Source organism: Nocardia fusca NBRC 14340, from assembly GCF_001618425.1.
In the GTDB taxonomy this organism is placed as follows: Bacteria; Actinomycetota; Actinomycetes; order Mycobacteriales; family Mycobacteriaceae; genus Nocardia; species Nocardia fusca.
This window is the reverse complement of record NZ_BDCU01000053.1, coordinates 1-57671: the sequence shown is the minus strand read 5'-3', so window position 1 is coordinate 57671 and position 57671 is coordinate 1. Positions and strand designations below refer to the sequence as shown.

General features: G+C 66.7%; 51 protein-coding genes and 3 pseudogenes. 34 read left to right on the top strand and 20 right to left on the bottom strand.

Annotated elements, in window-relative coordinates; genetic code table 11:
• Positions 1 to 178: 178 nt before the first annotated feature.
• The 3 genes and pseudogenes from NF4_RS39605 to NF4_RS30965 all read right to left on the bottom strand — a co-directional run.
• Positions 179 to 295: pseudogene (locus NF4_RS39605) on the bottom strand (class I SAM-dependent methyltransferase); the annotation flags it as partial.
• Positions 296 to 467: 172 nt separating this feature from the next.
• Positions 468 to 1937 (bottom strand): MFS transporter, encoded by a 1470-nt coding sequence (locus NF4_RS30970; RefSeq protein ID WP_063130939.1) that lies wholly within the window; start codon positions 1935 to 1937, stop codon positions 468 to 470.
• Between the two features lie 117 nt (positions 1938 to 2054).
• Entirely contained in the window at positions 2055 to 3167 is a 1113-nt protein-coding gene (locus tag NF4_RS30965; RefSeq protein ID WP_063130938.1) for an FAD-dependent monooxygenase, read from the bottom strand.
• A 223-nt stretch (positions 3168 to 3390) separates the two neighbouring features.
• Between NF4_RS30965 and NF4_RS30960 the strand changes: the two genes are divergently transcribed.
• Complete coding sequence (locus NF4_RS30960; RefSeq protein ID WP_063130937.1) at positions 3391 to 3996, top strand: TetR/AcrR family transcriptional regulator; 606 nt, start codon at positions 3391 to 3393, stop codon at positions 3994 to 3996.
• 89 nt (positions 3997 to 4085) lie between these two features.
• Here NF4_RS30960 and NF4_RS30955 read toward each other — a convergent pair whose 3' ends face one another.
• The 8 genes from NF4_RS30955 to NF4_RS30920 all read right to left on the bottom strand — a co-directional run bounded on the left by NF4_RS30955 (position 4086) and on the right by NF4_RS30920 (position 11101).
• Positions 4086 to 5633, bottom strand: coding sequence for a solute symporter family protein (locus NF4_RS30955; RefSeq protein ID WP_063130936.1), 1548 nt, complete (start codon positions 5631 to 5633; stop codon positions 4086 to 4088).
• Positions 5630 to 5929 carry a DUF485 domain-containing protein gene (locus NF4_RS30950; RefSeq protein ID WP_063130935.1) on the bottom strand — a complete coding sequence of 100 codons (300 nt, stop codon included), beginning with the start codon at positions 5927 to 5929 and terminating at the stop codon, positions 5630 to 5632. The genes NF4_RS30955 and NF4_RS30950 overlap by 4 nt, the downstream gene beginning before the upstream one ends.
• A gap of 112 nt (positions 5930 to 6041) precedes the next feature.
• Positions 6042 to 6998 (bottom strand): PDR/VanB family oxidoreductase, encoded by a 957-nt coding sequence (locus NF4_RS30945; RefSeq protein WP_063131002.1) that lies wholly within the window; start codon positions 6996 to 6998, stop codon positions 6042 to 6044.
• A gap of 8 nt (positions 6999 to 7006) precedes the next feature.
• Positions 7007 to 7741: an SDR family NAD(P)-dependent oxidoreductase gene (locus NF4_RS30940; protein WP_063130934.1), complete on the bottom strand. Its 735-nt coding sequence runs from the start codon at positions 7739 to 7741 to the stop codon at positions 7007 to 7009.
• A complete protein-coding gene (locus tag NF4_RS30935) occupies positions 7738 to 8250 on the bottom strand; it encodes an aromatic-ring-hydroxylating dioxygenase subunit beta (protein ID WP_063130933.1) in 513 nt (170 codons plus the stop codon). The genes NF4_RS30940 and NF4_RS30935 overlap by 4 nt, the downstream gene beginning before the upstream one ends.
• Positions 8243 to 9520 (bottom strand): aromatic ring-hydroxylating oxygenase subunit alpha, encoded by a 1278-nt coding sequence (locus NF4_RS30930; RefSeq protein WP_063130932.1) that lies wholly within the window; start codon positions 9518 to 9520, stop codon positions 8243 to 8245. The genes NF4_RS30935 and NF4_RS30930 overlap by 8 nt, the downstream gene beginning before the upstream one ends.
• Before the next feature lie 23 nt (positions 9521 to 9543).
• Complete coding sequence (locus NF4_RS30925) at positions 9544 to 9909, bottom strand: hypothetical protein (RefSeq protein WP_063130931.1); 366 nt, start codon at positions 9907 to 9909, stop codon at positions 9544 to 9546.
• A gap of 31 nt (positions 9910 to 9940) precedes the next feature.
• On the bottom strand, positions 9941 to 11101 hold the full coding sequence (locus NF4_RS30920; RefSeq protein ID WP_063130930.1) for an acyl-CoA dehydrogenase family protein: 1161 nt from the start codon (positions 11099 to 11101) through the stop codon (positions 9941 to 9943).
• 169 nt (positions 11102 to 11270) lie between these two features.
• Here NF4_RS30920 and NF4_RS30915 point away from each other — a divergent pair, with 169 nt between their 5' ends.
• The 9 genes from NF4_RS30915 (at position 11271) to catC (ending at position 18682) form a co-directional block, all read left to right on the top strand.
• Entirely contained in the window at positions 11271 to 12752 is a 1482-nt protein-coding gene (locus NF4_RS30915; RefSeq protein WP_063130929.1) for a PAS domain-containing sensor histidine kinase, read from the top strand.
• Between the two features lie 78 nt (positions 12753 to 12830).
• Positions 12831 to 13385: a flavin reductase gene (locus tag NF4_RS30910; RefSeq protein WP_063130928.1), complete on the top strand. Its 555-nt coding sequence runs from the start codon at positions 12831 to 12833 to the stop codon at positions 13383 to 13385.
• The gene (locus NF4_RS30905; RefSeq protein WP_063130927.1) at positions 13361 to 13630 is read left to right on the top strand and encodes a hypothetical protein; all 270 of its coding nucleotides are present in this window, start codon (positions 13361 to 13363) and stop codon (positions 13628 to 13630) included. Before NF4_RS30910 ends, NF4_RS30905 begins: the two co-directional genes overlap by 25 nt.
• On the top strand, positions 13627 to 14907 hold the full coding sequence (locus NF4_RS30900; RefSeq protein ID WP_063130926.1) for an amidase: 1281 nt from the start codon (positions 13627 to 13629) through the stop codon (positions 14905 to 14907). Before NF4_RS30905 ends, NF4_RS30900 begins: the two co-directional genes overlap by 4 nt.
• The gene (locus tag NF4_RS30895; RefSeq protein WP_063130925.1) at positions 14904 to 15455 is read left to right on the top strand and encodes a nuclear transport factor 2 family protein; all 552 of its coding nucleotides are present in this window, start codon (positions 14904 to 14906) and stop codon (positions 15453 to 15455) included. The genes NF4_RS30900 and NF4_RS30895 overlap by 4 nt, the downstream gene beginning before the upstream one ends.
• 77 nt (positions 15456 to 15532) lie before the next feature.
• The gene (locus NF4_RS30890) at positions 15533 to 16153 is read left to right on the top strand and encodes a response regulator transcription factor (RefSeq protein ID WP_063130924.1); all 621 of its coding nucleotides are present in this window, start codon (positions 15533 to 15535) and stop codon (positions 16151 to 16153) included.
• Positions 16154 to 16372: 219 nt separating this feature from the next.
• On the top strand, positions 16373 to 17221 hold the full coding sequence (catA, locus tag NF4_RS30885; RefSeq protein ID WP_063131001.1) for a catechol 1,2-dioxygenase: 849 nt from the start codon (positions 16373 to 16375) through the stop codon (positions 17219 to 17221).
• Between the two features lie 28 nt (positions 17222 to 17249).
• Entirely contained in the window at positions 17250 to 18371 is a 1122-nt protein-coding gene (locus NF4_RS30880) for a muconate/chloromuconate family cycloisomerase (RefSeq protein ID WP_063130923.1), read from the top strand.
• An 11-nt stretch (positions 18372 to 18382) separates the two neighbouring features.
• Positions 18383 to 18682, top strand: coding sequence for a muconolactone Delta-isomerase (gene catC, locus NF4_RS30875; RefSeq protein WP_063131000.1), 300 nt, complete (start codon positions 18383 to 18385; stop codon positions 18680 to 18682).
• Positions 18683 to 18818: 136 nt separating this feature from the next.
• Here the strand turns inward: catC and NF4_RS30870 are convergent, their stop codons facing one another.
• Complete coding sequence (locus tag NF4_RS30870; RefSeq protein ID WP_063130922.1) at positions 18819 to 19175, bottom strand: flavin reductase family protein; 357 nt, start codon at positions 19173 to 19175, stop codon at positions 18819 to 18821.
• A gap of 598 nt (positions 19176 to 19773) precedes the next feature.
• Between NF4_RS30870 and NF4_RS30865 the strand changes: the two genes are divergently transcribed.
• On the top strand, positions 19774 to 23082 hold the full coding sequence (locus NF4_RS30865) for a protein kinase domain-containing protein (protein WP_063130921.1): 3309 nt from the start codon (positions 19774 to 19776) through the stop codon (positions 23080 to 23082).
• A gap of 110 nt (positions 23083 to 23192) precedes the next feature.
• On the opposite strand, the pseudogene NF4_RS40335 reads toward NF4_RS30865, so the two are convergent.
• Positions 23193 to 23333, bottom strand: a pseudogene (locus tag NF4_RS40335) (IS5/IS1182 family transposase); the annotation flags it as partial.
• A 56-nt stretch (positions 23334 to 23389) separates the two neighbouring features.
• Here NF4_RS40335 and NF4_RS40330 point away from each other — a divergent pair.
• The 6 genes from NF4_RS40330 to NF4_RS30840 all read left to right on the top strand — a co-directional run bounded on the left by NF4_RS40330 (position 23390) and on the right by NF4_RS30840 (position 30955).
• Positions 23390 to 23542 (top strand): hypothetical protein, encoded by a 153-nt coding sequence (locus NF4_RS40330; RefSeq protein ID WP_198165534.1) that lies wholly within the window; start codon positions 23390 to 23392, stop codon positions 23540 to 23542.
• A 546-nt stretch (positions 23543 to 24088) separates the two neighbouring features.
• Positions 24089 to 24241 (top strand): hypothetical protein, encoded by a 153-nt coding sequence (locus NF4_RS38225; protein ID WP_157120693.1) that lies wholly within the window; start codon positions 24089 to 24091, stop codon positions 24239 to 24241.
• Positions 24242 to 24387: 146 nt separating this feature from the next.
• Positions 24388 to 25155 (top strand): hypothetical protein, encoded by a 768-nt coding sequence (locus tag NF4_RS30855; protein ID WP_063130919.1) that lies wholly within the window; start codon positions 24388 to 24390, stop codon positions 25153 to 25155.
• 172 nt (positions 25156 to 25327) lie between these two features.
• A complete protein-coding gene (locus tag NF4_RS30850; RefSeq protein WP_063130918.1) occupies positions 25328 to 25543 on the top strand; it encodes a hypothetical protein in 216 nt (71 codons plus the stop codon).
• Positions 25544 to 25952: 409 nt separating this feature from the next.
• Complete coding sequence (locus NF4_RS30845; protein ID WP_063130917.1) at positions 25953 to 30320, top strand: hypothetical protein; 4368 nt, start codon at positions 25953 to 25955, stop codon at positions 30318 to 30320.
• A gap of 152 nt (positions 30321 to 30472) precedes the next feature.
• Positions 30473 to 30955: a hypothetical protein gene (locus tag NF4_RS30840; RefSeq protein WP_063130916.1), complete on the top strand. Its 483-nt coding sequence runs from the start codon at positions 30473 to 30475 to the stop codon at positions 30953 to 30955.
• A 40-nt stretch (positions 30956 to 30995) separates the two neighbouring features.
• On the opposite strand, the gene NF4_RS40325 is transcribed toward NF4_RS30840, so the two are convergent.
• The 3 genes from NF4_RS40325 to NF4_RS30830 form a co-directional block, all read right to left on the bottom strand.
• On the bottom strand, positions 30996 to 31175 hold the full coding sequence (locus NF4_RS40325) for a hypothetical protein (protein ID WP_439956787.1): 180 nt from the start codon (positions 31173 to 31175) through the stop codon (positions 30996 to 30998).
• A gap of 471 nt (positions 31176 to 31646) precedes the next feature.
• Entirely contained in the window at positions 31647 to 33566 is a 1920-nt protein-coding gene (locus NF4_RS30835) for a S9 family peptidase (protein WP_157120692.1), read from the bottom strand.
• 106 nt (positions 33567 to 33672) lie between these two features.
• On the bottom strand, positions 33673 to 34614 hold the full coding sequence (locus tag NF4_RS30830) for a LysR family transcriptional regulator (protein WP_063130915.1): 942 nt from the start codon (positions 34612 to 34614) through the stop codon (positions 33673 to 33675).
• Between the two features lie 169 nt (positions 34615 to 34783).
• On the opposite strand from NF4_RS30830, the gene NF4_RS30825 reads away from it, so the two are divergent.
• From NF4_RS30825 to NF4_RS30810, 4 genes and pseudogenes are all read left to right on the top strand, one after another.
• Positions 34784 to 35338 carry an NADPH-dependent F420 reductase gene (locus NF4_RS30825; RefSeq protein WP_063130914.1) on the top strand — a complete coding sequence of 185 codons (555 nt, stop codon included), beginning with the start codon at positions 34784 to 34786 and terminating at the stop codon, positions 35336 to 35338.
• Between the two features lie 21 nt (positions 35339 to 35359).
• Entirely contained in the window at positions 35360 to 35962 is a 603-nt protein-coding gene (locus tag NF4_RS30820) for a hydrolase (RefSeq protein WP_232330720.1), read from the top strand.
• 109 nt (positions 35963 to 36071) lie between these two features.
• Positions 36072 to 36650: pseudogene (locus NF4_RS30815) on the top strand (alpha/beta fold hydrolase); the annotation flags it as partial.
• A 129-nt stretch (positions 36651 to 36779) separates the two neighbouring features.
• On the top strand, positions 36780 to 37088 hold the full coding sequence (locus tag NF4_RS30810) for an NAD-dependent epimerase/dehydratase family protein (protein WP_063130912.1): 309 nt from the start codon (positions 36780 to 36782) through the stop codon (positions 37086 to 37088).
• Positions 37089 to 37153: 65 nt separating this feature from the next.
• Here NF4_RS30810 and NF4_RS30805 read toward each other — a convergent pair whose 3' ends face one another.
• From NF4_RS30805 to NF4_RS30795, 3 genes are all read right to left on the bottom strand, one after another.
• The gene (locus NF4_RS30805) at positions 37154 to 38284 is read right to left on the bottom strand and encodes an alpha/beta hydrolase (RefSeq protein WP_063130911.1); all 1131 of its coding nucleotides are present in this window, start codon (positions 38282 to 38284) and stop codon (positions 37154 to 37156) included.
• A 32-nt stretch (positions 38285 to 38316) separates the two neighbouring features.
• Positions 38317 to 39339, bottom strand: a complete 1023-nt coding sequence (locus tag NF4_RS30800; protein ID WP_198165533.1) for a zinc-dependent alcohol dehydrogenase family protein — start codon at positions 39337 to 39339, stop codon at positions 38317 to 38319.
• Positions 39340 to 39416: 77 nt separating this feature from the next.
• The gene (locus NF4_RS30795) at positions 39417 to 40655 is read right to left on the bottom strand and encodes an MFS transporter (protein ID WP_063130909.1); all 1239 of its coding nucleotides are present in this window, start codon (positions 40653 to 40655) and stop codon (positions 39417 to 39419) included.
• Between the two features lie 164 nt (positions 40656 to 40819).
• Between NF4_RS30795 and NF4_RS30790 the strand changes: the two genes are divergently transcribed.
• From NF4_RS30790 to NF4_RS30740, 11 genes are all read left to right on the top strand, one after another.
• Entirely contained in the window at positions 40820 to 41743 is a 924-nt protein-coding gene (locus NF4_RS30790) for a helix-turn-helix transcriptional regulator (RefSeq protein ID WP_063130908.1), read from the top strand.
• A gap of 322 nt (positions 41744 to 42065) precedes the next feature.
• The gene (gene glnT / locus NF4_RS30785) at positions 42066 to 43421 is read left to right on the top strand and encodes a type III glutamate--ammonia ligase (protein WP_063130907.1); all 1356 of its coding nucleotides are present in this window, start codon (positions 42066 to 42068) and stop codon (positions 43419 to 43421) included.
• Positions 43422 to 43457: 36 nt separating this feature from the next.
• Positions 43458 to 44450: an alpha/beta fold hydrolase gene (locus NF4_RS30780; RefSeq protein WP_232330719.1), complete on the top strand. Its 993-nt coding sequence runs from the start codon at positions 43458 to 43460 to the stop codon at positions 44448 to 44450.
• 55 nt (positions 44451 to 44505) lie between these two features.
• The gene (locus NF4_RS30775; protein WP_063130906.1) at positions 44506 to 45540 is read left to right on the top strand and encodes a D-2-hydroxyacid dehydrogenase; all 1035 of its coding nucleotides are present in this window, start codon (positions 44506 to 44508) and stop codon (positions 45538 to 45540) included.
• Between the two features lie 10 nt (positions 45541 to 45550).
• A complete protein-coding gene (locus tag NF4_RS30770; protein WP_063130905.1) occupies positions 45551 to 46438 on the top strand; it encodes an NAD(P)-dependent oxidoreductase in 888 nt (295 codons plus the stop codon).
• A gap of 46 nt (positions 46439 to 46484) precedes the next feature.
• On the top strand, positions 46485 to 47579 hold the full coding sequence (locus NF4_RS30765) for an FAD-dependent oxidoreductase (protein ID WP_198165532.1): 1095 nt from the start codon (positions 46485 to 46487) through the stop codon (positions 47577 to 47579).
• A complete protein-coding gene (locus NF4_RS30760) occupies positions 47576 to 48391 on the top strand; it encodes an ABC transporter permease (protein ID WP_063130903.1) in 816 nt (271 codons plus the stop codon). The genes NF4_RS30765 and NF4_RS30760 overlap by 4 nt, the downstream gene beginning before the upstream one ends.
• Positions 48388 to 49179 (top strand): ABC transporter permease, encoded by a 792-nt coding sequence (locus NF4_RS30755; protein WP_063130902.1) that lies wholly within the window; start codon positions 48388 to 48390, stop codon positions 49177 to 49179. Before NF4_RS30760 ends, NF4_RS30755 begins: the two co-directional genes overlap by 4 nt.
• 52 nt (positions 49180 to 49231) lie before the next feature.
• Complete coding sequence (locus tag NF4_RS30750) at positions 49232 to 50020, top strand: ABC transporter ATP-binding protein (RefSeq protein ID WP_063130901.1); 789 nt, start codon at positions 49232 to 49234, stop codon at positions 50018 to 50020.
• Positions 50021 to 50042: 22 nt separating this feature from the next.
• Positions 50043 to 51029: an ABC transporter substrate-binding protein gene (locus tag NF4_RS30745; protein WP_063130900.1), complete on the top strand. Its 987-nt coding sequence runs from the start codon at positions 50043 to 50045 to the stop codon at positions 51027 to 51029.
• A 182-nt stretch (positions 51030 to 51211) separates the two neighbouring features.
• Complete coding sequence (locus tag NF4_RS30740; protein WP_232330718.1) at positions 51212 to 51859, top strand: TetR/AcrR family transcriptional regulator; 648 nt, start codon at positions 51212 to 51214, stop codon at positions 51857 to 51859.
• Between the two features lie 259 nt (positions 51860 to 52118).
• Here NF4_RS30740 and NF4_RS30735 read toward each other — a convergent pair whose 3' ends face one another.
• A complete protein-coding gene (locus tag NF4_RS30735; protein ID WP_369690957.1) occupies positions 52119 to 52760 on the bottom strand; it encodes a DUF6875 domain-containing protein in 642 nt (213 codons plus the stop codon).
• 172 nt (positions 52761 to 52932) lie between these two features.
• Between NF4_RS30735 and NF4_RS30730 the strand changes: the two genes are divergently transcribed.
• Together NF4_RS30730 and NF4_RS30725 are read left to right on the top strand one after the other, a co-directional pair.
• Entirely contained in the window at positions 52933 to 56820 is a 3888-nt protein-coding gene (locus tag NF4_RS30730) for a non-ribosomal peptide synthetase (RefSeq protein WP_063130997.1), read from the top strand.
• 432 nt (positions 56821 to 57252) lie between these two features.
• On the top strand, positions 57253 to 57657 hold the full coding sequence (locus NF4_RS30725; protein ID WP_063814757.1) for a hypothetical protein: 405 nt from the start codon (positions 57253 to 57255) through the stop codon (positions 57655 to 57657).
• Positions 57658 to 57671: the final 14 nt, after the last annotated feature.

The following is a 57671-nucleotide window of genomic DNA, read 5'->3' as shown; positions in this document are numbered from 1 at the left end:
TCCGGCACTGTTGACCCGCTTGCTCCTCAGCGCGCGGACCGGCGTCGTCGCCCTGGCGATGCAGACCCCGACGGCCATGTCCGCACGCGAGGTCGAGGAGTGCCTGGCACAGGCTCGGCGGATCGTGACCGACGGCATCAGCGCCCACGTTCCTCGCCCGCCGGACCGCCTACCGATCACGATCCGCAGTCGGTTCGGCGTGGTGTTCGGCGAGCACCGCGGCTTTGAACTCCAGGACTTCCGGCTGGTCGATCTCGAACACTGTGGTTTCGGCCGGCCGATCGAGGCGATACGCCGCGCGTCCAGGCCCTGGAGGATGCCGGGCGGCCAATCGAGGCGAGCCACAGCACCGGCCAGACGACTGAAAGCCACACCCGGCTCCTCTGCCGAGCCAGGGCCTTACGACGGCCCGGATGCTCCCGAGGGAGGACGATAGGGACGACTGAGGTTCAGGGATCCGATGGAGACTACCGGGGACTGCTGTGTATGGGGGATTCCGATTTCGGTGTGGCAGTCCGGTTGCGTACCAACATGATCGCGGGCACCGCGGCCAGGACGAAGAGCACGCCCGCCATCGCGACGTAGAGATACACACCGGTCGCCGTGCTCACCGGGGCACCGTCGGTAGAGGTCCCGGGAATTCGGGTCGCCTCGAGCACCGCGCCACCGGCGAAGTTGAACACGACCGAACCGAGTGCCATCACGACCGAAATCAGCCCGGCGAAGGTGCCGTGTCGCTCGGGCGCGGCGATGCCGGTCGCCAAGTTGTAGCCGGAGGCGCCGATCGCACCGGCGGCCATTCCGACCACGGCTCCGCAGGCGATCGCCAAGGGAAGCATGGACACGCCCGCCAGCATCGCGAAGGTCGCCAGTGCACCGATAGCGATGCCGCCGAAGAGGGGCAGTGCGGGACCGAACCGCCCCGCCAGCCATCCCGCGCCGATACCGCCGATCACGATACCGAGATTGGGGGTGGCGAGCAGCACTGCGACCGCCTCGCCATCGCCCAGTCCGTAGCCGAGCCCCAGACCTGGCGGCACCTGGGCGATGAGGCTCGTCAATTGCAGCATGCTCCGGAAGGACCCCGCTGCCAGCACCACGGCGAGCAGCGTCAGCAGGATCGGGCGGCTGAGCGCCCGGAGGTCGATGAGGGGTTCGTCGACCCGCAGCGCGAGGTGCGCCCAACCCGCCAACGCGGCGGCACCGGCGGCAGGCAGCGCGATCATGCCCAGGGACAGCCAGCCGAGGTCTCGCCCGAGGCTGATGTAGGCGAGGACCGCGCCGAGGCCGCCGCCGAGCAGCAGCGCGCCGGCCACGTCGATCCGGCCGGTACCGCGGACCGGCGATTCCGGGATGAAAGCTCGCACGCTGAGCGCCGCGGCCGCGGCGAGCAGCGCCGCCGTCACGAATACGCTCCGGTAGCCGAACGTATCGATGACCGGCTTCATGAGGAACGGCTCGACGATTCCGATGACCGATGAACCGGATGTCACAAGCCCGACCACGGCCATCGCCACGCGCGGAGTGCAGATCTGTCGTGTGAGCGCCACCGTGAGGAAGACCGCGGCGAATGCGGCGCCCTGCAGAAAGCGGCCCAGTAGGAATATCCAGATGTTCGGGGCAACAAGGCAGATCAACGCTCCCGCGCAGGCGAGGAGCAGCGTGCCGGTGAGGACCCGGCGCGTGCCGAAGATATCGGAACTCTTCGCGAGCAGCGGCGACCATATCGCCCCGGCGAGCATCGCGCTCGCGTTCAACCACGCGGTCTGGCCGGTATCGAAATGCTCCAGCAGCTGGGGCAGGACCATCATCGGCGAACCGACGGCCACATCGGCCAGGACGTTGGCGAGGGTGAGCACGGCCGCCCAGAGGACCAGCCGCTTGCTCCAGCGGTGCTCTCGGTCGCCGAGGACGGGATTGTCCAGTGTGTCTGTCACTATTCATCTCTCAGCGCGTTGGGAGGGAGAACCCGGAGAACAGCGCCTTGTGCGGCGCAGCGGGTCGTGGGCTGGATCGACGTACGGGTCCGGAGGCCGGGTCGCATTGCGCCGGGTTCACCGTGCGCCGGTAGCGGAGGCTCGCAGCGCCTTGTTCCGGGCGGCGATGGCGGCCCAGGTGGGCGGCAACATGCGATCACGACCGCTGGCGGCGCGACCCTGCGCGAACGTGACGTAGGGGCGCTGCCGGGCTTCGTACTGCACGAACGCAGCGGCGTGATCACCGCACCTTTCGAGTTCTTCGGCAAGGAAGTGGGCGCCGGTGAGCGCGAGTGAGGTGCCCCGGCCGGACAGGTAGGCCGGGCTGTACCCCGCATCCCCGACGAGGACGACGCGACCGCGGTGCCAGGACGGAAGGTGGATCTGGCTCGCGGATGTGAAATAGAAAGCGGGATCGGCACGGGCCGCGTCGAGCAGCTCCGGGATCCGCCACGACCGGTAGCCCGCGAAGGCGTCGAACAGGATCTTCTTCGGAGCGTCCGGGTCGTGATGGTCGTAGTCGATCGGCTCGGAGCGGAACTGGAAATTCGCCACAGCCTTGCCCTGGTACCGGAACACTCCCGCCATCCGGCCGGGGACGTTGTAGATCGAGTTGATACCTTCGCCTCCGGCCTCGCCGGAGAGATCGGCGAGGGCGAAGTAGACGCCGAGATGGCGGAGGTAGTTCTCGCCGGGCCCGAATATCAGCCTGCGTACCGCGGAGTGCTGGCCGTCGGCGCCGATCACCAGGTCGTACAGTCCGGTGCGGCCCGATACGAAACCCACGGCGACGCCGTCGCCCGCGGCGGCGAGCGTTTCGACCGAATCGCCGAACCGGATCGCGGCGGTATCCGGCAACGCATCGGCGAGGATACCGATCAGATCCGCACGGAGAAGCTCGATATCGTCGCTGGAGTCGCTGATCTCCGCCATCGGGATGCGGGCCACCGGCTCACCCCGGCTGTCGACGAACTGGGTGAGCTCGGACATCCGGATCCGCTGTCCACGGATCCGCGCGAGTAGTCCCATCTGGTCCACGGCCTCGACCGCATCGCCGCGGATATCGATGGGTGTGCCGGTGAGCCGGAGTTCGCGGGCGTACTCGACGACGGTGACGTCGTGGCCGCGGGTGCCGAGCTCGAGTGCGCAGGCGAGTCCGGCGATACCGGCTCCGGAGACGAGGATGTTCACGTGTGCGCTCCAGGTTTGCTGAGGTGGGTTGCGATCGGATCGATCGACGCCCGCCCGGTCGGGTGAGCAGGCGGACGGGCCCACAGGGCAGTTCGGCGGTCGCTTTCCCGCCGGCATCACTAAAAGAAACAATATGTTGCTTTTAGACTAGCTACCATCCGCTTGCACCGCAACGCCGCACCTGGCGACAATCGGCTCCCGAGCAGAGAACAGGAGGTGGGCAATGGCCGAACAGACCGCCGACCGGCCGGCCGCACGGCGCCCCGGTGGCCGCAACGCGCGAGTCCGGGCGCAGATCCTCGCCGCTACCGCCGAGCTCGTGGCGCGCGACGGTATCGCGGGCTTCCGCTACGAGGAGGTCGCCGAGCTCGCCGGTGTGAACAAGACCAGCGTCTACCGCAACTGGCCCGACCGCGAGGACCTGGTGGCCGAAGCCCTGCTGCGCTACGCCGAGGATCTTGCCTCGGTCGCCGATACCGGCGATATCGACCGGGACCTGGCGGACTTCCTGCTGGCGCTCGCCGGCGGCCTGGAAACGCCGTTCGGCCGGACCCTCGCGCAGGCCGTCCAGCCTGCCCGCCAGAACTCCTCCGTCGAAGCGCTCACCAAGGTCCTCGACCAGCGCGTGGCCGCCCTGCGGCGACGTATCGACACCGCTGTCGACCGGGGCGAGCTACCTCCGGTGGACAGCTCATTTCTCGGCGAGATGCTCTCCGGCCCGGTGCACCTCATCGTCGACCGCGGTATGCGCGCGTTCACTCGCACTGACGCGGAGCGCATCGTCGCGGTGGTATTGGCCGGCGTCCGGGCGACGGTACCGCGCGCTTGAGCCACCCAGGTAGCCGGCCACCGCGCCCACACGAAAGTTGCCGGCCACCCCCTCATCCTGGGTGGCCGGCAACGAATTCCGCAGTCCCGTCAGGACGGCACGGCGACCGGCTCCTCCGGCTCCGTCGCCCGCCCGGTCAGGGCGCGAGTGCGCAGTGACCGGAACACCGCGCCGGCAGCCAGCGCATCGGCTCCCTTCGGAGTCGTCGCGAAGGCCACGAGAACCGACACCGCGAAGGAGATCGGGGCCACGGCCAGTGCCGGGTTGGAGAACGGCAGCACCGAGTCCGGTCCCTGGACCACCGGGCTGAGCAGGATCACCGCGATCGACAGGACGAGGCCGGTGACGATGCCGGAGATCACCGCCCGGGCGGTCATCCGGCGCCAGTACAGCGTCAGTAGGAGAGCGGGCAGGTTCGCGCAGGCGGCGATGGACATCCCGAGTGAGGCCAGGAAGGCCACGTTCTGACGCTGCGCGGCGAAGGCGATCGCCACACCGACCAGACAGGTGGCGACGGTGGCGATACGGGCCGCGCGGTGCTGGGCAGCCGAGGACACCTTCCCGTCGCGCAGCACCTGACCGTAGAGGTCGTGGGCGATGGCACCGGAGGTCGCGATGACCAGCCCGGACAGGGCCGCCAGAATGGTCACGAAGGCCACCGCGGCAACGAAGGCGAGCAGGACACCGCCGCCGAGGGTTTCGGCGAGCTGCGCCACGGCGAGATTGCCACCTTTGTTCTCCGCGGCGATGGTGTCGGGACCGACCAGCACGGCGGCGCCGTACCCGAGCACCGGGATCATCAGGTAGAAACCGAAGAAGATCCAGATGGAGGTATACGCCGAGGTGCGGGCCTGTCTGGCGTCGGGGACGGTGAGGAAACGGATCATCACGTGCGGGAGGCCGAGCACACCCAGCACCAGGCCGACGGTCTGCGACAGCTGGTCGAACGAGGCCGCGTCGCCGGAGCGCTGCGGTGCGACGAAATGCTCACCGAATTCGGCGAGCGCGGTACTGAAGGGCCCGAACGGGTTGAAATCGAAGCGCACCAGTACCAGGACGAACAACGCCACCGCGCACACGAGCAGCAGACCGGTTTTGATGATCTGGATCCAGCTGGTGGCCAGCATGCCCCCGACCAGGGTGTAGGCGGTGGTGAGCGCGCCGATGATCAGCACCGCGACCGCGTAGTCCAGGTCGAACAGCAGCGATACCAGCAGCGCCGCGCCCACCAGCTGCGAGACCAGGTAGACCACGCTGATCACCACGGTGCTGACCGCCATCAGCGACCGGACATCCTTTCCCGGGAACCGGGTGGCCAGCACGTCGGCGAGGGTGAACCGGCCGAGATTGCGCAGCGGTTCGGCGATGAGCAGCAGCGCCAGCACGAAGGCGACCGGAACGAATACGGCGAGATAGAAGCCGTTGAACCCGGTGAGCGCGATAGCACCGGTCACCCCGAGGAACGAAGCGGCGGAGATGAAATCGCCGGCGATGGCCACACCGTTCTGCCGGCCGGTGAGCGCACCTCCGGCGACATAGTGGTCGGCGGCGGACTTGTTCCGGCGAGACGCCCACGCGGTGATACCGAGGGTGACGACGACCAGGGCCGCGAACAGCGAGGCGGAGACGAGGTTCATGCGCGGGCGCCTTCCTGCGCGATCCGGGCTTCGAGTGCGGCCGCGCGGGTCATGTAGTAGCGGGCCACCACGATTGCGATGACGAACTGCGCCAGGGCGAAGATCCAGGCGACGGTGACTCCACCGACGACCACCGCATCCAGTGCCGAGGTGAAACCACCCAGCACGGGCAGCGGGAAGAACAGGATCAATACGACCGCGCTGAGCCGGAAAACCAGCGATTGTCGTTCGCGGGCCAATTCGTCCAGGCCGGAATTCCCTGGGGAATCAGCGGAATTGGAGGGGGAATGTTCCATGGGAATCATCTTTCGGGCTGTGTGATTTCCTACACAGTAAGTGGCCGGTGTGACGGCGGACATGCGAAGAATTCCCTCTGCGAATACGGAATTCCTTTATCTGCCGATCGCGTCAGATCAATTCGATGACGAGCTTGGGCGACTTCGACCGGGAGACGCAGAGCGCGATCTGATCGCCGGCCGCCTTGTCCGCGACCGACAGGCAATTGTCGCGGTGTTCGGGTTCGCCCTCGAGCACATTCGATACGCAGGAGCCGCAGATACCTTCTTCACAGGATTTGAAGACGTCGACACCATTGTCCTCGAGTACCGACAGGATGGAGCGGTCGGCGGGGATCTCGAAGCTCTCGCCGGTGTCGAGTTCGACGGTGAATGCGGTATCGCCGGAGTTGTCGACCTCGGCCGCTTCGAAATGTTCGGTGTAGACATTGGTTTCACCGACCACCGGTGTCACGATCTCGGCGACGGCCTCCATGAAACCGGGGGGGCCGCAGGTGTAGACCGCGCTGTCACGCGTCAGCGTGGCAGCCACGGATTCGAGCACGCCGCGCTGCTCTTCGCGAGGCAGCCCGATATGCAGGCGCACACGGTCACGAAACTCCACCCGGTTTTCCAGCAGATCCGCGAACGCGGTCTCCGTGCGGTCGCGGGTGATATAGAGCAGCGTGAAATCCGCTCCGCTGGAATGTAGTTCGTATGCCATGCTCAGCAGCGGCGTGATCCCGATCCCGGCAGCGATCAGCACGTGCCGGTCCGCGCCGGCCACGACACCGAGGATATTGCGCGGCGCGCCGATCTCGATGATGTCGCCCGCGCACAACCGGTGCAGCGCGGCCGATCCGCCGCGCGACTGCGGCTCGCGTTTCACCGCGATGGCCAGCGTCGCGGTCTCCGTGGGCGGCCCGCACAGCGAATACTGCCGCAGGATGCCGGTCGGGCCGGTCACGTCGATATGCGCGCCGGCGCGGTAGGGCCCCAGCGGCGCCCCGTCCTCCCGCGCCAGCCGAAGCAACCGGATATTCGGCGTCTCCGACACGATCTCGGAGACCACCACTTTGGTACCGGACACCACAACTCCTATCGCATGTAGAGGCCACCGTTGGCGTCCCAGCACGCCCCGGTGACCGATGCGGCGGCCGGCGACGCGAGCAGCGCGACCATATCGGCGATGAATGCCGGATCGCCGAGACGCCCGACGGGTATGGACCGGGCGAAGGCGTCGAGATTGCCCTCCCCGACGATGTTGTGCACGACCGGCGAATTCTGCGGACCGGGCGAGACGGCGTTCACCGTGACCCCGGAGGGGGCGAGTTCACGTGCGAACACCTTGGTCAGCGTGATGACCGCGCCTTTGGCGGACGCGTAGTGCCCGCCGGTGGCGGTGCCGCCGTTCTGGCCGGCCAGCGAGGCCATGTTCACGATCCGGCCGTACCCGCGCGCGGCCATATGGGCGCCGAACAGCTGGCAGGCCTGGAACGTTCCGCGGAAGCCGACTGCCATGACCGCGTCGAGTTCCTCGGCGGTGATCTCCATGAGGGGCCGGGCCTGGGTGCGTGCGGCATTGTTCACCAGTACCTGTACCCCGCCGAAGTCGGCGACGACCGTGGCGAGCAGCTGTTCCAGGGACGCCTTGTCGGCGACGTCGACGGTATAGCCGCGCGCGGCGCCGCCCAACTCCGCGGCCAGCGTCTTTGCGTCGGAACCGGCGAGGTCGGCGATGGCGACGGCGTGACCGGCGGCGTGCAGCCGGCGGACGATATGCGCGCCGAGGCCGTTCGCGCCCCCGGTGACGACAGCGACGGGCGCGGTCACAGCAGGAACCCCGCGGCGGGAACCGCGTCCTCGCTGTCGACCAGCCGGATCACTTTCAACGCGATCCGGTCGTCGGCGGGAGTCGCACCGAGTCGGATTCGGTACTCGATATCACCGGCCCAGATATCGTGGCGGCCGCGTTTGTAGGCGACCAGGATCTGCGCGGCCCGCAGGTGGACCTCGTGGTCGGTGACGGTTTCCGGGACGAAGCGCGATACCGTGCGGGTGGTGACGGCGGCGTCGACGGCGGCGATGGCGTAGCCCTCGGTCATCCGGACCACGCGCATACCGCGCATGCGGGCATCGTCGTAGATCATATTGAGGGTGTTGTCGAAATCGTCGGTACCGCGGTCGATCGGCACCACATAGCGGCCGTCGGCGGTGTAGAGCTCATGCCAGGTGTGGTAGTCCTTGCGGTCGAGCAGGTCGGCTTCCCGCCAGCTCAGCTCGATCGCCCGGGTGATCCTGGCATCGGTGAACGACATTGTGCTGGAAATCGTTTCAGTCATCGCTCATCATCTGCTTCCACTGGTGATAGGCGGCGCGCATACCGGTCTCGTCGGTGACATGGGAGGTGGGCCAGCCTTCCGGGCTCGGCTTCTCCCGGGCGAGGCCGCGGTTGACCAGGATCGGCATATCGGGGGCGGCCTGGGCGCCGCGCTGTACCCGGTCCCAGCCCTCGGCATCGTCGGGGGTGCCGAAACCGAACGGACCCTGGAAATGTTCGTGCACCCGCAGCCGGGCCCGGTTGACCGGATTCACGATCTCGGACGGCCCGTCGGGGCCGATCGCGATGTGCTCGATCGTGGTCTCGTCGACGGCGATGGGGCGCAGCACACGGAAGAATGCCGCCGACATCGACACATTGGGGAACAGATTGAGGTTGAACCCGGTGCCGTGCATGGCGCGTACCAGCTTGCGGATCGCGGCATCGTCCAGGCCGGTGGTCTTCAACTCGGCGATCAGATCGTCGAAACGGGCCTGCAACGGTTCGCTACCATCGTCGGCGTCCAGATCGGAGTGTTCGGGGACCATCTGCATGACACTGTGCCCGTTGCCCAGATCATGGGTGACCGCCGCCGGGTCGGTCATGAACGACATCATATCGGCGGTTTCGGCGTCGACCGAGGCCATCCAGGAACGGTGCACGATCGGGAAGTGGTAGCCGTCGGTGGTGTTCTCCAGCTGGATCTTCCAGTTCCCGTGGAAGGTGAACCGGTGCGTACCCAGCACCTTGATCGGGTAACCGCCGCCCTGCTTCATGAACCGGTCGATCCACAGTTTGGCGTCACCGAGGAAGTCGTCGAGGGATTCGATACCCTCGGCGAAGGTCGCGAACACCATGCCGCCGTAGGATTCGGTACGCAGTTTCCGCAGGGACAGGTCACCCTTCTCCACCACGCCCTCGTAACCGTCGGGGTACGGGATACCGCGGAGCTGACCGTCCAGACTGTAGGACCAGGCGTGGTACGGGCAGGTGAAACCGTTGGCGACGCCCTGCTTCTGTTCGCAGATACTCGCGCCGCGGTGCCGGCAGCGGTTGAGCAGCGTATTCAGCTGACCTTTGCGGTTGCGGGTCACGATCACCGGCTGCCGGCCCACATAGGTGGACTTGAAACTGCCAGGTGTGGGCAGCTCGGACTCGTGGGCCACCCAAATCCAGGTGCTCTCGAAGATCCGGGTGATCTCCTGCTCGAAGATCTCCGGGTCGGTGTACATGCGTGCGGCCACCCGATCCTCGGCGACGAGTTCGGCCGGTGCTGCACTGTGGGCTGTCATGATGCCTCCTGGCAGGTGGATGGTCAGTACTGGCGCGGGGTCAGCGCGCGCCCGATGCGGGCCTCGATCTTGACGAATTTCCAAAGCTTCCAATCGCTTTCACCCACACCGATCGTGCGGATCAGACCACAGGCCGCTTTGACGGTGTCGTGGCCGTCGGCGTCGGCGAGCAGGTAGCAGGTCCACGGCCAGCCGTCCGAGGGCCCCACCATGGTCGAGTCGTCGTCGATATCGCCGATGAAATCGATACCGTCGAGCGCTTTGATGCCGTCCATCAGAGCGACGAAGGCAGTCCAGACATCACCGGTGGTGACACCGCCTTCGGGCAGGTCGAAGAAGTTCTGGTTGATGCCGATACAGAAGAGAACGCGAAGTGGGCTGTCGGTCACGGAAGGGTCCTGTCGTCGAAGAAGTCGCTGGTCAGTGGAATCCGGGCACGGTCGGCGGCTGCCCCATGAAAACGGCGCCGGCGGCGTCGATCAGGCCGGGTCCCAGGAAGGCGTGCTGCTGCGGCACCAGCGCGTCGGCCGCCCACTGCTGCAGCGGGTGACCGTTGAAGAGGGCCGCGGTACCGGAAATCTCGACGATGCGGTTCACCACCGACGCCGAGGTCGAGGCGATATGCGCCGCCGCGAGCCGCAGATGGGCGTTCTGCTCGGCAGTGGCGGTATCACCGCGCAGCACCGTCGCCCACACCTCCTCGGTGACCTCGTAGAAGTACGCGCGCGCCGAGCGCAGATCGGCTTCGGCCTGCGCGACCGCGGTCCGGTAGTAGGGACGGTCGGCCGGTTTCGGCGCGCCGGTGATCCCCGCCCGGCCCGCACCGGTCTCTACGGCGTAGTCCAGCGCAGCGCGCGCCACGCCCGCGCCGACCACGGCCAGCACCTGGGCGGCGTAGGCGATGGTCGGATACCGGTACAGCGGTTCGTCGACCGTCGGTTCGCCGCCGCGGATGAAGGTCCATTCGCGCGGCACCACCGCCCCGCGCACCACGAGGTCGAACGAGCCGGTGCCGCGCATTCCGGCGACATCCCAGTCCTGGACGATCTCGACCTGTTCGGGGCGCAGCAGTGCGGTGCGCGGTTTGCCGGCGGTACTTTCGTCACCGGGTAAACCGACGCCCAGCACATCGGCGCCCATACAGCCGCTGGCGAACTTCCATCGGCCGTCCAGCCGCAAACCGCCCTCGACCTCCGCCGCGGGCTGGACCGGGAACAGCCCGCCCGCGAAAACCACATCCGGCCCGTCGGCGTAGAGCTGCGCCTGAGTGTCCAGGGGCAGCGCCGCCAGGTACACCAGGGCCGAGCCGAAACTGGCCACCCAGCCGGTGGACCCGTCGACCACGGAAATACGTTCGACGGTGCGCAGGAAATCGGCGGGCGCCTGCGGTTCGCCACCGAATCGCCGCGGCGTCGCGGCCCGGTAGATTCCGGCCGCTTTGAGCCGCGCGACGAAATCCCGCGAAACGTATTTCTGGTCGCGGAATTCCTCCCGTCGCACGGCGAGTTCGGCGAGGACGTCGTCCAGAATCGCCGGTCCGGTCGCGGGCCGGACCGGGGCTTCGGAGGTGGACACGATCACCTGCTCCTGTCGTCGATGGGCTGTTCTTCGACGGTAGGGAGATCGCGCTCACATCGACATCGGTAATCCCCGCGCCCGGCGAGGTGTGAACCACAACATTCGTAGGGGAAATCTTCAGCAGCCCCCGGACGATCGGAAACGCGGAATCCGGAAAAGCTACGCTGGCGCGATGTCCATCGATCCGCGCGCTCCCGAATTGGTCGTCTCGGATTTCGCCGCCATGATGAATGCCACCGAGGTGTGCGTCCTCGTGCACGATGCCGCGACCAAGAACATTCTGTGGGCCAATCCGGCCGCGTGCGCGATGCTCGAATTCGATCTCGACGAGATCCGGCCGCTCAAGGCCAACGATATGAGCAGTTCCGCCCAGCAGTACGACCGCGTGATCGGGCGCGCGTGGCTGCAGGACGCCGTGGAGCACGGCAGCCGCCGGATCGAATGGCACTACCGGTCCAAATCCGGCCGGATCATCCCCACCGACGCGGTGGCGACCCGGATCGAACTCGCGCGCGGGCCGGCGGTGCTGGTGCAGTTCCGCGATATCGAGCGTGAACAGCGCACCGAACGCGCCCTGCGGCTGACCACCACCTATGTGGACGCGCTGGCGCGGCACACCTCCACCATGGCTTTCGTGCTGAACGAGTCCGGTGAGATCCGCTTCGCCACCGATACCGCGCTCACCCGCCTCGGCCTGGACCCGGCCGCCGAACTACCGGCCGGACCGCACCTCACCCGGTACGCCCACCTGCACCGGGACGGCCGGCGCACGGAATGGGAAGTGGTGGCCAAGGACGCCGACCCGGTGACCTCGGTGCGGCTCGAGGTCACCCAGCCGGACGGCACGACCTCGTGGCTGGACGGCAGCCTCGAACGCCTGGACGAGCCGGGAGTGACCGCCTTCCTCATCCTGGTCCACGATGTGTCGCGCCGGATCCGCGACGAGGAGCAGCGCGGATTGCAGCTGCGGCGGGAGAACTATCTGGCCCGCTACAACGCCATGGGCGATATGGCGATGGCGATCGCCCACGAACTCGGCCAGCCACTGGCGGCCGCCGGCAACTATATCGCCGGTATCCGCTCGCATCTGCCCGGCGGGGAGCACCTCGACCGCCGGGTGACCTTCGGCCTGGACGCCGCGCGCAAGCAGATCGACCGGGCGGCGACGATCGTCTCGGCGTTGCGCGCCTTCGTCGGACACCTCGAGCAGGTGGAGCAGGTAGCCGACCTCAACGATATCGTCGCCGAATGCCTGCACTTCGTGCGGATCCGGGCCGACGAGGCAGGGGTGCGGGTCGAACTGCGGCTTGCCCCCGCACCGGTGGAGGTCCGCTGCGAACGGGTCCTCACGGGTCAGGTGATCGTGAACCTCTGCTTCAATGCCATCGACGAAATGGCCCAATGCCCCAATGAATCCCGGCATATCGTCCTCACCACCGCCGAACGCGACGACGGCGGCTGTTTCACCGTCCGCGATCACGGTCGCGGCGTATCCCAGGATCCGTTCCTGGAATCGTTCACGTCGAAATCACACGGCAGCGGAATCGGGCTGGCGCTGAGTTATAGGATCATCACCCGGCAGCACGGCAGTATCTGGTGCCGGCCCGCCGACGGCGGCGGAGCGGTCTTCGGATTCGTACTGCCTGCCCCGTGATCACGTAGGGAAAACCTTCAGGGCGGGCGGAGAAAATCTCGATACCTCGAGGCGTGGATCACTCGTAGCGTCATTTGCATGACCAAGCAATTGACCGCCGAGCAGCGTGACTTCCGGGCGGCGATGTCGAATCTTTCGGCCGCAGTCAATGTCGTCACCACGAACGGACCGGGTGGTCGCGCTGGTATCACCGTCAGCGCGGTGTGCTCCGTCACCGATACGCCGCCCACGATCCTCGTTTGTGTCAATCAGTCCAGCTATACGCACAGCATCTTCCGGCGCAACGTCCGCCTCTGCGTCAACATCCTCAGTTCGCACGACGAGGAACTGGCCGGTCATTTCGCCGGCGCCACCGGTATTCCCATGGCAGAGCGGTTCGAGTGGTCGATGTGGGATCACGACACCGAAGACATTCCGATGCTGCGCACCGCCGCCGCACGGGTGGTCGGCCGGATCATCAGCGACCACACCCAGGGATCGCATTCGATCTTCCTGGTGAGCGTGGACCGGGTGCACGTCAGCGAAGGCTGTGACGCGCTCGTCTATTTCCAGCGACGTTTCCACAGCGTGGGTCCCGGGCGGCCGCGTACCGAGCAGGAGGGCACCGCATGGACGACGCGCCGCCCCGCCTGACCCTCATGTGCTACAACGACACCCACGGCTACGGCTGGCGCCACGTCGACCTGTTCACCCACGATGCGAACGGACGGGAACTGAACTGGGTGCACTGGCAGGTCGCCGAGGACGGCCCCGAGGCCGCCGACCGGGTCACCGCGCTCGCCGAGCCCGCGCTGCGCCGCACATCGCAGTGGCGCCACGGAGTCAGCGCCGGGGGAATGGACTACTGGACGGCCGACGCCGCCTGGAGTGACCGATGAGCCTGTATGCCCCGTGGTCGCTGCGCGACCTCACCGACGCCATCGCCCGCGGGCAGTGCAGCACCGCCGAGGCGTGGGAGCGCTCCGCGCGGCGGATCGCCGAAACCGAGGACCGCCTCGCCGCCTGGGTCACCCGGCACGCGCACCCGGAGCCGCCGGCAACAGCCGGTGCGCTGTCCGGAATTCCGCTCGGCGTCAAGGACATCATCGACGTCGCCGGTTACCCGACCCGATGCGGCTCGGCGCTGCGGGCGGATACCGGCCCGGTGACCAAGGATGCCGAGATCGTGCGCAGATGGCGTGCGGCCGGCGCCGTACCGGCCGGAAAAACCGTCACCACCGAGTTCGCGTTCTTCGCCCCCGGGCCCACACACAACCCGGCCGCGCCGGGTCACACCCCCGGCGGATCGTCCAGCGGTTCGGCCGCCACCGTCGCCTCCGGTCAGGTACCGCTCGCGCTGGGTTCGCAGACCGCGGGCTCGGTCACCCGGCCGGCCGCCTATTGCGGGGTCGCCGCGCTGGTGCTGACCCGCGGGCTGCTGCCGACCGACGGCATCACCGGTCTCGCGCACAGCCTGGACAGTCACGGTTTCTACGCCGCCGAGGTCCGCGACCTCGCGTGCGCCTGGTCGGCGCTCATGGCGGTACCGGACCCGCTGCACGCATCCACCCGCCCACCGCGGGTCGCGCTGTGGAGCGCGGAACCACTGGATGTGGTGGACGGAAGTATGACGGAAGCTGTCGCCGCCCTGTGTGACCGGCTCGCCGCCGACGGTGCGGTCGTCACCGGTTTCGCTGCCGAGCGGGTGGTCGCCGAGGCGACCGCGGCGCATCGGGTCGTGATGGCCTACGAGGCGGCCCGGGAACGCTCCGCCGAGCTCGCCCGCGCCGATGAGCTGAGCCGGCCCCTGGCCGAACTGCTGCGCACCGGCGCCGCCACCACCGACGCGGACTATGCCGCGGCCCGCGGGATCGTCGACGCCGCCCGGCGGGCGGTGCTCGACCTGCTGACCGGCAATGACGCGATCATCGGACCCGCCGCCCCGGGCTCCGCGCCCGCCGGCCTCGACGCCACCGGCGACCCGGTGCTCAGCCGGGCCTGGCAGGCGCTGGGTCTGCCGGTGGTGACGGTTCCCGGTCTGCGCGACCAGCAGGGGCTGCCGCTGGGGATCCAGGTGATCGGCGCACCGCGTGCCGAAGCGGAGTTGCTGCGGGTCGCCGGCTGGATCCAGGACCGCACCCACCGACCGCCGCGCGAACGAGGAGGACACCCGTGACCGACACCGTCGAGCAGTTGCTGCGCCGGATCGAGACACTGGAGGGCGAGGCAGAGGTGCGCCGGTTGCAGGCGCGCTACATGTTCCTCTGCGACACCCCCTGCCCCGAATTCGGCGTCACCGACGACGCCCACCGTATCGACCTGATCATGGAGCTCTATGCCGAGGACGCGGTGTGGGAGGGCGTCGGCGAATATTACGACGGACAGTTCGGCCAACTGACCGGGCAGGCAGCCATCCGCGCCCATTTCGAACGCTTCTGGAGCCCCGACCGTGATGCCCGGCTGGTGCTCAACGCGCACTATTTGACCGCGGAACAGATCCGGGTGGACGGGGAGACGGCCGTCGGACAGTGGATCCACATCCAGCCGTGGTTGTTCGCCGACGGCACCTCGTTGTTGCGTTCGAGCCGGCTCAACAATGCGTTCCGCCGCATCGACGGGCAGTGGAAAATCGCCCGCACCCGCACCGAGAACGTCTTCGTCGCCCCCTTGCGACCCGATTTCGCCGAGAGTTTCCCGGCGACCTCGGTGCTGATGCGGCCATGAGCGCGCCGGCCGTCCTATGCTCGCCGGGTCACCGAACGGCGGGGCCGGAGACCGGGCCCGCAGTAGAATCGTCGTGCATGAGCAGCGAGTCCTCTCCCGTCGTCCATATCGTCGACGACGACGAGGACCTGCGCCAATCGCTGGCGTTCCTGCTGCAGAGCGTGGGAATCGACGCGCTGACCTACGCGACCGCGACCTCCTTTCTCGAGGAGGCCGATCTGGACGAGCCCGGTGTCGTCATCGTGGATGTCCGCATGCCCGGTCTGAGCGGATTCCAATTGCAGGAGGAGCTCAACCACCGGGACTACCCCGCACCGGTGATCTTCTGTTCGGCGCACGGCGATATTCCCATGTCGGTCCGCGCCCTGCGGGCGGGCGCGGTCGATTTCCTGGAGAAGCCCTACGAGCCCCAGCGCATGCTCGAGGTAGTGCAGGAACAGTTGCGCGTCGCCGCCGCGGCCTTCACCGAGCGCGCCGAACGGTTGCGGGTGCAGGAGCGGCTGGCAGCTCTCACGCCGCGCGAGCGGGAGGTGCTGCACCTGGTGATCGAGGGCCGATCGAGTCAGCAGATCGCCAGTCGCCTGGGTACCAGCGTCAAAACCGTCGATGTGCACCGCGCCCGGATCAAGGCCAAAACAGGTGCCGAGAGCCTGGGCACGCTCGTACGCGACATCCTCGCCTACCGCGTCCCGGTCTGACCTGGGCAGGCGTCGGCCGAGTTCGGCAGACGTCGCCACACACGCCCACTACGGCACAGACACGCACGCTGCACTCGGAGTCCCCCGACCTTTCCGGCCTGGGGACGTGAAACAGGCGTGCGCCCCGACAACCCCGCCGGGCCGGTCACGCACCGCGACGGCGATCGAATCGATCCCTATTACCCCTCCTATTTCCTGGTTCTCTCCGAGGAGCACGATATGACCACCACCGAACCCGTATCCCCCACCGCGCTCGGCTCGGGCACCGCCGCCACCGACAAGTTCAAGGGTGCACAGGCCACCGCCGACACCTCGCCGGAGCGCCTGGCCGCCATCGCCCGCGACGCCCTGACCGCGCTGCATCGGGTGATCCTGGACCACGGTGTCACCTATCCCGAGTACCGCGTGTTCAAGCAGTGGCTCATCGATGTGGGCGAGGGCGGCGAATGGCCGCTGTTCCTGGACGTGTTCATCGAACATGCGGTGGAGGAGGTGCTCGCCCGTAGCCGCCGCGGCACCAAGGGCAGTATCGAGGGGCCGTACTACGTACCCGACGCGCCCGAGCTGCCGGCCGAATGCGAACTGCCGATGCGCGAGGAGGACCGCGCACAGACCCCGCTGGTCTTCTCGGGCCAGGTCACCGATCTCGACGGCAACGGCCTCGGCGGCGCGAAGGTGGAACTCTGGCATGCCGACGCCGATGGCTACTACTCCCAGTTCGCCCCGCACCTGCCGGCCTGGAACCTGCGCGGCACCATCATCACCGACGCCGAAGGCCGCTACTCGATCCGCACCATCCAACCCGCGCCGTATCAGATCCCGACCGACGGCCCCACCGGCGCGTTCATCGAAGCGCAGAACGGACATCCCTGGCGGCCGGCGCATCTGCACCTCATCGTTTCGGCTCCGGGCCGGGAATCGGTGACCACGCAGCTGTACTTCCGCGGCGGGGAATGGATCGACAGCGATGTCGCCTCGGCCACCAAACCCGAACTGATCCTGGACCCGGTCACCGGCGACGACGACATCAACCGCGTCACCTACAACTTCGCGCTGGATCCCGCCTGATCTGCTCGCCCCACGAGAAAGGGACCCGATGCCGGACCTGTCGATCATCTCGATCGAAACCAGAATTCTGGATGTACCACTGATCCGCCCGCACAAATTCGCCAGCACCTCGATGGACGCCCAGCCGCTACTGCTCGTCGCGATCACCACGAGCGGCGGCGTGACCGGGTACGGCGAAGGCGTGGTACCCGGCGGCCCCTGGTGGGGTGGTGAATCGGTGGAGACGATGCAGGCCGTCGTCGAACGCTATATGGCCCCGGTCCTGATCGGACGCCGCGTCGACGACATCACCGGCATCATGGCCGATATCGAGCGGGTGGTGGCCGCCGCCCGCTTCGCCAAAGCCGCGGTCGACGTCGCGCTGCACGATGCCTGGGCGCGCTGCCTCGGCGTCCCGGTACACACCCTGCTGGGCGGGGCATTCCGGACCGGCGTGGACGTCACCTGGGCACTGGGGTCGGCACCGGTCGAGGAGATCATCGCCGAAGCGCGGGAGAAGATCGAGAACCGCGAACACTTCAGTTTCAAACTCAAGATGGGCGCGCTCGACCCGGCCACAGATACCGGCCGGGTGCTGCGAGTAACCGAAGCCCTCGCCGGGCAGGCCGGCGTGCGGGTGGACATCAACGCCCGCTGGGACCGGCTCACCGCGCTGCGCCATCTCCCCGAATTGGCCGACGGCGGGGTCGAGCTGATCGAACAACCCACCCCCGGTGAGCAATTGGAAGTCCTGGCAGAGCTGAACGCCCTGCTGCCGATCCCGGTGATGGCCGACGAAAGCGTGCACACCCCGCACGACGCGCTGGAGATCGCCCGCCGCGGCGCCGCCGATGTCCTCGCGGTGAAAACCACCAAATGCGGTGGCTTGCGCCGCAGCCGCGAAGTGGTGGCCGTCGCCCGCGCCGCGGGCCTGGCCTGCCACGGCGCCACCTCCATCGAAGGTCCGATCGGCACGGCCGCCTCGCTCCACTTCGCCTGTGCCGAGCCCGGAATCGACTTCGGTACCGAACTCTTCGGCCCGCTGCTGCTGCGCGCAGAACTCCTGCAGGAACCGCTGCACTACGCCGACGGCCGGCTACACCTGCCCACCGGCCCGGGCCTCGGAGTGGAACTGAACATGGACGCCGTCCAACAATGGACCAGGAACTAGGAACCAAGGATATGCACCTCTACCACGTCCGCATGGACGTCGACATCCCCCGCGACCTCGACGAGGCCGTACGCGCCGACACCATCGCCCGCGAGAAGAAGTACTCTCAGGAACTACAGCACGCCGGAAAATGGTTGCACATCTGGCGCATCGTCGGCCAGTACAGCAATATCAGCATCTTCGCCGTCGACTCCCCCGACGAGCTCCACGAAATCCTCTGGAACCTCCCGCTGTTCCCCTATATGACGATCGAAATCCAGCCCCTCACCACACACCCCTCCTCGATCCGGTCGGCGGCCGAGCGGTTCTGATCGCACCGTATCCCGCGGCTCGCACACGGCGCACTGCCGATCAACCGGGCGATCAAGCCTCCGGGATCTCGATCCCGAAGGCTGCCCAGGTGATCTGCTCCGGCCCCTGTGCGCGATAGCGGCTGCACCTCGATTTTCACCCCTCGCGGCGGAACTCACCCGGCCACTTCTCGTGCGGAATACGGGCGATCTCGAGTACCTCGCCGATCGTCGACCATTCGTTCCTGCCCGGCGCGGGCGAGCGGCGCAGTCGCTCGATCGCGGGCAAATTGTTGCCGCGGGCGTCGGTGTGCAGCACGGCGGTATCGATCGCCGCGTGCCGGACCCGGCCGATTACCACCGTGGAATCGCCGAGCTCGAGCGTCTGCTCGAGCCGGCACTCCAGCGCGCCGGGTGATTCCGCGACTCGTGGCGGCGCCACTGTCGTGCTGGGCTCCAGCGTCAGCCCCACCTCGGTGAACTCCGACAGCTCGGCGGGGAAATCCGTACCCATCGATACCCACGCGATCGGCCGGGTACGACCACACTTGTCAGGACCCTGACCGTGCCGCGGCCTCGTCGGCCGGCTCGTCCCGAACGATCGGATTGCCGATGGGCGGCAATGCGCGCGGTCCTGGTCCGGCCGGACGGCACCGTACAACGCAGCGGAGCGCTGTCCGACCTCTGCGCGGCAAGGCCTCACTTCAGAACGCCTCGCCGGCCGGATTCTTGCGGAGTTCGTAGAAGCGGCGTGGTGTTCATCTGAGGACGGGGGCGGCGGCACCACCGGGTCGGACAGCTCCGCGGGGACCCAGGTGGTGATCCCGTCGCCGGTACTGATCTGTTTCATCCGCCGTGGCTCGGCCCAAGTGTGTGCCGCGTCGAAGAGTTGTTCGTCGACCCGGTCGGTCAGCGATCGCGCCATTGCGGAGGTGAGGACGGCGCCGGAGGCCGGCAGGACGTGTCCCGTGAGTCCGATCATGGCCAGGGTCGGGTGATCGAATTGTGACAAACACGGTCTTCATAGTTGCAGTCCTCGCCGTACCACCGAGAATGCCGGCGGAGATATTCTGTTTGATATGCGGCCACCGGTGAGTCGTCGCGAGTAGACGATGAGTGAAAGCGATCCTTTCACGACACAGCGCGATGTTGGCGACGACACCGTTACGGAGTTGAGCGCTGCCGGGTTCGCGGACGCCGAGGAGATCGGTCGCGGTGGCTTCGGTATCGTCTACCGCTGCACCGAGGTCGCTTTGGATCGCACGGTGGCGGTGAAGGTTCTGACCGGGGAACTGGAGGGCAACCGGGAGCGTTTCTTCCGCGAGCAACGGGCGATGGCGCAGCTCACGGGGCACCCGAATTTCGTCGGCGTTCTGTACGTCGGTGAAACCGAGACCGGGCGGCCTTACCTGGTGATGCAATATCACCGCCAGGGATCGCTCGACGCGAGGATCCGCAGCAGAGGCCCGCTCTCGGTGGAGGAGGTACTTCGTCTCGGAGTGAAACTGGCCGGCGCGTTGGAAGTGGCGCATCAAGCCGGGGTTCTGCACCGGGACGTCAAACCGGGGAACGTCCTGCTCACCGACTACGACGAGCCGGCGCTGACCGACTTCGGCATTGCTCACATCGCTGGCGGGTTCGAGACCGCGACCGGCACGATCACTGGTTCACCGGCATTCACTGCGCCGGAGGTGCTCGGTGGGGATGGCCCGAGTCGCGTTTCGGATGTCTACGGCCTGGGGGCCACGCTGTTCTGCGCGCTGACCGGGCATGCGGCGTTCGAGCGTCGCCGTGGCGAGGAGGTGGTAGCACAGTTCTTGCGGATCACGACCCAGCCGGTGCCGGATCTGCGTGAGGGCGGCTTCGCGGAGGAGGTGTGTGCCGTCATCGAAAAGGCTATGTCCCGTGAACCGCGTGACCGCCCTACCGCCGCGGAGTTGGGTGAGCAGCTACAGCAGGTTCAGCTCGCGCACGGTTTCGCGATCGATGCGATGGCTTTACCCGGAGCCGCAAGAGCTGAACGAGCACCGCTCCCGGCGGCCGCACCTGCGGTCCAGGAGGTTGTTTCCGATGGAGTCGCCGGGCGGCGACGCGCAGGCGAGGGCAACCTCCCCCTGGAACTGACCAGCTTCGTCGGCCGGCGTACCCAGGTGTCGGAGGTGAAGACTCTGTTGTCGGGATCGCGTCTGGTCACGTTGACCGGGATCGGAGGGATCGGCAAATCACGGCTCGCGCTGAGGGTTGCTCACAAGGTTCAGCGGCTATTCGCGGGTGGGGTGTGGTTGGTCGAGTTGGGTGAGCTGCGCGATACGGCGTCGTTGGTCGATGTCGTGGGCGGCGCTCTCGGTTTGCGGAACCATGCCGGCAGGCCGATGCTCGAGGTACTCGTGGAATTCTTCTCCGCACGCGAGCGACTGCTGGTGCTGGACAACTGCGAACAGGTCATCGACGCGGTCGCTCAGCTGGCCGAGTCACTGTTGCAAGCCAGCCCCCCATTGCGGATCGTGGCGACCAGTCGCGAAGCGTTGGATATCGCCGGAGAGTCGGTGGTTCCGATCTCGCCGCTAGCGTTTCCGGACCAACAATGTTCGCCGTCGTTGCGGAGTCTGGCCAATTTCGATGCGGTGACGCTGTTCGCCCAGCGAGCTGCCGCGGCAGTGCCGGGCTTCGAACTGACCGACAGCAACAGACTCGGTGTGGTCGGGATCTGCAGCCGATTGGACGGGCTGCCGCTGGCGATCGAGCTGGCCGCCGCCCGGCTGCGCACGATGTCAGCGGAGCAACTTCTGCTGCGGTTGACGGACCGCTTCGCGCTGTTGACCGGTGGCAGGCGAGGCGCACCGACGCGGCAGCAGACGTTGCGCTGGTGCATCGGCTGGAGCTACGACCTGTGCACGGGTACCGAGCAGCGGTTGTGGCAGCAACTATCGGTATTCGCCGGAGGTTTCGAACTCGACGCCGCCCAGCAGGTATGCGGTGGGGACCTGGCCGAGCCGGAGTTGCTCGATTCGGTTTCCGCCCTGGTTGACAAGTCGATTTTGATACGCGAAGACGTCGACGGCGCTGTCCGGTTCCGAATGCTCGAGACCGTGCAGGAGTACGGCAGGGACCAACTCGAAGGGACCGGTGACCACCCGGAGCTGTCTCGTCGTCACCGGGACTGGTACGAGCGGTTGGCGATCAATGCCGAAGCCGAATGGATGAGTCCACGCCAGCTGAAGTGGATTGCCCGCCTGGAGCGGGAGCTACCGAATCTCCGACAGGCGATAGAGTTCAGCCTGGCAGGGGAGGGCGAGCACGCTCTGCGCATAGCTCACGCGCTGTTTCCGTTCTGGCTATTGCGTGGGCGAACCAGCGAGGGGCGTCGCTGGTGTGACCGTGCGCTCATCCGGTCGTCGGGTGCACCGAACGGGGACCGGGCCAAGGCATTGGTGGCGGCGGTCATGCTGGCGGCGACACTAGGCGATTTCGAGGCTGCAACTTGCCGGCTGGCAGAGCTTCGAGTGCTCGCCGAACGGACAACCGAGCCTATGAGCGGTGCCCTACTGGCGTACGCGGACGGTTTCATCGCTCTCGTATGCGGCGATCCGGTGCGGGCCAGCGTTCTCATGAAAGATGCCATCGATACATTCGGGGCCCGCGGTGAACTCACAACGCATTCGAGGGCACTGCTCGCGCTCGGATTGGCCTACGCCCTGCAGGGGGATACGCCCCAAGCGCTCGCACAAATCGAACAGGCACTGGCCATCGCCAATTCTCACGGTGAGACGGTCTATCAATCTTATGTTTTAGGAGTGAAGGGGCTTACCCACTGGTTGCAAGGTGAGCCTGAGCGTGCTGTGCACTATTTAGGGGAAGCTGTGCACCTGTCGCGGCTGGTGATCGACCCGATCGTCGCCGCGATCTGCTCGGAGGTCCTGGCCTGGATCGCGGCCGAGCAGGGCCATGCCCGGCGCGCCGCCGTGCTGTTGGGTATCGCCGAGCAACTCGGCCGTTCCCTCGGCGGTTCCGGCATCGTGTTTTCAGCCTTGTCCAAGTACCACAAGAAATGCGAGCATCGGGCGGTCGAGCTGATCGGCACACGAGCATACGAGGCGGAGCGCCGAAACGGATCAGCAATGAGCTTCGATGCTGCGATCGACTTCGTGCTGGGTATGCAACCCCGAGCCGTGGCACCGACTGATCATCGCTACGCGACATTGACAAAACGTGAGCGTCAGGTCGCCGACCTTGTTGCCGAAGGCCTCACCAACAGGGCGATCGCTGCGCGACTGAAGATCGCACAGCGCACGGCGCAAGGGCATGTGGAGCACATACTGACAAAATTGGGCTTCACCTCGCGGGCGCAGATCGCGGCCTGGGCAACAGAGCAAGAGCAGCGGGAAGTAGCAACCCAACACAGAGGGCAACCCGGAGCTTAGAGGGTGTCCTCGAAGCCATATGAGCAGGGTGGCCAGGTCGAGCATCCCGCGGTAAGAAGTGGCGGTCTTGTCGTAACGAGTGGCGATCGCTCGATACTGTTCGAGCCGGTTGAAGCGCCCGCCGGTGTTCGATCCGGTGGTCTGCCGGCGCCGCAACGTGGTCGAACGCTGTTGCCCGCCCTCAGCGGCCGCCCGTGCCCGTCACACGCCAGATGGATTTTCGTCGTCGGACCACCACGCGAACGCCCGATGGCATGATCAACTGGTTCGCTGTGCCCGGCGGCACCGGCCGACCGGGGCTGCGTTCGTGCCACTCGTCATCCCCGGACCGGACCGATTTGGGGACGTCGCCGCGGCCGTCGCACTGGTGGTGACGACTGCCCTGCTGGCGGTGGGGGCGGCGGCTGTGTTCCCGTTCGAGATGAATACCGTGGTCTCTCTGTCCGGGGTGATCGCGTAGCCACGCACTACGGCTTCTACAGCACGGTCGTCGGCGTCGGAATCCTGGTGGGTACGTTCGCCACCGGCGCTGTGGCCGATGCCGGCCGGGCTGTCGGGATGGGCTGGATCGTCTGGGTGGGGTTGAGTGCCATCGGTGTGGTCGCGGCGTATGTCCTGAGTATTTCAGAGGGCTCGAAACCCGTCGACCAGGGTCGGCGGATATGTCGCGGAGCCGTCCGGCGATCGCCGGAAGACGGGCGGGAACAGCGCCGAGGCCGCACCGAGAGCGAGGCCACGGCGAGTACCGGCCCGTCGGCCGAGCCCGGCAGGACGCTCTGCGGACGGAGCGGCAACGGCTTGCGGCGGGCGGTGACCTCCCGCCCCGAGAAATTCCGCTGAAAAGCCGAAACCGCACTTTATGAGTTAGCGAACGAAATAAAAGGACCTACCGGTCGGAATTTCACCGAAAAGTCCGACGTCATTTGATGATCCCTTGAGTTAGTGTTTTCCGTTCCGGCCGATAGAATGAATTCGCCCGTCAGACGGCTCGGAAAGGATATTTCGTATGAGCTATTCGGCTACCACAATCAATCGCACCGCGGAATTGGAGGAACTCTTCGCGGGTATCGGCCTCAGCGATACCGCGGACCGCTCGGATATTCGATCCGACCAGGTGGTCTACAATCCCGGTCGATTCGACCGCGCTGTCACCTCCTGATCCGGACCGACAATTCCTCTGCCGACGGGCCCAATCCGGCTGGGCCCGTCGACCTTTCCGAATAAATACCTTTGTGATTCCCTTTGTGCCGCCGAAATAAAACGTCATATTTCCGCGGCCGTTGAAAAGATTTCGGATGTGATGGCATGACCGAGCAGACCGATCCGATACGACAATATTTCCGCGGACTCCCGTTCGTGTCCGACGACTTCGACGACGGATTTGTGGCCGCGATGGTGACAGCGAAGCGCCGAGCAGGTCTCCGGCACACGGAGGACCGCTCACCGGAAATCGACTACCTGACAACGGGAATCGGCGCGGCCTACCTTGCCGCAGCAGGGACGCGACCGTTGCAGGCGCCGTGGCTGGACGCCCCGGAGCTCCCGCCGAATCGGATGGCGGAAGTCGCCCGCGCCCTGTCGTCGATCTCGGCACGTATGCCGTCGTGGCGGCCGTTGTTGCAGCTACCCGTACGATTTGTCGTCCCGGCCGACCCGGCGATCGTCAGCGGCTGTGAGATCTACGTTCCACAGACGATCGGATTGGGCGAACAAGCCTTCCACTCTGCCGAAGTACTCGAGGCGTCGCTCATTCATGAACTTGCGCATACCTGGCTGGGCCTGATCTGCGAGATCTCTATCACCGACGACGGTACCGGTGAATGGAACTACAGGCTGCCATCGGGAACAGCGGGGAAGTCGATACGCTCTGTTCTGTTCGCGGCGCATTTCGCCATATCCTGTGGCCGCTATTTCGGAGCGGGCGGCCGCCTGATCCAGTCGACATTGGCCTACGGCGATTACGCGCTTGATTGTGTCGACCTGTGTCGCGACGACCCCACACTCACCTTGATGGGACGGTATGTCTGGGAGGAACTGAACGGATATGTCGAAGCGGCCGTAATGAGGGGGTAACGACCGCAGGCTTCGCGGTAGTATTCGGACTCCACAGTTTCGGAAGCGGCCGATACTCCCAACTCTCGGATTCGCGCGACGTTGTAGGCAGAGCGGGGTGGGTCGTGATCACCACCGATGGATCGGTCGAGCGTCGAGCTCGGTGATCCATCGGGTCTGAAGGAGTCGGAAAATGAGCAGTTCCGTCGGGTGCGCGGCCTGGCAGGATCTGATCGAACTCTACGAGATGGACGAGTTGCAGTATCGGCTGGAGTTTCCGTCCCATCGGGGCGGGGACTACGTGTCGGCCGTGGTCGCCGGACCCACCTGCGACAGTGACGACGCCTACTCCGGCGGACACGGGCTCGTCCGGGTACCGCGGACCGTGGCTTCGGGCGAGCCGGTGTGAATCTTCGCCTGCGGTGCCTACTCCACCGCATACACGACATCGAATTCGCGGATGCGCTCGACCGAAGTAAAGCGAGGATCGAGGAATTCACTGTTGGAAGCGGTCGCCCGGTGTCGTGTCGTAGCATCTGTGCCGTTCCCGATCTGCGCGAGCCGACCGGCCCGCAAGCCTGTGCGCGGTGACGGACAATCGATTGCCGATCGGTCGTGAGGATGGTGTGGTGGGTTCCGGAGCTGCTGATTTCCTGTATTTCCGTGCTCACGTCGGCGCCCGCTGCGGACCATCGTTCGCCGTCCGGATGCTGCGGGCGGGCACAGGTCGGCGGCAACCGCGCGAAACTGCCGGGCGCGAGGGGAAGAGATTGAGCGACTCATCCCGAATGTGAGGCCGACGCGATCCGGAACGAGATATGACACAGCCTGATGCATCCGGTACCGCGGCCGCCTTCGAAGACCCCCGGGAGTTCGCCGACGCTTTGCCGTTGTTGCTCGCCGATGCGGTGTGGGCTGTGGCGCGCCGGGAAGATACCCACCCCGCGACCGATTTCCTGCTGGCGCTCGAACGGTGGTCCGGCGAACCAGAGGTATCCCGCGCGGCCGCGGCGACCGCCCTGCGGGTGAGTTTCGCGTACGAGGAATTCGCCTCACTGCACCGGGCGCTGATAGCCGCTGCGCGGACAGCGTGGCGCACCGACCCGCGCCGATGGCCGCTGGTCGAGGCGCTACGGGACCGGGCTGTGGAGGCGGAGAACGACGGGGCAGATGACATTGCGGCCGATCTGCTCGATGCGGCGCTCGAACTCTGTGAAGAGTGCCCGGTCGCCGAGCACGCACGCGCGGTCGTGCTGCTCGACCAACTGCTCCCGACGCTGATGATCGTCCTCGCCGGCAGAGCTGCCGCCGACGAGGATGCCGGTCGGCTGGCGCGTAACGCGCGTGCGGTGGCGCGGCGGATCGAGGTTCTCGCTGCTCTGACAGGGGAGGAGCGGCACCGCCACCTGGGAGAACTGGCGGAGGCTCATCGGATCGGGGCCGAGTATGTGGCGCGGACGGATGGTGTGGTGGCCGCGCTGGACTGCTCCGAGCGCAGCGTGCGCCTGTTGGAGGAACTGGCGGAGCAGCAGGGGCCCACTGTCGTTCGACGTCTCGACTTCATGTGGCAGAGCCATATCGAAATGCTGGAACGATTCGGTGAGACCGCTGCCGCGGACGAGTGGAAACTGCACCGTATTGCGATGTTGCGGGCAATGGCCACCATGGAGCTCACCCGGTTCAGTGACCTCACCGCGCTCCTCGCTGTACTCACTCGCCGGGATCTGCCGGTCGAATCGGCCGCGTTGTCCGCGAAGCTCGTCGCTGTCACCGAGGCCGAGGCCGAGGCCGGAGCCGATACCGACGGCCGTCGGTCCGGAAGACGTATCCTGGCCCGCAGGTTGCGGGATCACGGCAGGTATTTGCATCGCGCGCAACGGCGGAGCGAAGCGTACGAGGTATGGCGGCGGGCAGTCGCGGTGCAGGCGCAGGCAGTACGCGGCGCCGTCGACGAAGTGTCCGTGGTGGCCGCCGGATACCGCAACATTGTTTCCACGGCCGAGAAACTGGGCGATCACTGCGCGGCAGTGGAATTCGGTGCGATGGCGGTCGAAGCGTGGTTGCGTTTCGCCGAAGCGGATCGGACGGCACATCTGGCCGCCGCGGTGGACGAGCTGCGGGCCCAGGCGCAAAGGCTGCGGGCAGCGCGCCGTTTCGCTGATGCCTCCGATACGGCGGAACGGGCCGTCGACGCTGCTCGCGAGCTGACGGTGCTGGACGCCGAACGGTATCGGCCGAACCTGAGCTGGGCGCTGACCTGCGCCACCCGGATGCACCAGCGGTCATGGCGAACCGACGCCGCCGAGCGTCGTTCCCGGCAGGCAGTGGCGCTGATCGAGCACCTGGCCCGTGCCGAACCCGATCGGTATCGGATTGCACTGGCCAATGCGCTGCACAATCGTGCACTCGTAGAGAACCGGCGCCGCGAGTACCGGACGTCGCGGGATCTGACCGCGCGAGCCGTGGCCCTGTACGAGGGTTCCACCGGGGACAAGAATGAGGCCGCCCTGGCGAATGTGCTGTGCACGCAGTCGATCGCCGCCGCGGCGCTGCGCTTGTTCGATGAGGCCCTGGCCGCCGCGGCGCGGGCCGAGACGATCTATGCGCGCCTTGCGGAGGCGAACCCGCGAGGCCATCTGCACGATCACGCGTACGCGCTGAACCGGCTGGCGTCGGTGCACGAAGATATGGGCGATAACGACGCAGTCCCACCGCTGGCCACACGGGCGCTGGAGATCTGCGACGCGCTGCCGGAGGGACCGGTCCGGGATGAGCAGCGAGCGTCGGGTCTGCACCGGATGATACGGAATCTGGACCGCCGCGGCCGACCGGCGGAGGCGTTGACATATTCGTCCCCGCTGGTGGAGCTCCGGGAGCGGATGGCGGCGGAGGACCCGGTGGGTGAGGAGAACGAACTGGTCATCGCCCTCGGGAATCACGCCACCTTCTTGTCCGGAATCGGGGCCGTACGGGAGGCGCTCGAGTACTCGCGCCGTGGCGTCGAACTGGTGCGACGGCTCGCGCAGGCCGATCCCCAGCGGTATCGGCGTGAGTTGGCCGGCGCTCTGGACAAATACGCGGTGGATCTCTATGCGGACGGAGCATTCGAGCAGGCGGCCACCGTGTCGTGCGATGCCGTGGCGTGTTTCGACGCTCTGCTGGACGAGGACGGGCAACAGTACGCCGAGCGCGCTGCGCGCTGCTTCAGCAATCACGCGCTGCTGCTGGGGAAAGTCGGCCGAGAGGACGAGGCGATGATCTCCGCGGCCCGCAGTCTGGAGCTGCTCGAGGGTCTGGTCGCCGGAGATCGGCGCGCCTACAGCCCGGTGCTGAGCTATACCCTCGTCAACCAGGCGGTCCGGCTCAACAGGCTCGACCGGACAGCGGAAAGTCTCGTCTGCGCCGAGCGTGCGGTGGCGCTACTCGACGAACTCACCGACGGCGATCCGCGAGAGCTCGGGCTGGACCTGGCGCGAGCGCTGCACACGTATTCCACTGTCTTGTCTGGTGCGGGCCGCCACACCGAGGCAGTAGTGGCCCAGCGACGGGCGGTGCAAGTGGTCGAAGCCGAGACCGTCGCCGAACGCGAGCAGAACCGCGCCGGACTGGCCCGATCCACCGCGGGCTTGGCGTTGCGCCTCGTCGAGGCGGGGCAGTGGTCGGAGGGACGTGAAAGCTCCCGGGCGGCAGTGCGGTTGTGGCGAGATCTCGTCGAGAACCATTCACCACGTTATCTGCCCACGTTGGCCGATGCGCTCGGTAGTCATGCCGGGTTCTGTCGCGACTATCAGGAATGGGCCGAAGCCGCCGAGTACGCCGAACAGGCCGCATCGGCCTACGAGACGCTGAACGCCCAGGACGCGCCCCGCTACCGTGAAGACTGGGCGATCTCCATGGAGTATCGGGCGTGGGCTCTCGAACGCAGTGACCAGCGCGACCATGCCTCGTTCGCGCTCGATCGCGCCCTGGCGATCCGGCAGGCGACCGCCGTCGAATCTCCGGCCGCCGGTCTGCCCGCCCTGGCGCACAGCGAGGGCTGGGCTGCGCAGTTGCGGGTCTCTCTCGCGGAGCCGAGCCGGGCAGCAATGCACTGGGAACGCAGCGCGACCCTTTATGAGGAGATCATCGACTCCGGGCGCGACGATCTGGTACCGGGGCTGGTCGATATGCACCACAGCTACGCGACCCGCTTGGGTTGGTGCGGCCACCGTATCGAGGCAGTGCGCGCGATCGTCGAAGCAGTGCGGTGGGCGCTGCATCTGGTCGCGACCGACCGGGCTCGCCACCGGTCCCGGCTGGCCGATGTGCTGCGCGACCAGACGTGGATACTCGGCGATGCGGGCCGGCGTCAGGAAGCGGTGGCGGTAGCTCGCGCGGCACTGCTGCTGGGGCAGGAGATCGCGGGCGCGGAAACGGGTGATCGGCGGTGGTATATCGCCGATGGTCACGACCTGCTGGCCGACAGTCTGGCCGAAGTGGGACGACTGGCCGAGGCGCTCGAACTCAGTGCACACGCAGTGTCGCTCTGGGAGGAACTGGCGGCCGAGAGCGATAAGCCGTCGGGTGATCTGGCGTGGGCGCTGTGGCACCGGGCCCGCTGGCTGCGCGCAACGGACGACAGTGACGGCGATGCCCTCCGCTTGTCCCAGCGTGCTGTTGAACTCTACGAGGGTGTCTGTGCGGACCGGCGGGACAGAGACGAATTCCTTGCGGGCGCGCTGGTGGATCACGCCCGGCATCTGTCGAGCGCCGGGGACCACGGGCAGGCACTGGAATATAGTTCTCGTGCCGTGGCGATGTGGGAGACCCTGGCAGCCGGTGAACCGCGGCGGCACGGACCCGACCTGGCGGTCTGTCTGCGCCGGCACAGCACCCACCTGACCCGTCTCGCCCGAGACGACACTGCACTCGAATGCGCCCGCCGCGCGCTGCGGCTCACCGAGGACGTGGTGGAGCTTGCCCCCGCCCGGTTTCTCCCCGAACTCGCGGCGGCCTGTAGCGTCACTGCCGACCTGCTCTGTGACCGCGACTCCGGGGCAGCGACCACGCTGGCCGAGCGTTCGGTCACGCTGTACACAGAGTTGGCCGGTGGGGAGCCAGGGGTTTTCGGCCCGCGACTGGTGCGGGCGCGGCATCGGGCCGGCCGGATCCGCACCAGGAATACCGATGGCGGGAAGAATGACTGAAGACACACGAGCCGAGGAACAGTGTTCGCCAGCTGCTGCACGGCCGAACATTCTCCGAAGAATGATCAGAAGAAGGTTCTCGCTGCACGACGCCGTAGTACCGCTTGATCGCGATGGCTCGGCCGGTGCACCCGAAAGGTGAGTAACACGCCATGGTTTCTCCGGTAGCCGGATCGTTCTCGGAGGAGTTCGCCGCCGTCGTTCGCCGGATCCACGCAGCGCGGGCCGGGACCGGTTTCATCGCGCATATCGATATGTATCCGATCGTGCCCGTAGACCGATTTCCGGCCGGGGCGCCCGCGATGAAGGCATGCGCCGCCCGCCTCTACCGCGAATGGGATCCGCGCGGCAAGGTCACCGGGGTGACTTCCACCGACCGGGCCGACCGGTGGCGGAGGGCCCTCATCGACCATGTGTCGACGAATCCGTTCGACCATCTGTCCGCCCGGTCGTGCGCCGAGGCTGCCCAGCTGGGCGGCGTGCTCGCCGATCTGATCGCAGCCGAATTGGGCGATGTACGGTCGGCCGCAATCGTGGACTATCACCCGTCCAAGTGGTATGCGGCGAAATGGACGGACTGGTTACTGGTCACCGCCGGACGTGCCACGATCCTGCACCTCGGTTGGGACAGCTGACATCGTTGTCGATCGTCACCACAACCGACTGATCAAAGAATCAATGTGAATGCGGCGGTCCCCATCGGGTCGTACCGAGGGCCCTGCGGTATGCGGCTTCCTGCGGCAGGCGGTCAGTCTCGACGCGGCCGTCGCTGAGCAGGTTCAGGCTCGCGGCGGCGCGGGCGAGGACCGAGGGCGGGCGCAACGGCAGGTTGAGCACGTTGGCGCTGATCCGGATTCGCTGGGTGCGTGTGGCGACGAAATAGATGAGCGTCCAGGTGTCCGGGAAAGCGGACTGGTGGGGTGGTCGTGGTAGGTCACAAGGTCGAGCCCGGCCTGTTCCGCGACGACTGAGAGTTCGACCGGGCGCTGCGGCGGCTGCGCGGCCGGGGTGACGAAGCAGCCGAAGATCGGCTCGTGTCCGTGTCGGTCATCGTGTGCTCGCATCCGGGTGGTGGGACGGGGTGGGGGAGAAACTATCGACGAGGACGCCGTCCAGGTCGCAGGTCACCGAGCCGGGCACGGGTCCGTGGCGGCCAGACCTTCGCGATGCGTTCGGGCACCGGACTCGATTCGGAGGGTATAGGTCATACGTCAACCGCGAATCGGTCACCGGATCCGCCACTCTCCTGACTCGGCGAAGCTCGAGGTCGACGCCGTCCGCGAGGGACTGGCCAACCGCTTGTGTGCGGTCGTCCGTCCGGACGGATCAGGTGTTCGCCGCGCTGCGACCGCCGAGATACTCGGCGAGGTGGCGTTCGATGGCGCGGAACAGCATGACCTGGTTTTCCGGGTTCTCGAAGCCATGCCCCTCGTTCTCGGCGACGAGGTACTCGACCGGCACCCCACGTTCCCGCAGTGGCGCGACGATATTGTCCGACTCCGCCTGTACCACGCGGACGTCGTTGGCGCCCTGGGCGACAAGTAGCGGGGCTGTGATTCGGTCGATCATCGTGATGGGGGAGCGGCGTCGCATGTCGGCGAGCTGCTCGGGGTCGTCGGGGTCGCCGACGTAGGCGGTCCAGTTGTTGGTCATGTTCGCGCGGACGAACGGGGGCAGTGTGGCGAGGAAGTTGGCCAGGTCCGAGATGCCGACGTAATCGACTGCCGCGGCGAACTTCTCCGGTGTGACGGTGATGCCGACGAGTGCGGCGTAACCGCCGTAGGAGCCGCCGACGATGGCGACGCGGTCGGGGTCGGCGTAGCCCTGGGCGATGGCCCAGTCGACGGCGTCGATCAGGTCGTCGTGCATGGCGCCGGCGAACTCGCCGATCGCGGCGGTGACATGCCGGCGCCCGTGGCCGGTGGAGCCGCGGAAGTTGACCTGCAATACGGCGTAACCGCGGTTGGCCAGGAACTGTACGGCCTTGTTGAAGGTCCAGGTGTCGTGCATCCACGGCCCGCCGTGCACCAGCAGTACCAGCGGCAGGTTCTCGGGCGAGACGCCGACGGGCAGGGTCAGGAACCCGTGCAGCGGCAGGCCGTCGCGGGCGGCGAACCGGACCGGGATCATCGGTGCGAGGCCGGCCGGGTCGAGGTGCGGGTCGCGGAACAGCAGGCGGCTTTCGCCGGTGGCGTGGTTGTAGAACCAGGTCGTGCCCGGTTCGCGGTCGTGGATGAAGGTGGCGACCCAGCGCTGTTCGCTCAGATCGGAGGAGACCGTGTCGAGGACGCCGTCGGAGAGCTTCTCCAATGCGGCCTGGACCTCGGCGAAGTGCGGGTCGATCGGCACGATGCGGGGCCGGTCGCCGGTGAAGCGGGCGGCGAGGATCTCGCCGGTGCGGCGGCTGGCGAACACGGTGGGCGGCAGGTCGTCCGACGCCGCGCTCAGGGTGTCGAGGCTGTGCCCGTCCACGGCGGCCACCACGGTCAGCTCGCCGGTGTCGCGGTCGAGCCGCAGCAGCCGCAGGTCGTCGGAGTCCTGGTAGTCGCCGAGCAGCGCGCCGCTACCGTCGGGCAGCGGGGCCAGGAAGATCCCCATGGGGTGCTCGGGGCCGCCCGCGCGGTGCAGGAGCCGCCGGTCTCCGGTGTCGGGGTCGACGGCGGAGATCTCGTGGGTGCCGTCGGGGTCCTTGGCGAGGTGCCAGCTCACGCGGCCGGTGCGGTCGAGGAGGAAGGTCGCGGTGGGATCGGTCCGCTCCACCAGCGGGGTCGTCTCGCCGGTGGCGACGTCGATGCGGAACACGTCGACGTAGAGCGGGCGGGGGTTCATCCAGATGATGGCGGTGCCGGGCACCGTGGTCTCCGGGTCGACGGCGAACACCCGGGAGCCGGGGTCGAGTGGGGTCAGGTCGACGACGGGCGAGCTGGGATCGTCGAGGTCGACGCGGTGCAGGTGCCAGTCCTCGTTGCCGTCGATGTCCTGCAGGTAGAGCAGGAAGCGGGGGTTGCCGGTCCAGTAGTAGCTGGTGATGCCACGACGGGCGTCGGAGGTGACGGGAACGGAGTCGGCGTGGGTCCGGTCGACACCACGCACCCAGACATTGCGGCGCCCGCGGTACGGTGCGAGGTAGGCGATCCGGGTGCCGTCCGGGGAGATCGACGGGGACGCGAACTCGGGGTCGGCGAAGAATGCCTCGATGTCGAGTAGTGCCGGTCGCTGCTGGGCCGGCCGTCCGGTCAAGGTCATATGAGCTCCGTTCGTGGGGTCCCGCTCCATCAGACACCGTGCCGTAGCGGCATACTCGAGCCCGGGGTCGCGGCGCTGCGTCCGCAGTTTCGAGTGGGTCGCAGCTCTACGCACTCTGTGGGGGGTCGCGTAGCCATTTGTTGTGTTCAGCGCAGCGACGTGCGGTGGCGAGGACGTTGGTGATGGCGGGTGAGGGATCGTTTGTGGGCCAGAGCACCGAGAGTTCCGCCAGGATCGGCGGATCGACGATATCGCGGTGAATGATGCCGGTGCCGGTTTTCGCGGCGTGTTCGGCGAACGAGGCAGGAGCCAAGCCGATCTCGCGTCCGCCGGCGAGCCGGGCGAGCATGGCGTACACCGGTGGTTCTTCGAACGCGCAGATCTCGGGCGGGAAACCCGCTTCGTGGAATGCGGCGACGATGCCGTCGTAGTAGGCGGGCGCTAGGTGGCGAGGGAACAGTAGCAGCGTCTCGTCGCGGAGGGCGGCCACCGAAATCCTCGGTAGGTCGGCGAGGCGGTGGCGAGTGCTGAGGAGTGCGGACACGGGTTCTTTGCGCAGGATCTCGCCGGCTACCTTGTCGACGAGCTGCGGTGAGAGGGCGAGACCGATGTCCAGGTCGCCGGACCGGAGCCGTCCGGGGATCTCGGCGCTGAAGAACTCTCGAGCGTCGATCATCAGATCGGGGTGGTCCTCGCGGAGCGCATCAAGAAGTGTTGTGAGCGTGTCGAAGCCGGTGACCGGGGTGTAGCCCAGCCGAATCGTCGTCGCGATCCCGGAACCGGCCAGCCGGGTGAGCTGCACGGCTTGTTCCAGCGCTGCCAGTACTTTCGGCGCTTCGCGAACCAGTGTCCGGCCTGCGGCGGTGAGCTGCACCTGGCGGTTCGAACGCACGAACAGCGGGGTTCCGAGGGTCTGCTCGAGTTTGTGGATCTGATGGCTCAGGGACGGCTGGGCGATGTAGAGACGGGTGGCCGCGCGGCCGAAGTGGAGTTCTTCGGCTACGGCCATGAAGTAGCGGAGCAGGCGGGGACTGATATCGATAGACAAATCCTACCGATGGGCGTCCGAACAAGTCTTGGACGCCCGCCGGAGGGCCGCCGTACGGTCTTTTCAGGCCCCGGGAGACATTTCAGCCTGCCCAGTCGAACCTGGTCGGAGCTGGTTTCTGTCCGCATGACCGGAGTCCATCGCACATCGGCCCGGCAAGGAGACAAGCATGGATATCACCGTGATCGGACGAGGCAATATCGGTGGTGGGCTGGCCGATCTGTGGGAGCGTGCCGGGCACCGGGTGACGCGGCTGGGGCGTGGTGGCGGCGACGCCGGTGCCTCGGAAGCGGTGCTGCTTGCCGTCCCGGGAACCGCCGTGGCGGCGGCTCTGTCATCCGTCACCGGGCTCGCGGGCAAGATGGTGCTCGACGCCACGAACCTCTATGGCGGTGCCCGGCCTCCGGCCGGGTTCTCCTCCAATGCCGAGTACGTCGAGTCGGTGACGGGCGGGTCGACGGCGAAGGCGTTCAACACCAACTTCGCCTCTCTCTTCGGGCAGATCGCCGATACCCGGGTACGACCCAGCAACCTGTGGTGCGGTGACGACGAAACCCAGGGCATTGTCGGGCAGCTCAGTCTCGACGCCGGATACGACGCGGTCCGTCTGGGTGACCTGAGCATGGCCGCCACTCAGGAGGGGCTGGCCGGGACGATGTTCGCGATCGCGCAGTCCGGGCTCGGCCAGTTCGTGTACCGGATGGCAGCACCCGAACAACTCTGACTTTCACCATCGCATGTTCTGGTGCTTATCGACCACCAGCCCTACCAGTTCGCCGATCTCCACAGCCATGAACCGACCATGATCGTCAACAATGTCGTCGGCCTGGCCAAGCTGGCGAAGGTGTTCGATGTCCCCACGGGGCTGACCACGGTCATCGAAGAGCGTGGTGGCAACCTCATCAAGGGCATCCAGGACGTCTTCCCGGACCAGCAGCCGATCAACCGCACGTTCATCAACACCTGGCAGGACCGTCGCGTCGTCGATGTCGTGGAGAAGACGGGGCGAAAGAAGCTGATCATCGCCGGGCTGTGGACCGAGATCTGCGTCGCTATGCCCGCCACCCAGGCGCTGGACGAGGGGTACGACGTCTTCGTCGTCACGGACGCGTGCGGCGGGGTGACCGCGGAGGCACACGATATGGCGGTGCGTCGCATGGTGCAGGCCGGCGTGGTGCCTATCACCTGGATGGCCGTGGCCGGTGAATGGCAGCGTGACTGGGCTCGCGAGTCGACGACCGGCGGGGCCGGGGAGGTCATGGCCGAGCACGGTGGCGGTAGCGGGGTAGCGCTCGCCTGGGAGCTGCAGCTGCTGGCCACGCCCACTACTGATGTCACTGCCCGGTAGAGCCGGCGGCTGCTGGGCTGGAGGCGGGTCCGGCGTACGCCGAGCGTCGGACCCGCCTCTCGGTGCGGTCGGCGGCCCCGCCGCGCACCGTAACCCGCACGGACAACGAAACCTCGAAGTTGTGGTGCTGGTCGGCTTCTCGATGGGCACGGGGGAGCCGGCCCGGTACGTGGCGCGTTACGGGCATGAGCGAGTAGCGAAGCTCGCGTTCCTCGCCTCGCTCGAACCGTTCCTCGTCGCCCGCGACGACAACCCCGAGGGGGTTCCGCAGGAGGTGTTCGACGGCATCGCCGCAGCCGCGAAGGGTGACCGGTACGCCTGGTTCACGCAGTTCTTCTCGGACTTCTACAACTTGGACGAGAACCTCGGCTCCCGGATCGGTCAGGAAGCCGTCACCGGCAGCTGGAACGTCGCGATCGGCAGTGCCCCGGTGGCCGCGTACGCGGTCGTCCCGTCCTGGATCGAGGATTTCCGCGGCGATATCGAGGCGGTGCGCGCCAGTGGCAAACCGGCGCTGATCTTGCACGGCACCAAAGACAACATCCTGCCCATCGACGCCACCGGGCGTCGCTTCCACGCGGCGTTCCCCGAGGCCGAGTATGTCGAGATCGAAGGTGCCCCCCACGGCCTGCTCTGGACCCACGCCGACGAGGTCAATACCGTGCTGAACGACTTCCTCGGCAAGTAGTGCACTCCCGGAAGGGAGGATCCCGGCGTCCGGCGCCGTGCACACCACGGCATCCGGATCACAGCGATCTTCGACGGAGCAACCGGAACGCGATAATTGTCTCCACCTCGAACGGGAGCGGATAAGACAATGAACGTCTTCATTATCGGCCTCACCGGACGAATCGGCCGCCTGCTCGCCCGCAATCTGGGCGAGCAGGAGGTGAAGGTTTCAGGCCTCACGCGGCGTAATAACGGCGAGGCTTTTGCTGACGGCATTCAAATCTATATCGGTCCCGCCGAGCTCCATGAGCAGATCAGCAGAGAGGATGTCGCGACCACTCTGACGGCGCTGATCCACGCGAACTCTCCAGGCCGGCGGATCCTTGAACTCAACCAGGGCAGAGAGCCCATCACAGAAGCCGTAGCGAGGTCCGAGACGGCGGGCCTCCCGAGGTGATCGAGCTGATGCAACCACGGTGTGCGATACCCGCACTTTCACGGCGGTCGTGGAATGTGTGCCGGTCAGTGCAGGTTCTGGGTGAAGAAGTCGGTCAGTTTGTCGAAGGGGATGAGTTCGGTGCGGTCGTAGAGGTCGACGTGTCCGGCGCCGGGCACGATCACCAGTTCCTTGCGGTCTCCGGCCAGGCGGTAGGCCTCTTCGCTGAATTCGCGGGAGTGGGCGTTCTCGCCGGTGATGAACAGCATCGGCCGCGGGGAGATGGTCTCGATGTCGTTGAACGGGTAGAAGTTCAGGAACTTCGCGTTGCTCGACAGCGTCGGGTGGGTGGTCAGTTCCGAGGTGGTGCCTTCGGGGGTGAAGGCGCCGCGCTGGGTGCGGTAGAAGTCGTAGAACTCGCGTTCGATGGGAGTCGAGTCGGCGGTCAGTTCGTGGACGGTTCCGCTGGTGTATTCGGTGGGGCCGCCACGGAATTCGACATCGCGCTGCGCGGCGGCTCGAGCGAGGATCGCTTGCCGCTGCTCCGGGGTGACGGAGTGGCCCAGTCCGTCGCGGTTGGCGGCGCCCATGTCGTACATGCTTACGGTGGCGACGGCTTTGATGCGGGGGTCGATCTTGGCGGCGGAGATGACGAAGCTGCCGCTGCCGCAGATGCCGAGGGCGCCGATGCGTTCGGGGTCGACGGTGTCCTGGGTGCGCAGGTAGTCGACGCCGGCGTTGAAGGTTTCGGTGTAGAGGTCGGGGGCGACGGCGTTGCGGGGTGCGCCTGCGCTGCCGCCCCAGAATGCCAGGTCCAGGGCGAGGGTGACGAAGCCTTGTTCGGCCATTTTGGTGGCGTAAAGGTTGGCGGACTGTTCCTTGACCGCGCCCATCGGGTGCCCGACCACCATGGCGGCGGCGCGGGTGCCGGGGGCGAGATTCTTGGGGACGAACAGGTTGCCGGTGACGTCCATCTGGTACTGGTTCTTGAACGTGACCGGCTGCATGGTGACCTGGTCGCTGGTGTAGAAGTTGTCCGCACCGCGCGAGAGATCACCGGTGGACAGGTTTGCGATCGGTGCGGCGGGCGCGGCCGAGGTGGTGGTATCGGCGGCGGAGCAGGCCGAGGCGGCCAGAACAGCCAGGGTGGCGGCGCCGGCGCCGGCGATGCGGGCCCAGCGGCGAGGATATCGCCGCACGGTCGTGGTCGTGGTCATGGTGGTGCTCCTGGTGCGGGTCTCGTTGATGGTCAGAGGGTGAGCAGGGTTTTGATCGCGCGGCGTTCGTTCATCGCCTTGTAGCCTTCGGCGGCCTGATCCAGGGGGAGGGTGAGGTCGAAGACCTTGCCGGGGTCGATGGTTCGGTTCCATATGCGGTCGATGAGGTCGGGCAGGAACCGGCGGACCGGTGCCGGACCGCCGAGGAGGTGGATGCCGGCGAAGAACAGCTGGATGCCGGGGATCTGGACGTCGTAGTTGACCCCGACGTAGCCCATGTGCCCGCCGCCACGGGTCGCGCCGACGGCCTGCATGAAGGACTCCTGGGTGCCGACGGCCTCCACCACGCTGTGCGCGCCGTGGCCATCGGTGAGGTCGCGGATCCTCGCGATTCCTTCCTCGCCGCGCTCCTCGACGATGTCGGTCGCGCCGTAGTAGCGAGCCAGCTTCTGTCGCTCGGGATGACGGGACATCGCGATGATCCGTTCCGCGCCCAACTCACGGGCTGCCAGGATCGCCATGAGACCGACGGCGCCGTCGCCGACCACCGCGACGGTCTTGCCCGGACCTGCCTGAGCCGCGTCGGCGGCGTACCATCCGGTGCCCAGCACGTCGGAGGCCGCCAGCAAGGCCGGAACGAGATCCTCGTCCGGATGTCCCGGTGTGGCCACTAGAGTGCCGTCGGCGTGCGGAATACGAGCCTTTTCTGCCTGCGTGCCGACGGTCTGTGCCACGAACTCCGCGTGGATGCATTTCGACTGGAACCCCGCCCGGCAGATCTCGCACGTGTTGTCGGAGATGACAAAGGAGCCGATCACGAAGTCGCCGGGCTTCACCGTTTTCACGTCGGCGCCTATCTCCTCGACGACGCCGACGTATTCATGGCCCATGGGGGTGTGATCGACCGGTTCGATGCCGCGGTAGGGCCAGAGGTCCGAGCCGCAGATGCAGGTGGCGGTGAGCCGGATGATCGCGTCGGTGGGGTCGATGATCTTCGGGTCTTCGCGGTCGACGACGTGGACATCGCCGGGGCCGTACATGATTACTCCACGCATGGTGCTCTCCTTGATCGAGGTTCGGTAGGCGGTTGTTGTTGCCGACGGGCAGGTGCCGGGACGAGCCCGGCAGAGGTTCAGCTCACACCGACCGGTTCGCGGATCGGGTCCTCGCGGTGTCGGGTCGGTGCGCCGGCGGGGGCGCGGGCGGCCAGCACGGCGACGGGTATCAAGGCGGTGGCGGTGACGGCGGCGCCGAGCACGGCGGGGCCGGCGACACCGAGACCGGTGGTCAGCGTGGTCGCCGCCAGCGCCGAGCCCGCGGCGGTGCCGAGGTTGAATGCGGCAGTGGCCAGCGAGGACGTCAGCCGGGCACCGTGCCCGGCGAACCGCAGGGTCTGCGCGATCAGCACCGGATTGGCGCCCAGCCCGGATGCCCCGAGCACGACCACCACCGCGACCACCATCGGCGCGTGAGCGGCGGTGAGAGCCAGCACGAGCAGCAGCACCGAGGTCGTGGTGACCGCGGCCGCGATCACGGGCAACGGCCACCGGTCGCCGAGCCGGCCACCCAGCGCGGTGCCCCCCAGTGCGCCGATGCCGAAACCGACCAGAACCAGCGGCACCAGGCTCGCTGCGATACCGGAGCGGTCGGTAAGCAGGGGGCTGATGAAGCTGTAGGCGCCGAGGAAACCGGCCTGGGCCAGGGTGATCGCGGCCAGCACCGCCCACACCCGCCACGGCCGCACGGTCGACACCTCGGCGCGCACCGACACACGCTCGCCGGTCGAGGCGGCGGGCGCCAGCCGCAGCACGGCGACCAGCGCCGGAACCGAGGAGACGGCCAATATCCAGAAGGGGCCGCGCCAGCCGGTGAACTGGCCGGCGAAGGTACCCAGCGGAACACCGGCGACCACGGCCAGGCTCAGCCCGCCCGACATCACCGCCAGCGCCCGCGCGCTCGCTGCCGGTCCGGCGACCGCGGTCGCGACGACCGCACCGGTCGCCCAAAAAGTGCCGGTGGCCAGCGCGGTCACCACACGCGAGGCGGTCACCACGGTGAACGAGTCGGTGACCGCGGCCACCACATGTCCGGCAGCGAAGACGGCCAGCGCACCGGCCAGGGTCGCTCGCGCGGGCAGCCGCAGCGTGGCCAGCGCCATCACCGGCGGGCCGATGATCATGCCGACCGCGAACGCCGTGACCAGCAAACCGGCCTTGCCGAGGTCGACCTTCAGGTCCGCCGCCACCTCCGGCAACAGACCCGCGACCATGAACTCGGTCGTGCCCATCAGGAAGATCCCGGCGCCAAGCACATACACCAGCACCGGCAACCGGGTGCTCGCGGCAGATCGGCCGATCCTCGGCGTGCTCATATCACCTCGTCGTCTCGAAGAAACCTGACCGGAGCGAGGTCCGCTCCGCCATCCATGCAACAGGCCCGAACACGGTTGTGGGAGGTGAGGATGAGAGGGGTGCCGGCAGCACCCCCCTCGCAGCACCTGGCAAACATGCAGGCAGCGGGCTTAGCCTCGATGTCATGGAGTCCACTGACCGCGCCGCTGACATCGGCGAGTTCCTGGCCTCACGACGCGCCAGGATCACCCCCGACCAGGTGGGGCTGCCCGTCTACGACGCCGCCAAACGACGGGTGCCCGGACTGCGCCGCCAAGAAGTCGCCACCCTGGCCGGGCTGTCGGTGGACTACTACACCCAGATCGAACGAGGAAAAGTCACCGGAGTCTCCGAATCGGTCCTCGACGCCATAGCCCGCGCCCTGCAACTCGACGAGGCCGAACGCGCCCACCTTTTCGACCTGCACCGCAGCATCGTCACCGGCCCGCAACGGGCACGCCCACGCCGCGCCAAGACGATCCGACCCACGATCCAGCGCATGCTCGACACCTCGACGGTTCCCGCGTACGTGCGCAACACCCGCCAAGACATCGTCGCGGCCAATCTGCTGGGTCACGCACTACACGCACCGCTCTACCCCGACCCGCTGCATCCCGACCCACGCCGACCGGTCAACGTCGTGCGGTTCTGCTTCCTCGACCCGTTCGCCCAGGAGTTCTTCCTCGACTGGGACCAGGTAGCCGACGGGGTGGTCAATCTCCTGCGAAGCGACGCCGGGCGCGACCCCTACGACCGTGGCATCTCCGACCTCGTAGGCGAACTGTCCACCCGCAGCGACGAATTCCGGGTTCGGTGGGCCAAACACAACGTGCGCCTGCACCACAACGGCGTCAAGCGATTCCACCACCCGGTGGTCGGCGACCTCACCCTCGACTGGGAATCCATGCCACTGCCGGCCGATCCGGGCCTCGCTCTCACCTTCTACTGCCCCAAACCCGGATCACCGTCAGCCGACGCGATCGCCCTGCTCGCCAGCTGGGCCGCCACCAACCTGCAAGACCAGTCCGCAGCACCCGGACAACCGGCACCCCGCACCACCAATGAATAGCTCCAGGGACTGTGGACCTAACGATGTCCTCCACCGAATGCCGCTTGCGGTCCAGCTATGGTTCCTATCGTCCCTTCTGGCCCTCACCAGGGCCAACGGGACTCTGATTCCGGTTGCAGTCTTGCCGGGGCGGTCTCCGGGGCCGGTCGGCGGTCTTGGGACACTACCGATGTTCGTTCGGCCGGGAACGCCACCGTCTCTCACCGACCGGTGCGCGAAAGTCATCCTACGAAATCCCCTTTTAACTCGACCGCAGCGCTCGGGAAATACCGCCTTCCTACGGTTTCGATAGTTAATCGAAACTAGGGATGAGGGGTCGACGATGGTGCGCGACGCGGCCGAGGCCGAAATCATGGCCAAGCAGTTGAAGGATGAGGGGGTCCGGTTCAGCATCGCCGGCTACACGGATCTGCACGGCAACATCAAGGGAAAGATGGTGCCGATCGACCACTTCGTGCAGATGTCGCAGGGATCGGAATTGTTCACCGGGGCGGCGCTCGACGGCCTGCCGCAAGAGGTGAACGACGAGGAGCTCTCCGCGCATCCCGATCTGGATCGCGGGTTCGTGCTGCCTTGGCGCAAGGACGTCGCCCTGTTCCTGTCCGATCTCTACGTCGGTGGTCAGCCGTTCGAGGCATCCACGCGAAACATCCTCGGTCGGCAGATCAAGGCTGCCGAGCAGATGGGGTACGGGTTCAATCTCGGCGTCGAGGCCGAATTCTTCGTCCTCGCAGACGGACCCACCGGCCCCAGCAGCCTCAGTGAACGTGACACCCTCGACAAGCCCTGCTACGCGGTGCCCACGCTGCTGGACAATCTGGGCTGGCTACACGAGCTCGTCGACCATATGAACGAACTCGGCTGGGACGTCTACTCTTTCGATCACGAGGACGCCCAAGGGCAGTTCGAGATCGACTTCGCCTACGCCGACGGTTTGTCGATGGCCGATCGTGTGGCGTTCTTCCGGTTGATGGCCAACGAGGTTGCTCGAAAGCACGGAGCGTACGTCTCGTTCATGCCGAAGCCGTTCGCCGACCGTACGGGCTCGGGTGCGCATTTCAACATGTCGCTCGCGGCGCTGGACGGCGGCATGAACCTCTTCGACTCCGACGAGGACCCGCGGGCGGCGGGCCTGAGTGCGATCGGATACCACTTCGCGGCCGGAATAGTCCGGCACGCTGCCGCCATCTGCGCGGTGATCGCTCCGACCGTCAACAGCTACAAGCGCCTGGTCCGACAAGGCAGTATGTCGGGCTCGACCTGGGCGCCGATCTTCGCCAGTTGCGGGAACAACAACCGTACGAACATGTTGCGCATCCCGCTCGGTGGCGGTCGTGTCGAATGTCGTGCGGTGGATTCGGCGGCCAACCCGCACCTCGCGGCGGCGCTGCTGCTCGCGGCCGGTTTGGAAGGTGTGCGCGAAGAGCTCGAGCTGGAGCACTTCCACACCGAGAACCTCTACGAAGTCGACCCGGCCGACTACGGGAAGCGTGGTCTCGCACTGCTTCCGCGAACCCTCGAGGAGGCAGTGGACGCATTCGAAGCCGACCCCTTCACAAGACAAGTGTGCGGGGAGCAGCTGTGGCAGTCCTTCATCGACAACAAACGCGGTGAGTGGGAGTCCTACACCACCGCGGTGACCGACTGGGAACGGAGCCGGTACCTCAAGTTCTTCTGAGCAGGCGAGTACCGAGGTCCCGGTGAGGTGTTGACGATGAGTTCCGACCACAGCGAGCGGAAAACGCTGCGTCTGCCGACATTCCCATTGCTGTCCGGTGCGATGCTGAACGACGCGCGGATCGGTTTCCGGACCTATGGGTCGCTCTCGCCTTCCGGCGACAATGCCGTACTGCTGTTCACCTATTACACCGGTGACGACCTCGGCTACGCGGCGTGGATCGGACCGGGGCGTCCGCTCGACCCGGCCGAGCACTTCGTGGTCGTCGTCAACCATTTCGGTGGCGGGATCTCGTCGTCTCCCTCCACGAGCGGCACCACGTTTCCGCGGGTGCGGGTCGGAGATTGCGCGCGAGCGGCGGAACACGTCCTCGGCCGGCTGGGTGTACGGCAACTGCGCCTTGTCGCCGGGTGGTCGCTGGGTGGTATCCAATCGCTGGATTTCGCGGCCAGATATCCCGAGCGTACGTCCGCCGTCTTCGCCCTGTGTTCCGCGGCGCGGTGTTCACCGATCAACGAAGTCTTCCTCGATTCGGTCGGTGCCACACTCAGAGCCGGTCGCCGCGGCAACGAGACAGACGGTCGGACAGAGCTGGAGCGCCTCGACGCGTTCGGCCGGGTGTACGCCGGCTGGGCCTACTGCGAGGAGTTCTTCGCCCAGGAGGTGTACCGCGAGTTCGGTTACCTCAGCACTGGCGATGTCCTCGAACGGTGGGGCAAGGATCACCAGGCCATGCACGCCGGGGATCTGACGGCCGCCTTGGAGATGTGGCGCGCGGCCGACGGCGGAAGCCTCCGATCGCTGCGGGATCGACTCGGCCGCGTCACCGCCCGCACCGTTCTCATGCCCTCGGTGACCGACAGCTACTTCACGGTCACCGAGAACCACCTCGAGGCCGCCTGGATCGACCGCGGGGAAGTACGCGAGATGGTCTCGCCGCTGGGCCATATCGCGGGCCGCCCCGGAATCCGCGCCGACGAGCAACGGCAGGTGGATCTATGCCTGCGCGAGCTCTCGAGGAGGCCGTGACCACACCTGCTCCGCCGAGAAATACATCCCAGATCGAGATCAGGAGAACGATCGAGTGTCACTCAATGTCGTAGTCGCCGGGCTGCCCAAGGCGGTACAGAACGCCGCGGATCCCGACGACGGGATCTGGTTGACCGCCGAGCAGAGGCTCCGGATCACCGGAGTCGCCGAGGACGTGTGGCTGGAACATATCCCGGTATCGGAATTGAATGCCGGCGCTTCGCCACAGCGTCCACCGCACGCGATCATGGTCGAGACCAGCGGCTCCAAGAAGGAGATCGAGATCGAGCAGGGCATCCTCACAATGCCCGGACTGGAACAGCTGTTCAACCCGGATTTGAAGCTGCTGCAATCGATGAGCGCGGGCGCCGAGCACCTCGTGGGCATCATGCCCGAGGGCGTCGTCCTGGCGAATGCTTCCGGCGTGGCCGCCAACGCCATCGCCGAGACCGTTATCGCGGCCATCCTCGCGCAGGCGAAGATGCTGCGGGAACGCTGGGAAAATCAGGCGGCGCGGGCCTGGACGGAACTTCCCGCGCGTGAACTGGACGGTTCCACCATGACCGTGCTCGGCACCGGCAGTATCGGGTCGAGAACGGCGGTGATCGCGCAAGTGCTCGGCATCCGCACGATCGGGATCAATCGTCGCGGTAACGCAGTCCCGGGTTTCGACGAGACATTCCCCACCAGTGGGCTGCACGAGGCGCTGTCCCGATCCGATTACCTGGTGATCGCCGCGCCGTTGACCTCGGAAACCCGGGGACTCGTCGACGCGGAAGCGTTGGCGGCGATGAAACCCGGTGGCTGGATCGCCAATGTCGCCCGCGGCGCGATCCACGATGCCGACGCACTCGTCGACGCGCTGGAACAAGGCCGGCTGAGCGGGGCACTCATCGACTGTCACAGCACCGAGCCGCTACCGGCCGACGATCCGCTGTGGAAGGCCCCGGGAGCCCAGGTGTTGCCGCACGATTCGCACGCGTCCCAGTTGCTGGGCGACCGCCAGGTCGACCTGTTCGCCGACAACCTGCGCCGACTCGTCGACGGACGCGAATTCCGCAATGTCGTCGACCTGTCGCGCGGGTACTGAGGAGGTGGCTGTGAACATCGGATTCATCGGACTCGGCGTGATGGGCGCACCGATGGCGGGTCATCTCGTCGACGCCGGCCACAACGTGGTGGTGTTCAACCGCTCGCGAGCCAAGATCGAGCAACTCGAGCTACGCGGCGCGGTGGGCGCTACGAGTCCCGCGCAGGTCGGGGAGAAGGCCGACGTCGTCATCACCGTGCTGCCCGACTCTCCCGACGTCGAGGAGGTGTTGTTCGGTGCCGGCAGGGTCCTCACGGCACTGCGGCCGGGATCGCTGGTCATCGACTGCAGCACGATTGCTCCGGAATCCGCACGGGATTTCGCTGCGCGTCTGGCCGACAGGGACGTGGCGTTCGTCGACGCACCGGTCAGCGGAGGTGAAGCCGGTGCGGTGGCCGGAACCCTCGCGGTGATGATGGGCGGCGAGAAGGACGCGGTTCGCCGGGCCGGCGAGGTACTCGACGCGATGGCGGCGACGACGGTGCATGTCGGCCCGGCGGGCGCCGGACAGCTGGTGAAGGCCGCCAACCAGATGCTCGTGGCAGGCAATATCGCGATGGTGGCCGAGGCGGTGTCGTTACTGCGGCGCACCGGTGTGGAGGTGGATGCCGCACTCACGGTGCTGAACGGTGGTCTGGCTGCCAGCAAGGTACTCGAGGTGAAAGCGCCGAAGATGCTGGCCCGCGATTTCGCGCCCGGATTCCGCGTGGACCTGCACCACAAGGATCTGAAGATCGCGCTGGCCGCCGCCGAGCAGGCGCGGATCGCGGTACCGCTCACCGGCGTCATCACCCAACTCGTGCAGGCGCTGCGGTCCGCTGGAGACGGCGGACTGGATCACGGCGCCCTCATCAAGGCACTCGAACGGCTCAACGGAATGTCGCCGGACAGCCCGTGAGCCGGTAGCGGTCCGGGACCGCACAAACGATCGGAAGGAAGAAGTCGTGCCAACAGCATTGATCTGCGGCGGGGGAGTCGCGGGCCTGTCGTCCGCGCTGCACCTGAAACACCGGGGCTGGAAGGTCCAGATCTTCGAGGCCGATTCGGAACTACGGACCGCCGGTGTGGGGCTCAACATCTGGCCCAACGGGGTCCGGGTGATCGACGGGCTCGGGCTGGGGGCCGAATTCCGGTCGTTCGCGGCGGAGATGGAGCGGTGGTGGGCCCTCGACAGTGACGGCACCCTCACCTCGGATACCGATGTCGGCCATTGGGGCGAGGACCTCGGTGCACCGGTCACCGGGGCCCGGCGGCGGCGTTTGAACGCCATGCTCGCCGAGGCACTCGACCCGCACGAGATCGAGTTCAACGCTACCGCGGTGGGCTACACGCAGACCGACGAGAACGTCACGGTGCATTTCGAGGACGGCCGGAGCGCCGACGGCGATCTGCTGCTCGGCGCGGACGGTATCGGGTCGCGGATCCGCAACGCGATGCTGGGCGGGCCCCCACAGTTCACCGATGAAGGGATCGTGCGGTGGCGGGGGGTCTTCGAACTCTCGCGGGCCGACGTTCCGGCACGCGTGCAGGCCGACGTCTACGGCACCGAAGGCCATTTCGGATGGATCCCCATCGACGCCACCCATGCCTACTGGTACGGGTCCGTCCACGGACTCTCGACGTTCGACGAGTTCCGCGGCGTCTACGACACCTGGACCGCCACCCCGGTTCCGCGGATCATTGCGAGCAGCGAACCCGATACCGTCATCGGCCGCGAAATCGGGCACTACCGGGAACACCTGACTCAGTGGGTGGACGGGCGGGTCGCCCTGATCGGTGACTCGGCACATCCGATGTATCCCGGTATGGCGCAGGGCGCCAACCAGGCGCTGATCGATGGGCAGTTGCTCGCGGAATGCCTGAGCGCGCACGACGACGTCGGCGGGGCGTTACGGGATTTCCAGGAGCAGCGCCTTCCGGTCGCGAACAAGATGGTCGACTATTCCCGGCTGCATTTCGACTACGAGCGGACCCGCAAGGAATACCGATCAGGGGTGGGCAACCTCCAGATCAACCGCTACCTGGAGTTCGAATCATGACCGCGGTCACCGCGATCTCGCTGCCGAAGCAGCGAGCCACCGTGTCTCTCGCACTCGGCCGGCGCATGCAGGCCACGGCTTTCATCGCCGGCCTGATCGCCCTGCAGGAAATCCTGACGCGCACCGATATCCTGCCGGCCGGATACTTCCCACCCGCCAGCGAGATCGCGGCCACCCTGGCCGCGGAGCTGGACGGCCCGGCGCTGGGACCGGCGTTGTCGAGCACGGTCGTCACCTGGCTGTCGGCCCTGAGCACGGCGGTGGTCCTCGGGACCGTCGCGGGAATCGTGCTCGGCCTGTTCGTCCCCTTCGAAGCGCTGCTGAGGCCCGTGATCGAGTTCTTTCGACCGGTGCCGTCGGTCGCGCTGATCCCGCTCGTGGTACTCACCATCGGCACCGGAACGCAGAGCGCGCTGTTCCTCGCGGTCTTCGCGGCGTTCTGGCAGGTGCTGGTGCCGGCGATCGCCGGGGTGCGGGCGGCGCACCCGGTCGCCCTCGAGACAGCCCGGTCCTACCACCTCACGCTGTGGCAACGGATCCGCTGGATCCAGGTGCCGAGCATGCTTCCGTATCTGGCGACGGCGATCCGCTTGGCGACCTCGACGACCCTCATCCTGGTCGTGACCGCGGAGATCATCATCCAGATGCCCGGTATCGGACACGAGATCACGATGTCGCGGTCCGCGGGGGACCCGGCCCGCATGTACGCCTACATCGCGCTGAGCGGCCTCGCCGGGATCGTGCTCAACACGCTGATGCGCCGCGTGGAGACCCGGCTGCTGTCGGCGCAGGGACCGGGGGAGATCCGATGACTACGGTGACAGCGGCATTGTCCACCGGCCGTGGCCGGACAGTCCTCGGTGTCGTAGGCGCGCTCGGCGCGGCAGCGGCGTGGTTCCTCCTGTCGGCGAACAGCGACAACGTCTATTTTCCCGCCCTTTCGGCGATCATCGCCGAGGCGGGAGAATACTGGACGACACCGGAAGGTCTCGCGAATATCCGCGCCAGTGCGACAACACTCAGCGCGGGGCTGGGGATCGCGGTGGTCGCCGGGGTCGCGATGGGGTTGGTGATCGGCCAGCTCGCGGTGGTCGAGCGCATGGTTTCGCCGGCTTTGGAGTTCGCTCGGGCGATTCCGAGTACGGCACTCATCCCGTTCGCGATGATGCTGTTCGGGGTCAGCGCCGAGATGAAGATCTTTCTCATCGCGCTGGGCTGTGTCTGGCCGGTACTGCTCAGTACCGCCGACGGTGCGCGCCGGCTGGATCCGACGATGATGGCCTCGGCGCAGGCGTTCAACATCCGCGGTCTGCGACGGCAGCTGTACGTCGTGTTCCCGGCGGTGCTGCCGCGCGTGCTGGTCGGTGCGCGGATCGCGATCCCGCTCAGCCTCATCCTCATGGTGACGAGCGAGATGGTCGGCGCCCAGCGGGGTCTGGGTTTCGTCATCACGCAGGCACAGGCGACGTTCCAGCTGCTGACGATGTGGTCCGGAATCTTGATCCTGGGAATCCTCGGGTTCCTCCTGACCTCCCTCTACGCCGTGACCGAACGACGGTTGTTGCGATGGTGCGACCCGCGGCGCTCCGGCACGAACTGACGCCGGGTTCCCTCCTCGCCCGAGTTGTACTTACCAAGAAAGGCAGCGGCCGATGCTCATCGTGTCGAATTTAGAAAAGACATACCCCGTCAAGGGCGGCGGCTTCACAGCCGTAGCCGATATGTCGTTCAGCGTGGAAAAGGGGGAACTGTTCAGTATTGTCGGCCCCTCCGGCGCCGGGAAAACGACTCTGTTGCGGTGCATCGCCGGTCTCGACCGGCCGACGAGCGGTTCGGTGACATTCCAGGGCCGGCGCGTCGACGGCCCACCGCTCGACTTCGCGGTGGTCTTCCAGGATTACGCACGCTCGTTGCTGCCGTGGATCACCGTGGCGAAAAATGTCGAACTGCCGCTGATGAAGAACGGGATCAGCACGGCCGACCGCCGGGAGCGAGTCGCGCGGGCACTGGACGAAGTAGGGCTCGCCGAAGCGGCGCACAAGAAACCGTTCCAGCTGTCCGGCGGTATGCAGCAGCGGGTCGCGATCGCGCGGGCGATCGCGTATCGCCCGGCGGTCCTCATCATGGACGAGCCCTTCGCGTCGGTCGATGCGCAGACCCGCGCCGACCTCGAGGACCTGCTGCTGCGAGTGCGTGACGAAACCGGCACCACGGTGCTTTTCGTGACGCACGACGTCGACGAATCGGTGTACCTGAGCCACCGGGTGGCAATCGTGACGCGTTCCCCGAGTTGTGTCGCCGAGATCGTCGATATCGACCTGCCGGATCGTCGCGATCAGATCGAAACCAAATCCCTGCCCGAATTCGCGCGCCTGCGCGCCCACGTTTTCGGCCGAATCCGCGAGATGGTCCGCAACGACGCGAACCTCGTCAGCGCGTAACACGAAATGATGAGGAGTAACGATGTTCAAACAACTTTCCCGCGCCGTGCGCTATGGTGCCGTCGCGTCGGCCGCCATGGTGCTGACGGCGTGCGGCGGTGGCGGTAGCGCCGATTCCGCGTTGGCCGAGGGCGGACTCGCCCAGGTCAGCGTGGGGACCATCCCCGCGATTCTCAGTGCCCCGCTGTTCGTCGGAATCGAGGAGGGGATCTTCGAGAAACACGGTCTGGATGTCCAGGTCAGCTTCGCCGACGGCGGTGCCGCCGTGATCCCCAGCGTGCTCAGTGGTGAAAACCAGTTCGGCTACTCCAATACGGTGAGCCAGCTCGCGGCGATCGATTCGGGCTTGCCGTTGCAGCTGGTACAGCCGGCCTGGGCGCCGTGCTGCACACCCGACGAAGACGACCACGGGGTCCTCGTACTCCCCGACAGCGGAATCGACGAGCCGAAGGATCTCGAGGGCAAGAACATCGCGGTCAATACGCTGCAGAATATCGGCGAGGTGCACATCCGCCGCGCCCTCGACAAACTGGGTGTGAGCCATGAGGGCCTGAGGTGGACCCAGCTTCCGTTCTCGGATATGGGTGAAGCGCTCGAACGGGGCGACGTGGACGCGATATGGGTGTCGGAGCCGCATCGCACGCCCGGACTCAACAAAGGCTGGAAGCAAATCATCGCCCCCGGCGTTCAGTCTTTTCCCGACCAGGTAGCCGGTTACTATTCGACATCGCGGCAGTTCGCGGAATCGAACCCCGAGGTCGTCAACGCTTTCCGCGCGGCAATGGTCGAAGTCAACACATTCGCGCAGGAAAACCCCGACCGGGTCGGCGCGGTAGCCGTCGCGGAAATGGGCATCGACGCCGGCATCATCGACCAGGTCAACTTTCCCAAATTCCCCACCGAGGACGACGGTCAGGCCTTGCGCGACTACGGGGCGGCAGTTGTCGAATACGGTGTGATCGAGCAGGAACCGGCGGATTACGAAGCGCTGTTCGCCGCCACCGGTTAGTCGGTAGGTCCGGCATTCCGGCAGAACCTACCCGCCGGGATGCCGAATCACCAAGAGCAACAACCCATCCTGATGAAAGAGCCTGAGGTATCGATGATAGCCGACACGGCAGAACCATCTACCATTGCCGTATGACCAGAGCACCATCGCAGGGGGGACGTCCGCGACGAAGTGGAATCGTCGTGGACGACCCTCGCGGCGATATTCTGACCGCCGCCGCGGAACTGTTCGCAGCGAAAGGTTTCGCGGCCACCCGCATGGGAGCGATCGCCGCGCGGGCGGGCATGGGCCAATCGTCGCTGTATTACTGGTTCAAGTCCAAAGACGAGATCTTGCGGGAGATCATGGACCAGAACCGGGCATCGCTGCAGGCGGCACGGGTGTTGTCGCAGCACGATTCCCCGGCGGCGGTCCGGCTCTACATCGTCCTGCATCGGGATGTGATTCAGATGTGTACGGCACCACTGAATTTCTACGATCTGGAGGAAGCAGCGAAGAAACAGCCGGATGTCTTCTGTGACTTCCAAGGCGACTATGACGAGTTGTCGGCGCGGCTGTGCAGCATTATCGAAGAAGGGGTGGCGTCCGGCGAGTTCATCGACGTGTCACCGGAGGAGTTCGCGCGCACGGCGTTGAGCCTGAACGAGGGGACTCAGTACCGGTTCCACGCCCAGGGTAAAAGCCGGGATGAACTGTACGGTGTCGCCGATGCGGCCGCGAGAACGTCGTTGCGGGCAGTGATGTCGGATGTCGGAGCGTTGGAAAGTGTGCAGGAGGCTGCTCGCCGCGGCATCGCCGGATTCAGCAGCTGTGTCACGGGCGCCGAATAGGTCCGCCCGAGGAAGTCGGTTCGCTCGTAAATCCCAGTGTATCGGGCGATCACCGCCACCGCAGCCGACTGCGATCCCTGCCGGCTGCACCGCACCGCCGACAGGCCCGTCGCCGATGTTCTCGGCGACGCCTACCCCTGAGCGCTCATCGGCACCGGCCATGCGTTGCCGTCGGAAGGCCTGGCCAGCGACGTGGAAAACACGGTAACCGTTGCATACAGGATCTTCGCCCGCCCACCGCAACTACATGCCGGTGCGGCTACGACGCGATCCGCTCGGCGATATCGGTTCGAACCATCGAGGGCACGGCCGGTGCGAATTGCTTCAGATACGCGCTCAGATGGTTCGGCCGTGACACCAGGAACGGGTAGTCGGTTCCGACCATCTGCCGCACGGCCAACATCGGTAGTGGTGCGTCGAGCGGGCGGAAGTCGCTGTTCCACAACCCACCTTCGGCGCAGCCGGGATAGAACTGCCCGAGCATGAGACCCACCTCGACGAACTGGTCTTTGCCTGCCTGATGAACCGCGTCGATCATGTCGTAGTCGGTGAGATCCGGAAAGACCGCCATGGTCGTCCGCAACGCCGAGCCGGCGCCGTCCTGCGGCGCCAGCGTCGGGAAGATGTCGACCATATCCTCGACGACGGTCCGCATCTGGTCCTGGTCGATGTCGGTGCCATCGACTATGCCGACCCAGACCAGGCGTTTCTCAATTGCCGGGCCGGTGAACGGGCAGACCGGGCCAGGCCGGCCGAGCTGCGGATGCGGTCGGTCCAGATGCCCCTGCATCCACCTCCGCAACGTCCGGCGAGCTGTGTCCGATATTGCGTCCGGACGAGGCTCGAAAAGACTCTCGAACTCGACGCCGGACGCCTTGGCGACAATACGCTCGGATTCCACGGCTCCGGTCTCCCTTCCCGATCATTGTTCGTGGAGACCATTGTCCGGCGGAAACCGCGGCCGGACTGTCATGCCGGTGACACTACAAGTGTGTCCGCGGTGACATACAGGGAAGCCGGGCGGCCGGATCATCGATGGCGCGAAACGACTTGCCGACGACGGGAGATTGTCGATGACGCAACGACCGGACGGCGCCTTCGAGCTGACTGCGGCGCAACGCGGGATCCTGTACGCCCAGCAGCTCACCCCCGCGCCGATTACCATCGCGCATTTCGTCGAGATCGAGGGCGACCTGGACACCGCGGCCCTATCGGCCGCGATCGTGCAGGAGGCTCGAGAGTCCGGGTACCGCTGTCTGCGTCTCGGCGTGGCCGACGGGGAGCCGTACCAGGTCGTCGACGAGGCCGTCCGTGTCACCGTCAGCGTGCACGATTTCCGCGACAGCGATGATCCCGAGGCCGCGGCACGGGAGTGGATGCGCGCCGAGTACACCGCGCCGCTGGACGTATTCGACGACCAGCTTTCGATGATGGCGGTGCTGCGGGTCGGCTCGCGGCGGTACTTCTGGTACGCAAGGGCGCACCACATCGTTCAAGACGGTTATGCGGCGACTCGCACGTTACAGCGGGTCGCCCAGCTGTACACCGCGATCGTCGAAGGCGTTCGGCCGCAACCCACTCCGTTCGGTGCACTCGCTGCGGTTGCCGACGACGAACGCGCCTATCGGAACTCGCCCGAGGCCGGCGCCGACCGGGAGTACTGGCGCCGGCACTTGGCAGGTGCGCCCGATCCGGCCGGTCTTGCCGGCCGATCGGTCCCGCCGCCGGCGCATCCTCGGGTCGTCGGTTCGGTCCTTTCACCGCAGATCACCGAACTGCTGGAGAAGGTTACGGGCGGTCGGCGCGGCGTGGCGGCGGCCCCCGCGCTCGTCGCCGCCTTCGGCGCTTTCGTGGCACGGATGCTGGGACGTGACGAGGTCCTGCTGACGCTCCCGGTCACGGCGAGGACGACGAAGACGTTGCGGTCCTCGGGCGGGATGGCCGCGAATGCGGTGCCACTTCGACTACCGGCACGACCCGACACCACCGTCGGCGAACTGATCCGGGCGACCAGACGCGAACTCGTCGACGCGCTGCACCGGCAGCGATACCGGATGGAGGATGTGCTGCGCGACACGGGCCGCAACGCCGGCACGCCGGGATCGTTCGGACCGCACGTGAACCTCATGATGTTCAACGCCGCACTGGATGTGGGTCCGCTCGTCTGGCGCCTGCATGTGCTGTCCACAGGGCTTGTCGAGGACCTGTCGCTGGTGGTCTATCCCGGGTCCCGTGACGACGGGGTGAGGCTCGACCTCCAGGCCAACCCCGGCCTGTACAGCGATGCCGAGGTGCAGCAGCACTACCGGCGGTTCCTCTTGTTTCTGGAGCGGTTCCTCGCCGCTGGATCCAACGCCGCGCTGACCACGATCGATATCCTCACCGACGCCGAGCGCGCGATGCTGCTGCGCGCGCGGCAACCGGATGCCGCGATCCTGACGTTGCCGGACATCTTCGCTCGGGCCGCCGCCACGAATCCGGCTTCCGTCGCGGTCCGGTTCGAGGGTCGGTCGGTGACCTACACAGAACTCGACGAGAGTTCGAACAGGTTGGCGCGGACGCTCATCCGCTACGGGACAGGACCGGAAACCGCTGTTGCGTCGGCACTGACCCGCTCCGTCGAATCGATCGTCACCCTGTGGGCCATCGTCAAGACCGGCGCGACGTACGTGCCGATCGACCCGAACTATCCTGCGGCGCGAATCGCCCACATTCTCACCGACTCCGAGACAATGCTGGGCGTCACAGTCACCAAGCTCTGCGCTCGCCTACCGAGGTCGGTGCACTGGGTGGTCCTCGACGATGATTCGGTGGCTCCGGTCATCGACGCGGAACCGACCGCTGCGATCACCCAGGCCGAACGTCCGGCGCCGCTGCACCCCCACCACGCCGCGTATCTGATCTATACCTCAGGATCCACGGGAATCCCGAAGGGCGTGACGATCACCCACACGGGCCTGGCGAATCTGCTTCGTGCGAAACGGCAAAGCATGCAGGCCCAGTCGGATGCGCGGGTGCTGCACTTCGCCTCGCCCAGCTTCGACGCATCCGTATCGGAGATCCTGCTCGCATTCGGCGCCGGTGCGTGCCTCGTCGTGGTGCCGTCGTCGGTGCTCGGCGGCCGCGAACTCTCGGACATCGTTGCCGCCGAGAAGGTCACCCACATGCTGGTCACACCCTCGCTGCTGTCGACGATGGATCCGGCGGCACTGGCCAGTGTCGGGATGCTCGCGGTCGCCGGGGAGGCACTGCGACCGGAAACGGCTCGACGGTATGCCGACCTGGGCCTGCGCAACCACTACGGCCCGACCGAATTCACGATCTGGGCCACGTGTTCGGATGTCCAGGACGGCGGTCGGCCGATCACCATCGGATCCCCGCTGCGCGGTGCTACGGCCCTGGTGCTCGATCCGTGGCTGCGACCCGTCCCGGTCGGCGTCGTCGGCGAGCTGTATCTGGCCGGTGTGGGTCTGGCCCGTGGCTATCACCACCGTGCGGACCTCACCTCGTCCCGGTTCGTCGCCGACCTCTTCGGCGGTCCCGGTGAGCGCATGTATCGCACCGGAGACCTGGTGTGCTGGAACGAAACCGGATCGCTCGAGTTCCGAGGCCGCGTCGATCACCAGGTCAAGATCCGTGGGTTCCGAATCGAACTCGACGAGATCGACGCGGTGCTGGCGCGCGATCCCGACGTGGAATTCGCGACAACTGTGGGCCACGACGGACCCGGCGACACAACCACGCTCGTCTCGTACGTGCAGACCGCCCCCGACGCCGAGATCGACGTCGACCGATTGCGCGATGCGGCCGCACAGGTGCTGCCCGCATACATGGTCCCGGCGACCGTGGTGACACTCGAGCAGATCCCGCTCACGCCGGCGGGCAAGCTGGACCGGGCGGCGCTGCCGAAGCCGGAATTCCGTTCCGGACGCCGAAGGTTCCGCCCGGCGACGACACCCACCGAACAGAAGGTCGCCGATGCCTGCGCGGAGGTCCTCGGTGTCGAGCGCGTCGGCATGGACGAGTCCTTCCTCGAACTCGGCGGCAATTCGCTCACCGCGGCCCGGCTGGCGGCCGACCTCGGCACGATGTTCGGTAAGAAGGTGTCGGTCATGCACATCCTCGCCGACGCGACCGTCCAGGCCCTGGCTCGTCGCCTGGACGCCGACGGCGAAGAGCCGGACTCCTCACCGTTCGCCGTGCTGCTACCGATCCGACCGACCGGTACCGAGCCACCCCTGTTCTGTCTGCACCCGACATCGGGATTGGCGTGGTGCTACACGGGTTTGGTGGCGCACCTCGATTCGCGAGTGCCGATCTACGGATTACAGTCACCGTGGGTGGACGACGTCGAACCTCGGCCCCAGACGATCGACGAGTTCGCCGACCGGTACACACAGGCTGTTCGTTCGGTCCAGAGCGACGGCCCGTATCGCCTGATGGGATGGTCGCTCGGCGGAATCGTCGCCCATGCGGTCGCGGCCCGTCTGCGCGATCTCGGTGCCGAGGTGTCGCTGCTCGCACTGCTCGACGCCGATACGGCTTTCCTCGACCCGGAGCCGCCCGCGCCGCTGAGCGTCGCCGGGTTCATCGCCGAGTACACAGGCGCGATCGGGATCGACTCGGCGCCGGCCGGGCTCTCGACCGCAGAAGCGGTCACGCCCATCCAAGATCGGTGCGGCGCAACCTTTCTCGAACCACGTCACCTCGAGCGGATAGTGGCGGCCGCACATCACACCGGACAGATGCTCGCGCAGCACCGTCCGCCGGTCGTCGATGCGGAGATGATCTACTTTGCCGCCGCGCCGGACGGTTTTGCCGACCGTCCGAACGCCGCGGCGAGCTGGACCCGGTACGTCGCCGGTCCGGTGCGCAACCACCCGATCGACGCCGGCCACGACGACATGATGTCGGCGGCGGTGATACCGGCGATCGCACGGGTGCTCAACAAGCACCTGTAGGTCTGGAACCGACGAACCCTGCCGGACCGGGCGGCACGGGTACGGAATGCTTCTGCGTCTCGGACCAGACGGGACCGTCGGCTCGACCGGACCGCCGTGGCGGACAGCATGTTGGCGTGGTCGCGGCAGATCATGATGAGGTCGGCCTCCTTGCCCGGGGTCAGGCTGCCGGTGCGGTCGTCGATCCCGCCGCCCGAGCGCATTCGCTGGTCGCGAAGGACGGCAGGTCGGTGGCGTCGAACGTGGCGGGCCGGCTTGTCGGCTTCGGCGGCCGCCGCGCGGTGGGGTGCGGACATCGATATCAACAGGATTCGGCGAGTCCTTGTGTCGGCTCGGACACACAGTGGATGTCGGTGCGCAAACAGACCCTTCTGGTCCGAAGCCGAAGAATTGTGGTCACTGGAACGAACGCCATTCGAAGGAGATTTCTACATGATGAATGCAAGGAAGACAATCGCGGTGTGCGCGAGTGCAATCGGAATTGCCGCCGGAGTGGCGGTACTCCACCCCGCAACTGCGTCCGCGGCAACCTACGGTGGTCAGTGCGGCAAGGGATATGACGTGATCGATTCACGCGAACTCAGGGGTGGCACCGTCTACCTCACCTATAACGGTGAGAAGAACTGCGTCGTCACCGTACGGGACCAGCCGGGGAAACGTGTGCGGATGGGCGCCGGACTGCGGACGTCGAAGGATCACAGCAATGTGATCGTCGATGATGCCGAGTACACCGAGTTCGCCGGCCCGGTGAAAGTTGAAGCGAAGGGCGAATGCATCGATTGGGGCGGTCTCATCGGTGACGACAAGTGGCAGACTTTCAAGGTGCATTGCGGCTGAGCCGCACAGCTAGC

Bases quoted from the DNA above. Each gene is read 5' to 3' on its own strand.
- NF4_RS30795 (WP_063130909.1), bottom strand. From the start codon at position 40,655: ATGAGCACGCCGAGGATCGGCCGATCTGCCGCGAGCACCCGGTTGCCG.
- NF4_RS30935 (WP_063130933.1), bottom strand. From the start codon at position 8,250: ATGACTGAAACGATTTCCAGCACAATGTCGTTCACCGATGCCAGGATC.
- catA (WP_063131001.1), top strand. From the start codon at position 16,373: ATGACCACCACCGAACCCGTATCCCCCACCGCGCTCGGCTCGGGCACC.
- NF4_RS38225 (WP_157120693.1), top strand. From the start codon at position 24,089: ATGAGCTATTCGGCTACCACAATCAATCGCACCGCGGAATTGGAGGAA.
- NF4_RS30880 (WP_063130923.1), top strand. From the start codon at position 17,250: ATGCCGGACCTGTCGATCATCTCGATCGAAACCAGAATTCTGGATGTA.
- NF4_RS30870 (WP_063130922.1), bottom strand. From the start codon at position 19,175: ATGGGTACGGATTTCCCCGCCGAGCTGTCGGAGTTCACCGAGGTGGGG.
- NF4_RS30955 (WP_063130936.1), bottom strand. From the start codon at position 5,633: ATGAACCTCGTCTCCGCCTCGCTGTTCGCGGCCCTGGTCGTCGTCACC.
- NF4_RS30840 (WP_063130916.1), top strand. From the start codon at position 30,473: ATGGTTTCTCCGGTAGCCGGATCGTTCTCGGAGGAGTTCGCCGCCGTC.
- NF4_RS30825 (WP_063130914.1), top strand. From the start codon at position 34,784: ATGGATATCACCGTGATCGGACGAGGCAATATCGGTGGTGGGCTGGCC.
- NF4_RS30800 (WP_198165533.1), bottom strand. From the start codon at position 39,339: ATGCGTGGAGTAATCATGTACGGCCCCGGCGATGTCCACGTCGTCGAC.
- NF4_RS30730 (WP_063130997.1), top strand. From the start codon at position 52,933: ATGACGCAACGACCGGACGGCGCCTTCGAGCTGACTGCGGCGCAACGC.
- NF4_RS30890 (WP_063130924.1), top strand. From the start codon at position 15,533: ATGAGCAGCGAGTCCTCTCCCGTCGTCCATATCGTCGACGACGACGAG.
- NF4_RS30790 (WP_063130908.1), top strand. From the start codon at position 40,820: ATGGAGTCCACTGACCGCGCCGCTGACATCGGCGAGTTCCTGGCCTCA.
- NF4_RS30960 (WP_063130937.1), top strand. From the start codon at position 3,391: ATGGCCGAACAGACCGCCGACCGGCCGGCCGCACGGCGCCCCGGTGGC.
- NF4_RS30910 (WP_063130928.1), top strand. From the start codon at position 12,831: ATGACCAAGCAATTGACCGCCGAGCAGCGTGACTTCCGGGCGGCGATG.
- NF4_RS30915 (WP_063130929.1), top strand. From the start codon at position 11,271: ATGTCCATCGATCCGCGCGCTCCCGAATTGGTCGTCTCGGATTTCGCC.
- NF4_RS30805 (WP_063130911.1), bottom strand. From the start codon at position 38,284: ATGACCACGACCACGACCGTGCGGCGATATCCTCGCCGCTGGGCCCGC.
- NF4_RS30750 (WP_063130901.1), top strand. From the start codon at position 49,232: ATGCTCATCGTGTCGAATTTAGAAAAGACATACCCCGTCAAGGGCGGC.
- NF4_RS30855 (WP_063130919.1), top strand. From the start codon at position 24,388: ATGACCGAGCAGACCGATCCGATACGACAATATTTCCGCGGACTCCCG.
- NF4_RS30905 (WP_063130927.1), top strand. From the start codon at position 13,361: ATGGACGACGCGCCGCCCCGCCTGACCCTCATGTGCTACAACGACACC.
- NF4_RS30845 (WP_063130917.1), top strand. From the start codon at position 25,953: ATGACACAGCCTGATGCATCCGGTACCGCGGCCGCCTTCGAAGACCCC.
- NF4_RS30780 (WP_232330719.1), top strand. From the start codon at position 43,458: ATGAGTTCCGACCACAGCGAGCGGAAAACGCTGCGTCTGCCGACATTC.
- catC (WP_063131000.1), top strand. From the start codon at position 18,383: ATGCACCTCTACCACGTCCGCATGGACGTCGACATCCCCCGCGACCTC.
- NF4_RS30725 (WP_063814757.1), top strand. From the start codon at position 57,253: ATGATGAATGCAAGGAAGACAATCGCGGTGTGCGCGAGTGCAATCGGA.
- NF4_RS30850 (WP_063130918.1), top strand. From the start codon at position 25,328: ATGAGCAGTTCCGTCGGGTGCGCGGCCTGGCAGGATCTGATCGAACTC.
- NF4_RS30835 (WP_157120692.1), bottom strand. From the start codon at position 33,566: ATGACCTTGACCGGACGGCCGGCCCAGCAGCGACCGGCACTACTCGAC.
- NF4_RS30745 (WP_063130900.1), top strand. From the start codon at position 50,043: ATGTTCAAACAACTTTCCCGCGCCGTGCGCTATGGTGCCGTCGCGTCG.
- NF4_RS30755 (WP_063130902.1), top strand. From the start codon at position 48,388: ATGACTACGGTGACAGCGGCATTGTCCACCGGCCGTGGCCGGACAGTC.
- NF4_RS30950 (WP_063130935.1), bottom strand. From the start codon at position 5,929: ATGGAACATTCCCCCTCCAATTCCGCTGATTCCCCAGGGAATTCCGGC.
- NF4_RS30900 (WP_063130926.1), top strand. From the start codon at position 13,627: ATGAGCCTGTATGCCCCGTGGTCGCTGCGCGACCTCACCGACGCCATC.
- NF4_RS30865 (WP_063130921.1), top strand. From the start codon at position 19,774: ATGAGTGAAAGCGATCCTTTCACGACACAGCGCGATGTTGGCGACGAC.
- glnT (WP_063130907.1), top strand. From the start codon at position 42,066: ATGGTGCGCGACGCGGCCGAGGCCGAAATCATGGCCAAGCAGTTGAAG.
- NF4_RS30930 (WP_063130932.1), bottom strand. From the start codon at position 9,520: ATGACAGCCCACAGTGCAGCACCGGCCGAACTCGTCGCCGAGGATCGG.
- NF4_RS30760 (WP_063130903.1), top strand. From the start codon at position 47,576: ATGACCGCGGTCACCGCGATCTCGCTGCCGAAGCAGCGAGCCACCGTG.
- NF4_RS30810 (WP_063130912.1), top strand. From the start codon at position 36,780: ATGAACGTCTTCATTATCGGCCTCACCGGACGAATCGGCCGCCTGCTC.